The sequence below is a fragment of the Nonomuraea basaltis genome, from assembly GCF_005893125.1.
Taxonomy (GTDB): domain Bacteria; phylum Actinomycetota; class Actinomycetes; order Streptosporangiales; family Streptosporangiaceae; genus Nonomuraea; species Nonomuraea basaltis.
In genome coordinates, this window is the sequence record NZ_VCJS01000079.1 from 1 (window position 1) to 53112 (window position 53112).

Here is a 53112-nt window from a genome sequence, read left to right on the forward strand (position 1 = left end):
GTCTTAGGGTCTCGTGGGCTCGGAGATGGGTATAAGAGACAGCACGCCGGAGGGGTGCGCGAAGAGCAGGGAGACGGTCACGGCCGGCATCCGGCCACGACGAACCGGCCCGCGCGGACTCGCCGGTCGCGGGCGGCAGCAAGGCACAGACGGCTCACCCACGGCCGCATCGAGGCATCACAGAGCCACGTCGGCCGCTACAGAGCCATGTCTGTCACAGAGTCACGTCATCCTGCCGGCGAGGCGGGCCGCGGCGGCACATGGCCCAGGCGAGCACCTGCGGTGCGCGGATGCCGGGTGCGGTCGCCGTGACCGGCCCCGGACGAGGCGTCGGCGGGGTCGCGAGCGGGGCGGTCAGCCGCCACAGGCCGCGCAGCGAGCAGGCCAGCACCAGCAGGAACGCCACCAGCGCCGTCTCGCCCCGATCCAGCCACCACGCACACACCGTGGCGACGAACACGTGCGCCACCAGCATGCCGATCCCCGACTGGAGCCCGCTCCCGCCGTGGTGCCCGGAGAAGGCCGCGGCACCCGAGCTGAAGAGCTGGTGCATCCCGTACTGCGCCGTGAAGGAGGCGGCGACCAGTGTCCCCTTGGACCGGCGCCGGCGGGCGAGAAGGAACGCCCCCGCCCCGGTGGCGGCGGTGGCCGCGGCGACGAACTCCAGGCGGGCGCCCGGGCCGCCGGCCAGCATGTGCATCCCCAGAGCGGCGTACACGCAGACGGCCGCGAACACCGCCGCCCGCAGGCCGCGCAGGCCGGCCATGCCGGCCTGCGCGCCGTCCCTGCTGCCGGTGCCGCCCCGTCCTTTCTGATCGGGGTTCATGCGCGATCACCGCTCACACCACCAGATACGGGGACGTGTCAGGAAAAGTTCAGGAATGCATTGGCCGTCCATGTACGTGCGCGCAAAGTCCCCTGTTCCGCGCGATCCGCGAGCGCTCCACGGTCGCGCTGTCCGGGGAGTCGGCCGACGAGGTGTTCGGCGGGTACGCCTGGTTCCACGTCCCGCGGGCCGTCGACTCGGGCACCTTCCCTTGGCTCGCCCTGGCGTTCCGCGACCACACCCCGTCCGAGCTGCTCCACCCGGAGCTGCTGGGGTGGCGGTGCTGGTCGCGCTCGCCGCCTGCACCGCCACTCCCGCCCGCACGGCGTCATCACGGGACCGGACGGCCACGCGTGGGTGACCGACAGCGGCCTTAACGCGATCGTCCGGGTGAACGCGGACACCCGCCAGGTACGCACCTACCGTTCCTCTCAAGTGAGCGGGAGCGGGTCCTGGACCCAGGACCCATGCTCACCCGCGTGCCCCGAACGGTCTTGGGCACGCTGGTCCCCCGCTTTCCGTCCCGCCACGCCGCCGGACGCTCCGGGCGGTCCGGTGGTGGGACCGGCCGGTGGGCCGATGGGTGGCATGGGTTTCGGCTTCACGCATCGTGTGCGTGGTCCGGGTTCTGGAGGGCGGGTTCCCTCACGCCCTGGGACGCCGTCTCCGCAGGCCTGCGCGTGCGCGCGGGCCTGCACGGTCCGATGCCCCGCAGCATCGCTCTGGTGCCGTGGGGGCGGTGCCGTCCTGCGCCGGATCTTGTGTCCCAGGGCGCGTCTCCCGATCGCGATGCTCGCCGCATCGTGCCGGGTGACCTGACGTTCTTTGGTGGTGAGGGGCTTTCGCCAGTGCTGGGCGCCCCACTTGGAGGTATAGGCCGCATCCACCGCCACGACCTGGATACCGGCCTCGGCGGCCATCGAGGTCAGCCGGGCCCGCAGCCGGGCGGTGGGGAACCGGGAGATCAGGTTACGGAACCGTTTGCGGCGGCCGTGCTTCTCCCGGGTCTTCTCATCGGCGAAGTCCAAGTCCTCGATCGCGATCGCCTTCACGCCCTCACGGCGGGCCCAGTGCAGCAGCCGGGTCAGGGCGTGCCGGATCTGCGCATCGCGATGCGCAGACGAGCCGGACAGGTCATAGCAGAACCGCTTGGGATCGCCGACCGGGTTGCCGTGCACGTCCAGTCGCCAGGCCGCGAGGTGGTCGTCGTTGGTGTCCACCCCGACACACCCCGCGACTAGCGCCGCTTGCAGGGGCAGGATCGGGGCGGGTGCGGGTTGCCAGGCGGCGGTGATGTACCACCGGTCGCGGTCGGCGTCATAGTTGATGGTGTAGGCCACCGCCCGGTCCGCGTGCACCCGGTCGGCCCACTCGGCACCCCGGTAGGTGAAGGTGGCGCGGCCGTCCAGCACATACCAGCCGTGCGGCGCGTTCGCCCGGTGCGCCAAGGCGGCGGGCAGCTTCAGCGACACCTCACCTTCGGGCGTGAGGCGGATGGTCAGATTCCCCCACCGTTTGCCGGTCTCCCCGTCGGCGTGCAGGAACAGCCGTTTCGCGTTCCACCGGGTGCGCCACTGGCCCACCCGGTGTCCGGCTTCGGCCGTCAACTCCTCGGGGCTGAGGCCGGGGGTGTCTGGTCCGGTCAGGTCGTCGAGCAGGTGGTGTCGATTGTTGAGCAAACGGCGGCCGCCCCGGCAGACGTGCACCCGGCCCGCGTCGTCATCGGCCTGGGCCTGGGCGAGCTGGCCTTCCAGCATGCCCAGACGGCGGGACTTGACGAAGTACTCGTGCTTGCTGCGGTACCCGCCTGGCTTGTCCTTGGTCCCCGGTTCCCCGACCGGCAGCGACAACCGGTGCGAGATGGTGGCGACCGCGGCCCGGCGCTCAGCGATGAACGCGGCCTGATTGCGTCGCGACAACGCCCACTGATCGTTGCTGGCCTTGGTGATCGACCCCGCCCACCTAGCCGACGACAACACGGTCAGCGCGCGTTTGCGTTCGGCCCAGGCGTGCTTGTCGTGTCCGGTCCCGTACCGGCAGCGGGCCTTGAGGTCGGCGGCGGCCAACCTGCCCAGCAGGGTGCCCGCCTCCCACAAAATCTCCTCGTCCCGCTGGGACATGCCCTTGATCCTCGTGCGGATCGCCACCCCCGACGGGCCCGGCGCCACGAACGGAGCATCGATGGCCCGCAGGCCGCTTGCGGTGCGCTCATCCATCGGCCGCCGCTTTCAGCGCCTTCTGCGCCCGGTTACGCGCCGAGCGGCGCCCGTACAGCCGCGCGCAGAACGAGGTCAGAATCTCGATCATGTCGCGGACCACATCGTCGTCGACCTCGCCCTCGTCGACCTCGCCCTCGTCCAGGATCACCAGGCGGCGCTCGTGCGCGGACAGCGCGGCCTCGACCAACTCCACGTTCATCCGGCCGAGGCGGTCCTTGTGCTCCACCACGACCGTGGTCACCTGCGGATCGGCCAGCAGACGGCGGGCCTTCGAACGCGTCCCGTTCATCCCCGAGGCGACCTCGGCCTCCACCCGCACGACCCGGTGCCCGGCCTGGGCCGCCCACCTGGTCAGCCGCGCCACCTGACGGTCCAGGTCCGTCTTCTGGTCATGGGAGGACACTCGTGCGTACAGGCCCACACCACTGCTCTCCCCGGGCCCGGTGCCGGCCTCAACGTTCACCAGGATCGTGCGCGGACCCACCCGAGTCGCGGGCACCGGCAAGGTCCCCTGACGGAACCAGCGATACGCGGTGTGCGGGTGCACACCCTGCGCTCTGGCCCACTCCGTAAGGTTCACCCCAAGAACCCTAGCGACAAACTCCTGCACACTCACGCCTACTTACGCACACTCAAGACCCAGCCGTTAACAACCCCCTGCCCGAGGACCGCGCGGGCGCCGATCTCAACACGGCCGCGTTCGGCGAGGCGAGCGTGCTCTGGTTCACCGGCCAGAGCGGCGTCTACGGGCGGCTGGCAACGGACACAGGCAAGATCGACGTGTACGACGCCCCGCGCGGCCCCGGCCCGTACGGGATCACGACCGCCCCGAACGGCGACGTCTACTACGCGTCGCTGGCCAGCAGCCACATCGCCAAAATCGCGCCGGGCACCGGCCGCGCCACGGTGCTCGAACCCCCGACCCCCGACCAGGGCGCGCGCCGGGTGTGGGCGGACAGCGACGGCCGGATCTGGGTCAGCGAGTGGACCGGCGGCCGCCTGGGCCGCTACGACCCCGCCACGAACGCGTGGAAGGAATGGCAGCTCCCCGGCGACGCCCCGCAGCCGTACGCCGTGTACGCCGATCCGGCCGGCATCGTCTGGATCAGCGACTTCGGCAGCGACCGGCTGATCAGCTTCGACCCCGCCACCGAGCGCTTCACCCCCGCGAACGGCGAGGCCGCGGGGGTGCGCCAGATCCACGGCCGCCCGGGCGAGGTATGGGGCGCGGCATCGGGCCAGGACGCCCTCCTCCTCGTCCGGACGGCCTCCGGATAGAAGAGGTCAGAGCAGGGGGCCGCCGCCGCTGTAGACCAGGCGCGGCGGGTTGCCGCCGAACAGCTGGCTGACGGTGACGAACGTGTAGCCGCGCTTGGACAGGCTCTTCAGCACCTGCGGCATGGCCCGCACCGTCGTGGGGTGGATGTCGTGGAACAGGATGATGCTGCCCGGGCGTACCGACTTGATCGTCTTCTTCACCACCCTGGCGCTGTCGCGGTGGAGCCAGTCCAGGGTGTCCACGCTCCACATCACCATGGGACGCGAGGTCTGCATGCGTACGGCGCCGTTGAGCGCCCCGTACGGCGGCCTGACGATCCGCGGCACGAGACCCGTCGCCGCCTTGATCACCTGGTCGGTACGGGCCAGCTCGCTCCGGACTCCGGCGGCCGACAGCCTCGTCAGGTCGGAGTGCGACCAGGTGTGGCTGCCGATCTCGTGCCCGGCCGCGACGGTCCGGCGCAGGATGCCCGGGTTCGCGGCGACGTTCCGGCCCACGACGAAGAACGTGGCCCGGGCGCGGTGGGTCGAAAGGTGCCGCAACAGCGTGTCCGTGTAACGGCCCGGGCCGTCGTCGAAGGTGAGCGCCACGCACTTGGCGCGGCGGCAGTCGACCGGGCGGCCCCGGACGTCCTGCGCCGCCGCGATCATGGGCTTGAGCAGCGCCCGCGACGCCTTGGACCAGGTCTCGGCCAGCCCCGCGTACGGCGCCCCCGACCCGGATAACCCTGTCTGCGACGCCTCGGCGGCGGGCGAGCCGCCGCCCTGGATGCCCGGCAGCACCGCGGCCTGGACCGTTCCAGTTCCGGCCGCCAGCTGGCCGGCCCCGCACGCCGCGGTCACCAGGACGGCCGTGGCGATCGTCCTCGCCGTCCCCCGTTTCACGCCAGGCCGAAGCGGCCGGCGCGATGCAGCACCGATGTCCATCGATCCCCCTTGCGCACCGCCCCCGGTGCGGCTCCCTGAATGCGGCCCCGGCCTCGCCGGAGCCGCCCAAATGAGTTCGACAACCGTCGTACGCAAATGGTTCGCGGGAGACCGCTGTCCGGATGAGGGAGTGGGAATCCGTTCGCGGAACGGTCACCGGTCCGCCGGAGAGCCGCCGCACCGGCGCGTGAGCTTGATCCGGGGTTCCGGCGCCCGGGATCATGCGGTGGATGGACTACTACCTGATCTCCACCTCGGCAAAGGACCGGTTCCCGGCGGGAGTCCTGGTGGAGGAGTTCGTCCTCTGCGAGGACTACACCGCGGCCGGCATCGACAGCGCCGAATGGGGATCGGAGACCGGCGAGTGGCTGGCCGCCCCGGAGGTGAGCCGCGCGATCCGGTCCGACCGCGCCCTGCGCGCGCGGGTGACGCCGGTCGGCCGGCGGGACGCCCGCGACGCCTACGCCTACCTCGGCGGGGGCGAGCTGCCGGAGGAGGACCGGCTGCGCGCCTACTTCCAGCGCCGCCAGCCCCTGCCCGCGTCCACGCCGCTGCACCTGGGCACCGCGCCCGCCAAGGCGCGCCGCTACCGCATCCTGTTCGCCGGCGAGCTGGGCGCCGACGGGCTGGCGAACGTGCAGACGGTCCTGCGGCTGGTGCCGACCGGTGACCCCCGCGTGGTCGGGAAGGCGTCGGGCAGCGCCGACGGTCACGGCTTCACCTGGGAGCTGCGCCGGATCGGGGCGGGCATCGCCTGGTGTGTGGACGTCACCGTACGGCTGGGCGCCGGCCCGGTCGCCACGCTCGGCGCGCTGCTTCTCCACCATCGGCAGGCCATCCGCGAGCAGGGCCTGATCCCGGTCACGGTCGAACGCTTCGCCTGATCCGCAAAATGTGTCACATTCTGGCGCTCTGTCGCGTCTTGGTGGTAATGGACCAACCAAGCATGTGGCGGAGTGACGATGAAGGGCAGCTCACTGGTCAGTGCGCTCGACGATCGGGTCGGCGGGGCCGCTTTCCTGAAGAAGGCGATGCGGAAGGTCTTCCCAGACCACTGGACGTTCCTGCTGGGGGAGGTCGCGCTGTACTCCTTCGTGGTCGTCCTGATCACGGGCGTCTTCCTCACGTTCTTCTTCAAACCGACGATGGCCGAGGTGCTCTACGACGGCGCCTATGTGCCCCTGCGCGGGGTGCGGATGAGCCAGGCGTACGCCTCCACGCTGGAGATCAGCTTCGAGGTGCGCGGCGGGCTGCTGATGCGGCAGATGCACCACTGGGGGACGCTCGTGTTCCTCGCGGCCATCGTCGCCCACCTGCTGCGCAACTTCTTCACCGGTGCCTTCCGCCGGCCCCGCGACCTGAACTGGCTGATCGGCGTGGCCCTGTTCGGGCTGGTGATGCTCAACGGGCTGTTCGGCTACTCGCTGCCCGACGACCTGCTGTCCGGCGCGGGGCTGCGCATCCTGCACGGGGTCACGCTGTCGATCCCGCTGGTGGGGACGTATCTGGCGGCGTTCCTGTTCGGCGGAGAGTTCCCGGGCGAGGACATCATCTCCCGGCTGTTCAGCATCCACGTGCTGCTGATCCCCGGCCTGCTGCTCCTGCTCATCCCGCTGCACGCGGTGGTGCTGACCTGGCGGCAGACGCACACCCAGTTCCGGGCCAAGGGGCTGAGCGACCGGGTGGTGCGCGGTGCGCCGTTCTTCCCGGCGTTCCTGGCCAAGACGACGGTGTTGTTCCTGTGGGTGTGCGCGGTGGTCGCGCTCCTCGCCACCGTGTTCCAGATCAACCCGATCTGGCTGTACGGTCCGTACGTCCCCAGCACGGTCAGCGCCGGCTCGCAGCCCGACTGGTACATGGGCTTCCTCGAGGGCGCGCTGCGGATCATGCCGCCCTGGGAGTTCACCGTCCTCGGCCACACGGTGACCATGAGCGTGCTGATCCCCGCGCTGGGCGCGCCGGGGCTGCTGTTCACCGTGCTGTTCCTCTACCCGTTCGCCGAGCGGTGGGTCACCCGTGACACCACCGTGCACCACCTCCTGGACCGGCCGCGCGAGGTCCCGACCCGGGCCGGGATCGGCGTGGCGGGGGTCGTCTATTACGGCGTGCTCTGGCTGGCCGGCGGCAACGACCTGATCGCCTCGACGTTCCACATTTCCCTGAACGCGACGACCTGGATCTTCCGCGTCGCCGTCGTGGCCGGGCCGGTGCTGGGGTACGTGGTCGCCCGGCGGATCTGCCTGGGGTTGCTGGCCCAAGACCGGCACACCACCGTCCACGGGGTGGAGACCGGGGTGATCGTGCGGAGCGCGGAGGGCCGGTTCACCGAGATCGAGCGGCCGGTGACCGAGGAGGAGTCCGCGGTGCTCGTGCCACCGGCCGCGCCGGCCCTGCCGCCCGCGGGCAACGGCGACGTCCCGCCCCCGGTAAAGCGCCGGATCCGGGACGCCGCGCAACGCTCCTGGAGCCGCTGACGATCAGGAGACCGGCACCGCGGGAACGGTGACCGGGTCGAGCAGCGGGTTCAGCACGTCCGCCTGGGCCTGCCCGGCCGGCACGGACCCCCGTACCGTCGAGAGAAGCCCCGCCTCTGCCCCTGTCAGCCCCGGCGGAAGCCGCATGCTCGCCGCCATCGGGGGCATGAGTCCTTCCGGCGGGACTTATCTGGATAGATGCCTATTTGTCAGGCGCGGGAGGCATCGATGATGCGGAACGGCCGGACCAGCACGGTGATCGTTGTCGCGGCGGTGTTCTTAGCCGCCGGATGCACCTCCGGCGGCGGCACAACCTCCCCGGCCAAGCCGGTGGAGCAGGGGCCGATCGCCAAGTTGTCGATCACGCCCGCGGACGGCACGAAGAAGGTCCCCCCGGACACCGGGATCAGCGTCAAGGTCACCGACGGCAAGGTCACCAAGCTCACCGTGGCCGACGCCAAGGGGCGGGAGGTGCGCGGCTCGGTGGCCGCGGACGGGACGTGGCGGCCCCGGTGGGCATTACGGCCCTCGACGGCGTACACCGTGAGCGCGCAGGCCACCGGCACCGACGGCAAGCCGGTCGCGGCGCAGGCGAAGTTCACCACGCTGAAGCCGAAACGGGTGCTGGAGAGCGGCATGTCGCCCCTGGACGGCGAGAAGGTCGGCGTCGGCATGCCCGTGCAGCTCCTGCTGTCCCAGCCGATCACCGCGAAGAAGGACCGGGCGCGGATCGAGCGGGCGCTGGTGGTGCGCATGTCCAAGCCGGTCGAGGGCGCGTGGAGCTGGGTGAGCGACCGCGAGGTGCAGTTCAGGCCGCGGGAGTACTGGCCGGTCGGCGAGCGGGTCACGGTCGCCGCGCACCTGACGGGCCTGCGCGCGGGTGAGCACCTGTGGGGCACCAAGGACCGCAGCCTGACCTTCACCGTCGGCCCCTCGCACATCACCAAGGTCAGCGACGAGACTCACCGGGCGGTCGTACGGGAGAACGGCGAGATCGTCAAGACCATCCCGGTCAGCATGGGCAAACCAGGCGACGACAGCTACTCCGGCACCATGATCGCCCAAGAGAAGGCCGCGGACATCATCATGGACTCCGCCACCATCGGCAAGCCGGGCGAATACCGCATCCGCACCAAATGGAACGTCCGCATGACCTACAGCGGCACCTTCTTCCACGCCGCCCCGTGGTCGACCGGCGCACAGGGCAGCCGCAACGTCAGCCACGGCTGCGTGAACGCCAGCCCGGACAACGCCCGCTGGTTCTACGAGTTCACCCAGCGGGGCGACATCATCGAGGTCACCGGCACATCCAGGAAACTCCAGTTCGGCAACGGGCCGACGCCTTGGGCCAAGTCATGGGAGGACTGGCTCGCCGGCAGCGCCCTCGGCAAACCTGTCAACGGCTGAACACGCCAGCCTCCTGCCCGCGCGGCTCTCCAACCGGCGCGCGGCGTCGATGGGCGCGGGCGAGCTTGAGGTACGGCGGCGAGTGGCCGCGGTGGCCGTGCGCATGGGCGGGCGGGGGGACGCAGACTGGGTAGATATCGTCACGTCGAAGGAAGGCGTTGAGGTATCGGGTGCCTGGTGACGGAACCGGACGGGGGGCGGTCCGGCTTCCCTCCGTCCTGCTGTGGATGCTCGTCTGGATGCTGAACGTCTACGAGTTCCTGGTGGCCTTCTAGGCGCGCCCGCCCGGGACCACCAGGCCGGACTCGTACGCGAACACGACCAGCTGGGCCCGGTCACGCACGCCGAGCTTGGTCATCGACCTGCTCACATGGGTCTTGGCGGTGGCCCCGCTGATCACCAGGTGCTCGGCGATCTCCTCGTTCGACATCCCCCTGCCCACCAGGGCGACGATCTCCCGCTCCCGCCCGGTCAGCCGCTCCGCCTCCGGCACGGCCACGGGCCGGGGCGGCGTGCTGACGTACTCCTCGATCAGGCGGCGCGTCACCGACGGCGACAGCAGCGCGTCGCCACGGGCGGCCACCCGTACCGACTGCAGCAGGTCGCCCGGCTCGATGTCCTTGAGCAGGAAGCCGCTGGCCCCGGCCCGGAGCGCGGCGAAGACGTACTCGTCGAGCGCGTAGTTGGTGAGGATCACCACGCGGACCCCGTCGAGCTCCGGGTCGGCGCCGATCCTGCGGGTGGCCTGGATGCCGTCGAGCAGCGGCATCCGCACGTCGAGCAGCGCCACGTCGGGCAGCAGCCGCCGGGCCAGCTCCACGGCCTCCGCCCCGTCGCCCGCCTCGCCGACCACGGTGATGTCGTCGGTCAGCTCCAGCAGCGCCTTGAAGCCGGCGCGGATGAGCGGCTGGTCGTCGGCCAGCAGGACCCTGATCATGACCGCACCGGGGACCACGCCGACGCGGGAAGCTCCGCGCGTACGCTGAAACCGCCCTCTTCGCCCGGGCCCGCGATGAGCGAGCCGCCGACGGCGACCGCACGCTCGCGCATCCCGATCAACCCCATTCCGGGCCCGGCCGTGCCGGCCTCGCCGTCGTTGTCCACCCGCAGCATGATTCCCGCCGGATCGTAGCCGACGGCCAGCGTGACCGACGCCGCGCCCGCGTGGCGCAGCACGTTGGTGAGCGCCTCCTGCGCGATCCGGTACGCGGCCCGGTCCACCTCGGGCGGCAGCGCGTACGGGGTGCCGGTGACGGTGTACGACACCCGCAGCCCCGCCCCCTCGGCCCTGGACACCAGGCGCGGCAGCCCGGCGAGCCCGGCCTCGACGCCCTCGGGCACGGACTGGCGCAGCACGCCCAGCGTGGACCGCAGCTCGTTCATCGCCTCGTGCCCCGACTCCTTGATCGCCGCCAGCGCCTGACGTGCCCGCCCCGGATCGCGGTCAAGCAGCTCCATGGCCACCGCGACCTGCACATTCACCACGGAGATGCTGTGCGTGAGCGAGTCGTGCAGCTCCTGCGCGATCCACAGCCGTTCCTCGCCCGCCCGGCGCAACAGCGCCTCCTCGCGGGTGCGCTCGGCCTCCTCCGCGCGCTGCTCCACGGCCCGCAGGTACGCGCGGCGGCTCCTGACCACCTCGCCGACCACCACCATCGCCACCAGCCAGCCGCTCAGCAGCGTCATCCCGTTGCCGGCCGCCGGATCCTCCTCGGCCAGCGCCATGAGCCCGTAGACCGGGGCCGCCAGCGCCACGGCCAGCCAGATCGCCGCCTTGCGGCGGCCGAGGGCGGCAAGGGTGTAGATCGACGCCAGCGCGGGCTCGGCGGCGAACACGCCGGGGTAGTGGGCGCTGTAGTAGACGATCCCGCACGCCACCGCGACCAGCCCGGCGGCCAGCGGAGCCGCCCGCCGCCAGGCCAGCGACAGCGACGAGACGACGATCAGCGTCACTCCGACCGGGTCCAGCGGCCGCTCGTCGGCGCCGGTCCACGACAGGTTGGCGTACGTGCCCGCCATGATCGCCACCAGCGCCCCCGCCGCCACGAGGGCGTCGATCCTCCGGCTGTCCATCCTCACAAGGTAGGGGACCGCCTCCCGGCCGGGCGTCACCCCCCGGTCGTACGTTTCGGGGCCGGAACGGGTGGCGTACGACCCTGGGAGTACGTCCGGGTGTCCTCCGCCGGGGGACGTCCGCCTGGGGTCTGACGTCGCACCATTCCGTCCATGACCTCACCAAACCCCACGCCGCCCGGCTGGATCGTCTGGTCGCTGCGGGCGCTCGCGACCGCGCACCTGGCCGGGGTGCTCGCGCAGGCGGCGCTGGCCGGGCTGTTCGTCACCGGCGACGTGGACCTGCTGACCTGGCACCGGAACAACGGCGGGTTCACCCACAGCCTGCTCTACCTGCAGCTGGTGGCCGCGATCCTGCTGTGGCGGCCGGGCCGGGGACCGCTGTGGCCCGCGGTGGCCAGCCTCGGCATCGTGGCGGCGGAGACGGTGCAGGTGGCGCTGGGGCAGTCCCGGGTCATCGCCTTGCACTTCCCGCTCGGTATGGCGATCTTCGGGCTCTCCGCCGTGTTCACCGCCTGGACCTGGCGCGCGGGCCGCGCGAGCACGCCATGAGCGCCGCCTCCCGGCGGGCGTTCCTGGGCATGCTGGGTGGTGCTGGGCTCGCCGTCGCGGGGTGCGGGGCGTTCGCCGAGACCTCAGGGCGGCTCCTGGCCAGCAGGCTGCCGTTGCCCCGCCCGTTCACCGTCCCGCTGCCCGTCCCCGAGGTCGCCCGTCCGGTACGCCCCGGCCGCTACGAGGTGACGCAGCGCGTGGCCAAGGTCGAGATCATCCCGGGCGTGACCACCGAGGTCTGGGGCTATGGCGGCACCTTCCCCGGGCCGACCTTCGAGCTGCGGCGCGGCAGCCGTACCACGATCGCCGTCCGCAACGAACTGCCCGTGCCCACCTCCACCCACCTGCACGGAGGCGTCAACCCGCCCGCTTCCGACGGCTACCCGACCGACCTCGTGGTGCCCGGCGGCTACGCCGCGCACCACGACCACCAGCACGCGGAGACCCGCCACCAGACGGTGAAGGACTACGACTACCCGCTGGAGCAGCGGGCCGCCACGCTCTGGTACCACGATCACCGGATGGACCACACGGCGCCGCAGGTGTGGCGGGGACTGGCCGGGTTCGCGCTGGTGCGGGACACGGAGGAGGACGCGCTGCCGCTGCCAGGGGGCGAGCGGGAGCTGCCCCTGATGATCTGCGACAGGGCGTTCGGCGAGGACGGCTCCTTCCGCTACCCGGACCCTCATGACGGCGACTACATGGCGGGCGTCGAGGGCGACGTGATCCTGGTCAACGGCGCGCCCTGGCCGGTGGCCGAGGTGACGGCCACCCGCTATCGGCTGCGGCTGCTCAATGCCTCCAACGCCCGCCGGTACCGGCTCCGGCTCGCGCCCGGCGGCCGGTTCACCCAGATCGGCAGCGACGCCGGCCTGCTCGCCGCGCCCGTGGCCCACGACACGATCCCGATCGCGCCGGGGGAGCGGTACGACGTGGTGGTGGACTTCTCCGCCTATCCCGTCGGCAGCGCGGTCACCCTCATCAACACCCTGGCCGGCGGCCCGGCGCGGAACGTCATGCGGTTCATCGTCACCCGCCGGGCCGCCGACGACAGCGCTGTGCCGCGGACCCTGGCCCGCCCGGACGCACGGCCGACGGCGGTGACCACCCGGACGTTCGACTTCCGCAGGACCGGAAACGCCTGGACGATCAACGGCCACCCGTACCGTCCCGGCATCCCACTGGCCCGCCCCCGCCTGGGCACCGCCGAGATCTGGCGCCTCACCAGCGACTTCCACCATCCCGTACACGTGCACCTGGCCCACTTCCAGGTGCTCGCGCGCAACGGCAGACCCCCGGCCGCCACCGACGGCGGCTGGAAGGACACGGTGGACGTGCGGCCGTACGAGGTCGTGGACGTGCTCGCCCGCTTCGACGGATACCGGGGCCGGTACATGCTGCACTGCCACAACCTCGAACACGAGGACATGGCGATGATGGCCGACTTCGACGTGGTCTAGCGGGGGCAGGCAGGCAGCTGGCGAACGGGATGCGCGGCCCGGACATACTCCTGCGGGACGTAGCCCCAGCCCTTACCCACCCACTTCTTGTCCGCCGCGGTGCGGTACCAGTGCGTGTCCCCGACCCTTACCACGCAGAAGAAGATACTCCTGGGATCGCCCTGGTCGAGCACTCCGACCTGGGTCGTCGCGGCGTCGGGCCCGGCGTGGACCGGCGCCGGGAGGTTCTCGCAGGCGTAGCCGACCGTCCACGTCCTGCCGGACTCCGGGTCCAAGGCCGGCCGGCTGAAGTACGTGGCGGCATAGTCCCGGACGCACGGGAGGTGGGTCTGGGGCACGGCGACCGGGGCGGCCGTCGGGGGCGTTGGCCCAAGAGCCGGGCCGGCGGTCCGTACCTTGGGAACGAGGGCGAGGACGAGGCCTACGGTGACGGTGACGGCGGCCACCGACGCGATCCCCGCCAGCACCGGCTCGCGCGCCCACCGCACCGGCCCGGCCGCCAGCAGCGACGCGTGCACGACCAGCACCAGCGCGACCGCCCCCCACGCCCACGGATTGCGCGTGTTGCTCGTGGCCAGGTTGACGACCACCCCGGTCACGGCGGGCAGCAGCACGCCCCCCGCGATCGCCGGCGCCCGCCCCTTTGGCCTGCGCCCCTGACGACCGGCCGCGAGCACCTGATCCCACGCCGCCCGCCACACGGCTCGCTCCGCCGCGATCTCCTCCTCCGAGCGCTCCCGCATGAGCAGGCAGGCCCGTACGATCAGCTCCGACACGCGGCGGTCGGGCACGGCCTTGCGCCGCTCGCCCAGCACCTCGCCGACCTCCCCGGCGGTCAGGCCCGGCACCGCTCCGGCCAGCTCGGCGTCGTCCCGTGCTCCCGCCCAGAGGCGCAGTGTGCGCAGGGCGGCGACGTACTCCTCCCACGTCCTGGCGTCGTCCGGCCGGGGAGGAAGGGGGAGCGCGCCGTCCTGTGTCACTGGTCACCGCCGTCGATGTCAATGTCGCGCTGCGTACGATCACGATTACAGCAAGCCATCGGCCGCGCCGTCAGGCGATCGCAGCCGAAAGCATGAGCACCCGGCGGGGCGCCGCCGTGAGCGGGTAGGGAAGACTCTTCTCAGACGGCATCTGGCCTACGTCCGATCAAGCTAGGAGCAGGCATGCGCATCGTACGGTTCGTCAGCCCTCTGACCGGCGTGGACGCGGTCGGCGTCGATCACGGCGACGAGGTGGTGGAGCTGACCGGAGTCACCACCGTCGGCGAGCTGCTGCGGCTGCCGGCCGGGGAGCTGCGCGAGCGGTGCGCCGCGGCGGACGGGACGCGGCACCCGTCGGGGGCGGTACGCAGGCTGGCGCCGGTGGACGGGCTGATGGAGGTGTGGGCGGCGGGCGTGACGTACCGGCGCTCGCGCGAGGCGCGGGTGCTGGAGAGCGAGCGGGCCGCCGACGTGTACGAGCTGGTCTACGACGCCGAGCGGCCCGAGTTGTTCTTCAAGTCGGTGGCGTGGAAGGTGACCGGGGACGGCGGGCGCATCGCGGTGCGGTCCGACTCGGAGATCGACGTGCCGGAGCCCGAGCTGGGTCTCGTGCTCAACGCGGCCGGCGAGATCGTCGGCTACACGGTGGTGGACGACGTCAGCTCGCGCACGATCGAAGGGATCAACCCGCTCTATCTGCCGCAGGCCAAGATCTACCTGGGCGCGTGCGCGGTGGGGCCGGCGATCAGGCCCGCGTGGGAGGTCGCGGATCCGTACGCGCTGGACATCACGCTCACCATCGCCCGGGCCGGGGCGACGGTGTGGGACGGCAAGTCCTCCACGTCCGAGCTGCACCGGCGCCTGGACGAGCTGGCCGGCTATTTGTTCCGGGCCGACGCCTTCCCCGACGGCGCCGTCCTGGCCACCGGCACCAGCCTGGTCCCCGATCTGCCGTTCACGCTGCAGGACGGGGACACCGTGACCATCGGCATCGCCGAGATCGGCACCCTGACCACCACTGTGGTCCGGGGCCTGGACCGGATGTCGGCTCAGGTGTAGGCGATCAGCCGTCCGCAGGCGTTAGGTTTCATGCGCAGCCGCCGGCCCGCATGCGCCGTTCCCGCCTTTCCTTCTCGCCCGTAGCCGCCACGAACGTGGCACCGCCGATCAGAAGAGCACTCCCGGCGGGCCACGGCAGCGGCCCGGCACCAGCGGAGTTGGTGGCGGCGGACATGGTCGCGGAATCAGGGGAGCCGCCGGGATCAGCAGAACCGGCGGAGTCGGAGGGCGGGCTCTCGGGAAGGGGCACCTGCCCGTCGAACGCCTCGGTGCGATGCAACAGGTCCTGCCCGCCGATCTCCTCCAGCTCAGCCGGGATGGACCACTCGGCGAGCCCGGACGGCAGCCGCACCTCGGGGTGCGGATTGGCCTCGCCCACGCCGTGCTCGCCGCCGGGACTTATCCCTGTGGGTCATCTCGCCGGATCGCCCCAAACAGGTTGGCGGTCGTGTGTGATGTCGTCCCCGGTCGCTCGGCACACTCTTCCAAGGTGTCGTCGGCCGGAGAGTGCACGGCGCCGCCCACCAGCGGTCCGTTCAACACTTCTTGGGTCAACACGACACCGGTCAGCCGGGCCGCGAGCATCAGCGCCTCGCCCATTGTCGGAGTGCCAGAGCTGATGGCCTCCTGCCCAGTAACGTGGCCTCCTGGGAGGTACGTTGGATCGACACCTACCTCCCGCATCGCGTCGAGGAGGCGGTCCGGATCGCTGCCGTACCGCCATGCGGGTTTCCTCGGGTCGAAGGAAGTCAGCCGATCCCCGTCGATGGCATACACGAACAGATCGGTCGCGTAGTCGTGCCGTGTTACGGATACGAGCTCCGTTCCGGCCGATAGTGCCCGTATGGCATCGGGCTTCGTCCCTTCGCTGCCGTTCCGCTCGATGAGCACCACCCAGCCATGCAGGCGCCCCGCCAGAACCGTGTGCGGGAACAGTCCCTCGTCCGTCAGTTCCTGGTAGCTCAGCGGCCGGATGCTCTCCTCGGCGGCGCCTAACCGCCGTAGCGCCTCCGTCTCTTCGATACCTCGTACGAAGGTCAGACACCATACGTCGCCCAATTCCCACCCGTGGGCCAGCCAGCTGACATCGGCGTAAGTGATTTCCACTGGCAGCGCTCCTCGTCCATCATTCGCCATCCGAGAGCGAAGAGGGGCGGGATGTAGCCGTCCCGCCCCTCGAGTAACCCGATGATGGCTTGATCGGTCGGTACTGTTCGTACACCCTCGGCGTCGCGGGTGGGGTTTCCTGATCGCGACCGTGGTGTCGGCACCGGCGGCCCGGATCCGTTCCGGGTCGCCGCCGTTCTCGGGGTTTCCCGGCCACTCCGCCCGTGACGCGGATTCCGCCGCCGCGCCGGGATCGGGGCCCGCAGGAACCCCGACGACCCGCCCTTGTCGCTGGTGAGTGGCGGACGGGACCGCCCGCCCGCCACCAGCGATCAGTCGCGATAAGTCCGGACATAGTCGAACTTGGCGACGGCGCCCGCTCTGTTCATCGAGATCAGCCCGATCTTGAGCTTGCCCTTGAACGGGAGCGTCCACACGCCGTTTCGCACCCATCGCGCACCGTCCCGGCTGGTCGCCGCACGCACCTCCACCTCGTTGTTCGCGGCGTCATAGTGGTACGACATCCGCAACCACATCGTCTCCGCCGCCGGCCCCCCGAACATCGGCCCGTTGAACACGGCGGTCGGCGGTGTGGTCGTCGGCCGCTCGCCCTCCTTGGCGAACTCGCTGACCTGGAACACGGCCCCGTTCCCGCGGCTCAGCGCCAGCGCCGAGTGCGCCATCTTGAAGTAGCGGTCGTCGTTCTCGTACAGCAGGATGCCGGCCTGCTGGGCAATCTGCGTCGGCGCGAACTCCAGCTTCGTCTCGACCGTGTAGTCGCCCTCTGGCGGCACTTGGTATCGGGCGTCGTTCAGCTGGACCTGCCCAAGGGCCAGGACGTGCCGGTCGGGCTCCGCTTCGGTGGCGAGCCGTCACCCGAGTACCGCGTGCAGATCTTCCTCAACGGCTGGAACGTCGGCCAGTATGGCGGCGACATCGGCCCCCAGAAGGACTTCTCCCTCCCGGCCGGGCTCCTGAACGAACGCGGGACAACACGCTGGCCCTGGCCGTCACCGCCGAGCAGCCCGTGCCCACCGGCCCTGGCCCGATCAGCCTGTTACGGCAACGGGCGCGTGAACTGACCGGCTCAGCCCCGCTCGGGCACGGCCAGCTCACCGAGCTCCGACCAGTCGTCCTGCGGGATGCTGGCGTTGACGATGCGCGGCGTCTCGGCCAGGTATTCCGGCAATGTGCGCTGGGCCTGCTTGAAGTGGTCCGACCGTACGTGCGCCGCCCCGGCCGCGTCGTCCCTGAACGCCTCCACCAGAACGTACTCGTTGGGGTCCGCCACGCTGCGCGACCAGTCGAACCACAGGCACCCGGGCTCGGCGCGGGTGGCCTCGGTGAACTCGGCGGCGAGCTCCGGCCAGCGGCCGGCGTGCTCGGGCAGGATGCGGAACTTCGCGGTGATGAAGATCATCGGGCTGTCTCCATGGATCGGCGGCGCTACGGGACGAGCCTAGCGGCGGGGGATTTCATGTATGCCCTGTAGGAAATGTTGACTTTATCCTTCCGGGTCCCTAGCTTCATAGCCATGGGCCTTTACCTGACCCGACGCCCGCACGTGGACTTCGGCCACGTCGCCAGCGCGCAGTGTCGCTGATCACGGACCGCAGGCAGACCTCTCTTTCCCTCCTTCGAGGAACCAACGTGATCAAGATCAGACATGCCCTCATGGCCGCGCTGCTGCCCGCCGTCCTGGCCGGCTGCGGCATCGCCGAGGCGAGACCCGGAGAGTCCGAGGTGAAGGAGCTGCGCTATCAGGGCAGCGCCGGCGCCGTGACCTTCCCCGAGCTGGCCGAGGAGCTCGGCTACCTCGGCGACATCAAGCTGAAGTGGGTGGGCAACACCACTTCAGGCCCGCAGGACATCCAGTCGGCGGCGACCGGCCAGACCGACTTCGGCGGGGCGTTCAACGGCGCGATCGTCAAGCTCAAGGCCGCCAAGGCCCCGATCAAGGCGGTGATCGGCTACTACGGCGCCGACCAGAAGAACTTCAGCGGCTACTACGTGACCGAGAACAGCCCCATCAAGACCGCCCGCGACCTCATCGGCAAGAAGATCGGCGTGAACACGCTCGGCGCGCACCACGAGGCCGTCATCAAGGAATACCTCAAGCGCGCAGGGTTGACGCCCGAGGAGATCAAGCAGGTCCAGCTCGTGGTGATCCCGCCGGTCAACACCGAGCAGGCCCTCCGGCAGGGACAGCTCGACGTCGGCACCCTCACCGGCGTGCTCAAGGACAAGGCGCTCGAACGCGGCGGGCTGCGGCCGCTGTTCACCGACGTGGACCTGCTCGGCCCCTTCACCGCGGGATCCGTTGTCCTGCGCGAGGACTTCATCGCCGACAACCCCGGCACCACCAAGTCCTTCGTGACTGGCTTCGCCAAGGCCATCGAATGGGCACAGACCCACTCGCGCGAGGAGGTCATCGCCAAGTTCGAGCAGATCATCGCCGAGCGCGGCCGCAACGAGAGCGCCGACACCGTGGAGTTCTGGAAGAGCACCGGCATCGCCGGCAAGGGCGGCGTCATCGCGCCGAAGGAGTTCCAGACCTGGATCGACTGGCTGGAACGCGAGGGCGAGATCCGGCCCGGCCAGGTCAAGGCGGCCGACCTCTACACCAACGAGTTCAACCCCTACGCGGGCGGGAGCGCGTCATGACCAAGATCAGCATCCGCGACGTGACCAAGACCTTCCAGATCAGGGACACAGGCTTCACGGCTCTGTCCGGCACCGACCTCGACGTGCGCGAGGGCGAGTTCGTCACCCTCGTGGGCCCCAGCGGCTGTGGCAAGTCCACGCTCCTCGACCTGATCGCCGGGCTCTCCGCGCCGACCGGCGGCCGAATCCTCATCGACGGCACGCCGGTCACCGGTCCCGGGCTCGACCGGGGCGTCGTCTTCCAGCAGTACGCCCTGTTCCCGTGGCGCACGGCCCAGGCCAACGTGGAGTTCGGGCTGGAGGCCAAGGGCGTACCCAGGAAGGAACGGGCGGGGCGGGCCCGCGAGCACCTCGCGCTCGTGGGGCTGTCCGGGTTCGAGGACCGCTACCCGCATGAGCTGTCCGGCGGTATGCGGCAGCGGGTGGCCATCGCCCGCAGCCTCGCCTTCGACCCCGACGTGCTGCTGATGGACGAGCCGTTCGCGGCGCTGGACGCGCAGACGCGCGAGTCCCTTCAGGAGGAGCTCGTACGCGTCTGGCAGCACACCGGCAAGACCGTCGTCTTCATCACGCACGGCATCGACGAGGCCGTCTACCTGGGGCAACGGGTCGCGGTGATGACCTCCAGACCGGGCCGGATCAAGGAGATCGTGACCGTGAACTTCGACTCGCGGGAGGGCGACCTGCGAGCGGACCCGGCATTCGGCGAGTACCGCCATCACGTGTGGAAGCTGCTGCGCGACGAAGTGGCGGCGGCGCAGGTGCAGGAGCGGAAGGTTGCGACCTCCCATGGCTGACCCGCGTACCGACACCGCCGTGAGTGAACGGCTCCCCGGGGACGTTCACTGGTACGACCTCTCGGACGACGAGGCCGAACACGAGGCACGTGACGACGGCGCCGGACCGGATCGGCCGCGTGCCGGGGGGACGTGGCGATCGGCCGTCGCGGTGAAGGCCAGGCGGGCGGTGACGAACTCCACCGCCATCCTGCTCCTCCTGGCCGCCTGGGAAATCCTCCCCAGGCTCGGCGTCGTGGACCGCGTCTTCGTCCCCCCGCTCTCGGAGAACCTCGTCGCCTGGTACGACCTCCTGATCGGCGGGCAGCTCTCCGAGCACCTGCAGGCGTCGCTGGCCCGCTCGCTGGCGGGATTCGGCCTGGCCATCGTGCTGGCCATCCCGCTCGGCCTGCTGATCGGCTGGTACCGGCCGGTCGCCGACCTCCTGACCCCGCTGCTGGAGGTGTTCCGCAACACCTCGGCGGTGGCGCTGCTGCCGGTGTTCACGCTGATCCTCGGCATCGGCGAGACCACGAAGATCGCATTCGTGCTGTACGCGTGCTCGTGGCCGATCGTGCTCAACACCATCAGCGGCGTGAAGACGGTCGAGCCCCTGCTCATCAAGTCGGCCAGGTCCATGGGCCTCGGCCCGGTCCGCCTGTTCCAGAAGGTGATCCTGCCCGCCGCGGTGCCCACGATCTTCACCGGCGTGCGGCTGGCCGGCGCGTACTCGATCCTCGTGCTGCTGTTCGCCGAGATGGTCGGCGCCAAGGCCGGGCTCGGCTACCTCATCCTGGACACCCAGTCCAGCTTCCGCATCCCCGACATGTACGCCGGGATCATCACGATCTCCGTGCTCGGCCTGCTGTTCAACCTGCTCCTGGTCGCCGTCGAGCGACGCTTCTCCACCTGGAGGACCACGTGACGAGAAAGCTCCACCTGAACGCGTTCCTCATGGGCGTCGGTCACCACGAGGCCGCCTGGCGGCACCCGCGCACCGAGCCGGCCCGCCTCACCGACGTGCGCCACTACCAGGAGCTGGCCAGGATCGCCGAGCGCGGCAAGCTCGACTCGGTCTTCCTCGCCGACGGTGTGGCCCTGCAGGGCGACGCCGCGCACAACGCGCTCGGCGGCCTGGAACCGTTGACGTTGCTGTCGGCCCTGGCCGCCGTCACCGACCACATCGGCCTCATCGCCACCGTGTCGACGACGTACAACGAGCCCTTTCACGTGGCGCGCAAGTTCGCCTCGCTCGACCACATCAGCGGCGGCCGGGCCGGCTGGAACATCGTCACCTCCGCCGGCGAGGCCGAGGCCCGCAATTTCGGCGTCGAGCGCCCCGCGCACGCCGCCCGCTACGCCAGGGCCACCGAGTTCCTGGAGGTCGTCCGCAAGCTGTGGGACAGCTGGGAGGACGACGCGATCGTGGGTGACCGCGCCGGCGGGCTCTACGCCGACACCGGCAAGATCCACCCGATCGAGCACGCGGGCGAGCACTTCGCGGTACGCGGCCCGCTGAACACCTCCCGCCCGCCACAGGGCCATCCGCTCCTGGTCCAGGCCGGGTCGTCGGAGGACGGCAAGGAGTTCGCCGCCCGCTACGCCGAGGCCGTCTTCACCGCGCAGCAGACGCTCAAGGAGGGGCAGGAGTTCTACGCCGACCTGAAGCGGCGCCTGGCCGCCCATGGCCGCCGGCACGACGACGTGCTCGTCCTGCCGGGGATCTCGCCGATCATCGGCTCGACCGAGCGCGAGGCGCTGCGGCTGGAGAAGGAGCTGGAAGATCTGATCATCCCCGCGTACGGGCTGGCCCAGCTCTCCCACCTGACCGGCATCGAGCTGACCGAGGACGCGCTGGACCGGCCGCTGCCCGACGTGCCCGTCGAGACCGAGGGCGCGCAGAGCCGCCGCAAGCTCGTCGTGGACCTGGCCAGGCGCGAGCGCCTCACGGTCAGGCAGCTCCTCGGCCGCCTGGCCGGCGGGCGCGGCCACCGCGTCGTCGCCGGCACCCCCGAGCAGATCGCCGACCAGCTCCAGGAGTGGTTCTTCAGCGGCGCCGCCGACGGGTTCAACGTCATGCCGCCGATCCTGCCCGGCGGCCTGGCCGACTTCGTCGACCACGTGGTGCCGGAGCTGCGGGTCAGGGGCCTGTTCCGGCACGAGTACGAGGGACGCACCCTTCGTGACAACTACGGCCTGCCGAGACCGGCTTCCCGGTACGCGCGCCTGGCGGCGGCGGTGGCCGGATGAGCGTTCTCACGCTGGTAGGCAACCCCCGGGAGGGCTCCAGGACCCGGACCGTGGCAGTCGAGGCCGCCGAGGCGATCGGGGCGCGGATCGGAACGACCGGGCCGCATGACGTCGTGGACCTGTCCGCGCTCGGACCCCATCTTCTCGTACCCGGCCCGTTTGCCGACGTGGAGGTGGCGCTGGAGCTGGTGGCCGAGGCGAGCGTGCTGGTGGTGGCCAGCCCGACCTACAAGGGCACCTACACGGGGCTGCTCAAGTCGTTCCTCGACCGGTTCCCGCCGGACGCGCTGGCGGGGAAGGCGGCGCTGCCGGTGCTGGTCATGGGGGACGCCCGGCACGCGCTGGCGGTCGAGGTTCACCTGCGGCCGCTGCTGGTGGAGCTGGGCGCGCTCGTGCCGACGCCCGGCCTGGCGGTGCTCGAATCCCAGCTCCCTCGACTGGCGGAGGTGGTGGCGACATGGGCGGACCGGGTCGCGCCCCAGGCCGCCGTGACGCTCAAGGAAGGAGCGCTCCGATGACGGAAACGATCTCCGCGAAAAGGTCCCCGCGCGGTGTCCGGCTCGCAGGCGAGCCTCCGGGCGGAACACGGCCCGCAGGAGAGCCTCGGCGCGGGACCGACGTCCGGCTCGCGCCGCCGGGCAGGGCGGTCGACGCCGACGGGTTCCGGCGGGCGTTGTCCGTGCACGCCGCCGGAGTCGTGGTGATCACGGCGCAGGCCGACGGCGTGCCCGCCGGGCTCACCGCCACGTCCTTCTCCTCCGTCAGCCTCGACCCGCCGCTGGTCTCCTTCTATGTCGACCAGTCCTCCACGACCTGGCCCTGGCTGCGCTCGGCCGACCACTTCGCGGTCAACGTCCTGGCCGGCCACCAGGCCGAGCTGGCGGCGCGGTTCGCACGCAAGGACGTCGACCGGTTCGCCGAGCCCACCCGCTGGCGACCGGGTCCGCTCGGAGCGCCCCTGCTGCAGGACGTCTCCGCGCACCTGATCTGCCTGCCGCACGAGACAGTCGACGTCGGCGACCACGTCCTCGTCGTCGGCCTGGTCGCCGAGGCCAGGGTGCACGGCACCGGCCGTCCCCTCCTCTACCACCAGGGCCGCTTCGGCCGCTTCATCGCCCACCCCTAGGAGGCACCGCCCCGGCCGCCCGGCGACGACCCGGGCGGCCGTCGCATGCGTGCCGGGAGTTGACGCGTCGGAGAGAGGGCGGCTACAACTGTTCTAGAAGACTAGAACTTAAGGGGTGGATCTCCATGACAGATCTCGAGCTTTCCCGGCGCGCAGGGCCGTACTTCGGCGGGTTCGGCGGGCGGTTCACTCCCGAGGCCCTGGTGGCCGCCCTGGACGAGCTGGAGATCGTCTACCAGAAGGCGCTCTCGGACGCGGAGTTCGTCGCCGCGCTCGACGCCCTGCACCGTACGTACACGGGCCGGCCGAGCCCGATCACCGAGGCCCCGAGGTTCGCCCGGCACGCCGGGAACGCCCGGATCCTGCTCAAGCGCGAGGACCTCAACCACACCGGCTCCCACAAGATCAACAATGTGCTGGGCCAGGCGCTCCTCACCGTGCGCATGGGCAAGAAGAGGGTCATCGCCGAGACGGGCGCCGGGCAGCACGGCGTGGCCACCGCCACGGCCGCAGCGCTGTTCGGCCTGGACGCCGTGGTCTACATGGGCGAGGTGGACATGAGGCGCCAGGCCCTGAACGTCGCCCGCATGCGCCTGCTCGGCGCCCAGGTCGTCCCCGTGACGTCCGGCTCGCGCACGCTCAAGGACGCCATGAACGAGGCCATGCGCGACTGGGTGACCAACGTCGAGCACACCCACTACCTGATCGGGTCCGTGGCCGGACCGCATCCGTTCCCGACGATGGTGCGCGAGTTCCAGCAGGTGATCGGCGTAGAGGCGCGTCAGCAGGTGCTGAGGCTGGCCGGACGCCTGCCCGACGTCGTCTGTGCCTGCGTCGGCGGCGGTTCGAACGCGATCGGCGTCTTCCACGCCTTCCTCGACGACCCTGGGGTCGGTCTGGTGGGGCTGGAGGCGGGCGGCGCCGGGATCGAGACGGGCAGGCACGCCGCGTCCGTCTCCGGCGGCTCGATCGGCATCCTGCACGGCAACCGTACGTTCGTCCTGCAGGACGCGCACGGCCAGACCCTGGAGAGCCACTCGATCTCCGCGGGGCTCGACTATCCGGGCGTCGGGCCGCAACACGCCTGGCTGCACGACATCGGCAGGGTTCGCTACGAGCCGGTCACCGACGCCGAGGCCATGGAGGCGTTCGCGCTGCTGTGCCGCACGGAAGGGATCATCCCGGCCATCGAGAGCGCCCACGCGCTGGCGGGCGCGATCAGGGAGGGCAGGCGGCTGGGGCCGGACGGGATCGTGCTCGTCAACCTCTCCGGCCGTGGCGACAAGGACATGGACACGGCGGCCCGCTACTTCGGGGTGCTGGACGAGAAGGGGAACGGCGCATGAGCGCGCGAACGGTCATCGAGCGAGCCGGGCGGGAAGGCCGCGCCGCGCTCATCGGGTACCTGCCGGTCGGCTTTCCCGACGTCGCCACGTCGGTGGCGGCGATGAAGGCCATGGTCGCCGGTGGCGTCGACGTCGTGGAGGTGGGGCTGCCCTACTCGGACCCCCTCATGGACGGCCCGCTCATCCAGCGGGCGACCGAGGCGGCGCTCGAGGGCGGTGTGACGCCGGCGGACGGGTTCACCGCCGTCCGGGAGCTGGCCGGGGTTCCCGCGCTCGTCATGACGTACTGGACGCTCGTCGACCGGTACGGGGTCGCCCGGTTCGCGGCGGACCTGGCGGCCGCGGGCGGCGCGGGGGCGATCACGCCCGACCTCATCCCCGACGAGGCGGCGGAGTGGCACGCGGCCGCCGACCGGCACGGGCTCGACCGCGTCCACCTGGTGGCGCCGACTTCGACGACGGAGCGGATGGCGCTGGCCGCACGCTCGTCGCGCGGCTTCCTGTACGCGGCCTCCCTCATGGGCGTCACGGGCGAGCGCGACCTGGTGAGCGCCGGGGCGAAGGACCTGGTCGCCCGCGCGAAAGAGGTCACGGGGCTGCCGGTCTGCGTCGGGCTCGGGGTCGGCAACGGCGCCCAGGCGGCCGAGATGGCGGGGTTCGCCGACGGCGTGATCGTCGGGTCGGCGTTCGTCCGCGCCCTCATGGACGCGCCCGACGCACCGGCGGGCTTGGCCGCGGTCGAGGCGGTGGCTCGAGAGCTGGCGGCAGGCGTCCGGAGGGGCTCGGCCGTCAGGGCGTAGGGACACGGCCGGCGTAGCTGGGGCTCGGCCGTCAAGGTGCAGGGATGCCGTCAAAGCGTAGGACGCGGCCGGCGTACCGTGCGGGTCAGCCGTCGATGCGGAGCGAGACGGCCGGCTCCGGCGCCTGCCGTCGGGTGGTGAAGACGATGTGGGCGGCGCACATGATCGCGCGGTCCGCCAGCACCGGCCGGTCCCGCACGTCATAGGTGACGCGCGTGCTCATGAGCGCGGCGTCCCCCGCCGGCCGGCGCAGCAGGGCCGCCTGCTCCTCCGACAGGACGACCGGCCTGATCGCCTCGCTCGCCCACGCCAGCGAGACCCCGCACCGCTCCTCGATCAGCCGGTAGAGCGGCGTCCGCTCCAGCTCGCCGGCCAGGGGCCCGTCGCCCAGGTCGAGGGGCACGTAGGACACCTGGTGGATCACGGGGGAGCCCTCGACGACGCGCAGCCGCTCGATGACCGTGACGTCGGCCTGCGGGGCGAGCGCCAGCTCCGCCCCCACCGGCGCGGGCGGCCGCGCGCGGTGCACGCCGAGCAGCACCGTCCGCAGGTCGATCCCCTGTCCGGCGAGATCCTCGGCGAGGCTGCCCAGGCTGTTGAGCTGGTAGGGGATCACGGTCCCCGCCACGAAGGTGCCGAGACCCTGCCGCTGCTCGATGCGCCCCTCCGCGCTGAGCCGCTGCAGCGCCTGGCGGACCGTCATCAGGCTGACGCCGTAGTAGTCGCTCAGCTCCCGCTGGGCGGGCAGCGGCTGGCCGGGCGCGAACTCGCCGCCGTCGATCTGGGCGAGCAGATCACGGTAGATGGCCTGATATTTCGGCTCACCCCCCTGAGACCCCGTGAGCCGCGGTCGCGGCTTTCCCGGAGGGAACGTCGGCATGTCTAACTCCCTGCTGAAACCCAAACCTTATCTTGGCGCACTGGCGTGCCCGCCGGCGGAATGCCATGATCCGGACCACGGTCCTGCCCAGCGAGGAGAGACATCGTGATCGTCCGTCGAGTTCTGGCCGTCGTCACCGCGGCGGCTCTCCTGCCCTTGATGCCGGGCGCGGCCGAGGCCACCGGCCGCGACACGCGGTTCGCCACCTTCAACGCCTCGCTCAACCGCAACGCCGAGGGGCAGCTCGTCGCCGACCTGTCCACGCCGGGCAACGCGCAGGCGAAGGTCATCGCCGAGATCATCCAGCGGACACGGCCCGACGTCCTGCTCATCAACGAGTTCGACTACGACGCCGAGGGCGCCGCCGCCCGCCTCTTCCAGGACAACTACCTGTCCATCGGGCAGGGCGGCGCGCGGGCGATCACCTATCCGCACCGGTACACCGCCCCCAGCAACACCGGCATCGCCTCCGGGTTCGACCTGAACAACAACGGCGCCGTGGTGACCACGCCGGGCGCGGCCGGGTACGGCGACGACGCGCTCGGCTTCGGGGCCTTCCCCGGGCAGTACGGCATGGTGGTCTACTCCAAGTATCCGATCGACGTACGCGGTGTCCGCACGTTCCAGAAGTTCCTGTGGAAGGACATGCCCGGCGCCGTCCTGCCGGACGACCCGGCGACGCCGGAGCCCGCCGACTGGTACTCGGCGGAGGAGCGGCAGGTGTTCCGCCTGTCCTCCAAGAGCCATTGGGACCTGCCGGTCCGCGTCGGGCACCGTACCGTGCACTTCCTGGTCAGCCACCCCACGCCGCCCACCTTCGACGGCGCCGAGGACCGCAACGGCCGCCGCAACCACGACGAGATCAGGCTGTGGGCCGACTACACGCATCCGGGCCGCGGCGGCTACATCTACGACGACCGCGGCCGGCGCGGCGGCCTCCCGCCCGGCGAGCCCTTCGTGATCGCCGGCGACCAGAACGCCGACCCCAGCGACGGGGACAGCTACCAGGACGCCATTCACCAGCTCCTCGACCACCCACGGATCGACGGCGGATTCGCGCCGTCGAGCGCGGGCGCGACGGAGGCCACCACCTTGCAGGGCGGCGCGAATGCCACTCACAAGGGCGACCCGAAGTACGACACGGCTGATTTCGCGGACACGGCGCCCGGAAATCTCCGCGCGGATTACGTGCTCCCGGCCAAGCGGCTGAAGGCGACGGGCGGCGGCGTCTTCTGGCCGGTGTCGAGCGACCCGCTGTCCCGGCTCACCGGCGTGTTCCCGTTCCCGAGCTCCGACCACCGGCTCGTGTGGCTGGACGTCAAGCCGTAAGAGATCGGGTCCGTACCCGCGCCCGACCCGATGTACCTTCGCCGAGCTGTGGACGGCGCTGATCTGCTTCGCGTAGGGCGTCGCCGCCCGGCGGGCCGAGCTGGGGCTGCGGGCCGCGCGCCGAATCCGGCCTGGTGACCTGGAGAGCATCGCGTACGGTCGTCACCTGATCGACGTGGCGCACCCCACCTCGATGCCTGGCACCGCCAGGCGGCTACTGAGCGGCTGCTGGACGCGCGAGCAGTCGCGCGTCTGGTTCCGGCATCAGGCCGTCGCACGCAACCTGGTCGAAAGCATCCGCGATGAGGAGACGCGCCCATCGCCCACAGTGCGGTCGCTGGCGAGAGCAGCGCGCCACACATCTCCAAGAACGACCTCAAGGAGTGGGACGCCGCAAGGCTGCCGACGCCCGCCTCTGGTACGTGCAGCACGTGTGTGGGCTGACGGCCGCGATGAGCGACGCCGAGGAAAGGGCGCATAGACCCACCCCGCCCGACGCTTGGAGGGGCTCCCCGGGCGGGGGTGCATACGGCGTCCTCGGAGGGCATTTCGTGTACCCGGGAACGCCTGCTTCAGCCAGCGGGGGGAACCGCGTCCCTCCCTTCGGATTCTGTCGGTGTCTGTCGATAGCGTGGTGATCTCGTTACTAAGCGTGGGAGGTGGGTGTGCGCCGGTCGTTCAAGTTCCTGCTGCGCCCCACCAGCAAACAGGCCACCGCGCTCACACAGTGCCTGGAGGACCACCGCCAGCTCTACAACGCCGCGCTGGAGCACCGCCGCACCGCCTACCGCAAGGCAGGCGTCACCATCCGCTACGCCGACCAGTCCGCCGAGTTGAAGCACATCCGCGCCGACGACCCCGGCGGGCAGGGCCGGTGGTCTTTCTCCTCCCAGCAGGCCACACTGCGCCGGCTGGACAAGGCGTTCACCGCGTTCTTCACACGGATCCGCTCTGGTCGGGCGGCTGGCTTCCCGCGTTTCAAGGGGCGCGGGTGGTTCGACACCGTGCAGTGGCCCAAAGACGGCGACGGCTGCCGCTGGAACTCCCAGCCCGAACATCCGTCCGCTACGTTCATGCGGCTGCAGGGCATCGGGCACGTGCGCGTCCACCAGCACCGCCCGGTGCGCGGCCGGATCAAGACGATCAGCATCAAGCGGGAGGGCTCGCGCTGGTACGTCGTGCTGTCGTGCCAGGACGTTGCCGCCGAGCCACTGGCGGCGAGTGGCGCTGTGGCCGGGATCGACCTGGGCATCGCGTCGCTGGTCACCACCAGCGACGGCGGGCAGGTGGCCAACCCGCGCCACCTGGCGGCGATCGCCGATCGGCTCGCCGCCGCGCAACACGATCTCGCCCGTAAGAAGCGCGGATCCAAGCGGCGGCGCAAAGCCGTCGTCCGGGTGGCCGCGCTGCACGCGAAGGTTCGGCGGCAACGGCTGGATGGCGCGCACAAGGCGGCGCTGGCGCTGGTGCGTGCCTACGACGTGATCGTGCACGAGGATCTGCGCATCGTGAACATGACCCGCTCGGCGTCCGGCACGATCGACGCGCCGGGCCGTAACGTTGCGGCGAAGGCCGGACTGAACCGTTCGATCCTGGATGCGGGATGGGGGGTGTTCCTGCAGATCCTGTCGCACAAGGCTGAAAGCGCCGGTCGAGAGCTGATCGCAGTGAATCCCGCCAACACCTCTCGCACGTGTGCCCAGTGCGGGCACTGCGCGAAGGAGAACCGCCTAACACAAGCCGAGTTCCGGTGTATGGCATGCGGCCACGTGGCGCACGCCGATGTCAACGCGGCGATCAATATCTTGAGGGCAGGGCTTGCCCTTCGCCAGGCTGCGGAAGCGGCTTAGCGAGAAGCCGCTTCCTTCAGGGAGTGGAGGAGTCACGTAAGGGATGGTCGCTGAGAACGACTCTTCGTGTCAGCCGATGCGCCGGCCACTTGTCCCGCACTTAGATCTTGTCAGGCAGTCAATGCGGTGTTACCTCTTGCGGAGGACGCGCGTGATCCGCGCGTCCCTTTCACGCAGGAGGAATCGTTGTCGACAAAGTCCTGGTTACGCAGCAGCACCCTCGTCGCCCTCGCGCTGGTCGCGTCGGCTCTCGCCCCCACCGGGGCCGCCCGGGGCGAACCCGGCGGGCAGTCCCAGGTGGTCCACGACTTCCAGGGGGAGGAGCACGGCAAGCCCGACCTGGACAACCGGCGCGGACAGGTTCCGCCGCCGCCCGGCGCCGACGCGCGCAGGGCGGGCCCCGCCGCCGAGATCCGCTGGAACGCTCTCGGCACCCCGGCCGCCGTCGTCAGCGCCGAGCCGCTGGCCGAGGGCCTGGGCTCCGATCCCGAGCAGGCCGCGCGGGCCTACCTCAAGAACAACGAGAGCGTCTTCGGCCTGCCGGCCGAGGCGGTCGACGCGCTGGAGCGGGTCGCGGTCAACCCCATCGGCGCCGGCCACGCCGTGCTGCTGCGGCAGCGGTTCGGCGACCTGCCGGCCGGGGTGGACGGGCTCGTCGCGATCGGCGTGGTGGACGGTACGGTCCGGCACGTCACGTCCACGCTCTCGCGCGACACTAAGGCCCCCCCGGCCGCCGCGATCACCGCGCAGCAGGCGATGGAGATCGCGGCCAGGGACGGCGGCATCGACCTGGCCACGGCGGCCACCAAGCAGGCCACCCCGGTCGCGGTGCCCGCGCCGGACGGGGTGCACAACGCGTACCAGGTCGTCCTGATCGGCGGTGGGGACGGTGAAGCGGCGGCGTACACGACGCACGTGGACGCGGTCAGCGGCGCGATCCTGGTACGGGAGAACCTGGTCGACCACCACGCCGACCCGGACGACCCGCACTGGTCGGCCTTCCCGGCGAACCCGCGTGACGACTACTCCTCCGCCGACACCCGTCAGACCTGGTGCTACAAGGCGGGCCCCGGCTGCGACTACGTGAGCGGCGGGGACCCGGCGACCGGCAAGGCGTGGGACGTCGACCACGTCACCGGCGAGCCGACGAACACCAGCCTCGGCAACGCGGCCCGCACGTTCGAGAACCGGGCCAGCGGCGACCCGTTCACCGTCGGCACCCGGTCCAACGTGCCGACGCCGAGCCGGAACTACACCTACCCGTGGCTCAACACCTGGTACAACGCCAAGTGCGACCCGGCCGTCTTCGACCAGCCGGGTGAGAACGACCTCGAGCCCGCGATCGCCAACCTGAACGCCATGCACAACCGCATGCACGACTGGTCCTACCGGCTCGGCTTCACCGAGACCGCCTGGAACATGCAGGCCGACAACGGCGACCGGGGCGGGCTCGGAAACGACCCCGAGCAGGGCAACGCGCAGGCGGGCGCGCGCATCCTGTCCGTACGCGACAACGCCAACCAGATCACCGGGCCGGACGGGGTCGCGCCGATCACGAACATGTACCTGTGGCAGCCGATCGCCGGCGCGTTCTACGCCCCCTGCGTGGACGGCGACTACGACATGTCGGTCATCGGCCACGAGTACACCCACGCGATCTCCGGCCGCATGATCGCCGGCCCGACCGCCGGGTGGAGCGGCGCGCAGGCCGGCGCCATGAACGAGAGCACCTCCGACCTGTTCGCGATGGAGTACCTCTTCGAGTACGGTTTCCGCCCCTCCGGCGCGACCCCGTACGTCACCGGCGGCTACGTGACGGGCGACAAGTCACGCGGCATCAGGAACTACGACATGTCGAAGTCGCCGCTCAACTACAGCGACGTCGCCTACGACCTCGTCGGCCAGCAGGTCCACGCGGACGGCGAGATCTGGTCGGCCACGCAGTTCGACGTGCGGGCGGCCTTCATCAAGCGGTACGGCGACGGCACGGCCAAGCAGCAGCGGTCCTGCGCCGACGGGCAGACGCCGGTCGAGAAATGCCCGGGCAACCGGCAGTGGGCGCAGCTGTCGTTCGACGCCCTGCTGCTGATGGCCTCGGGCGCGGTCACGTACGTCGACCATCGCGACGCGCTGCTGGCGGCCGACGCGATGCGCTTCGGCGGCAAGAACCAGGACATCATGTGGCGCGCGTTCGCCGAGCACGGCCTGGGCAAGGGCGCGGCCAGCACCGGGCCGAACGACCAGGACCCGACGCCGAGCTTCGTCAACCCGGCGGGCAAGAACGGCTCGCTGCAGCTCAAGCCCCTGGGTGAGGCCAAGGACGCGGCGCTGCGGCTGTACGCGGGCGACTACGAGGGCCGCGTGGTGCCGGTCGCCGACACCGACCCGGCCACGCCGCTCGGCGACACCGCGGAGATGACGCCCGGCGTCTACGACTTCGTGGTCGCCGGCAGCGGGTTCGGGCACAAGCGGCTGAAGTTCGCGGTGCTCCCGGGCTTGAAGCTGCCGCTTCCGGTGCTGTTGCCCCGCAACCACGCCTCGGCGGCGAGCGGAGCGGCGGCGTCCGGCGACGGCGTCAACCAGGCCAAGCTGATCGACGAGACGGAGGCCACCAACTGGGCCTCGCTCACCGGGCCCCCGGCCGGCAAGTCGGTCGTCGTGGATCTGGCGGGCGACGCCCCGGTCAAGGTCGGACGGGTGCAGGTGAGCGCGATGCTCAGGCCCAACGTCAACGACCCGGCCGACCCCGGCGCGCAGAACCGCTTCTCCAGCCTGAGTGCCTTCGAGGTGCTGGCGTGCAGCTCCGGCTGCGCCGACCCGGCGAACTTCAAGAAGATCTACACCAGCCCGGCGGACGCGTTCAAGACGGCGCTGCCGCGGCCCAGGGGCGCCGACATGATCTTCAAGTCGTTCGACGTGCGGAACACCAGTGCCACGCATCTGATGCTCCGCGTGGTCAGCAGCCAGTGCACGGGCAACCCGCTGTACGCGGGGGAGCAGGACAACGATCCGAACTCCGCGACGGACTGTGCCACGGCCAGCGCGACGCGGGACCAGGTCAGGGCGGCCGAGTTCCAGGCGTTCTCGTTCTGATCTCGTTTCAGGGAGGTACGGGTCCGCCGTCGCGTGGGCCCGTACCTCTTGCTCCATAACTCGCGCACGCGAATGCCGAGGCCCGGCGGGGTGATCGCCGGGCCTCGGTGCGTGCTGATCTGAAGGTCTAGTAGATGCGGTACTTACGGCCGCAGTTGTCGAACTTGCCCTCCCAGCAGGTGAAGGTGTAGACCTTCTTGATCCCCCGGCCGCTCCAGGCGCCGACGACCTTGCCGTCCCAGGACTTGTTGAACTTGTGCCAGCTGCCGTTCTGGTAGAACTCGAACCACACCCAGGCCTTCTTGCCGCCGACCTTGTCCACGCCGTACCACTTCGTGTAGACCTTGCCGCCCTGCTTCCAGGTCTTGCCGTACGTGTACGCCTTGCCGTCGCTGGAGAAGAACTTGCCCCACTTGACGGTCGTGGTGGTCGACTGGGTGGCCGCGGTCGCCGTCTGCGTGGCGGCCTGGGCGGCCGGGGTGAGGGCGAGGCCGGTGACCGCCATGGAGCCGGCGAGAGTCGCTAGGGCAAGGGTCTTACGCATTGGGTTGCTCCCCGTATTGATCCCGTTTCGGTGCGCCGGGTTCGTCCGGCAGAAGGGACATTACGGAGACCTGGATGGATCATCTGTGGAGAAATCCTCACCCGGAGGGTGATCAGCGACACAGGCGTCTGTCAGCGCTTGACCGACAGTTCCTTGTCCGCCGGGAAGGGGACGAACGGCGCCTGGGACGCCTTCGCGGTGGCGGCGCTCTGCCCGCACACCGCCAGCATCAGGTGGTCGCCCAGCGCGAAGTCGATCGGGCTGAGCTCGATGTTGCCGTTCTCGTCGATGGTCTGGTACTTCGCCCTGTTGATCCCGAACGACACCTGCCGGCTGCCGTCCGGGCTGGACAGCGACTGCGTGATCATGCCGAAGACGCCGCCGTCGTGTCCCCAGAACCGGCCGCACGGCAGGTCGACCGAGTAGATGCCGAGGCCGTAGTCGATCTGGCCCCCGCCCGCCAGCACGACCACCGTCTTCTGCATCTCGGTGAGCTGCGCCGCGCCGACCAGCCCGCCGCGCAGGAGCACCCGGTAGAACCGGTTGAGGTCGTCCATGGTGGACGTGACGGCCCCCGCCGTGCCCGCCCACGACATGTTGTAGACGCTGTAGTCGCGCGGCGGGTCGATCAGCCCGAACATCGACTCGTACGCCTTGGAGTGCGGCCCCGGGATGAGCGGCGTGCGCGGGAACGACGTGTGCCGCAGGCCCGCCTTACGGATCACGTTCCGGGTGATGTAGGCCTCGGCGTTCTTGCCCGTCACCTTCTCCAGTAGCAGGCCCGCGAGTATGTAGTTGGTGTTCGAGTACGAGCCGGGTATCGCCCCCGGTTCGCCGGTCGGGGTCGCGCCGAGGCCCAGTTCGGCCAGCTCTTCCGGGGCGAACGTACGGAAGCGGTTGTCGTCCAGGCTCTTGGCCGAGCCCTCCAGCAGCGAGGGGAAGGCCGGGCCGATGTAGTCGGCGATGTGGCTGGTGTGGTTGAGCAGCATGCGCACGGTGATCTTCTGGCCGCGCTCGCCGGGGATCAGGCCCGGCAGGTAGCGGCCCACCGGGGCGTCCAGCTCGATGGCGCCGCGCTCCACCTGCTGAAGGATGGCCACGGACGTGAAGGTCTTGGTGATGCTGCCGATCCGGTGGACCATGTCCGCCCGCACCGGGCGGCGCGTGTCCACATCTGCTAAGCCGGACGCGCCCCGCCACGTCCGGTCTCCGTAGTCGACGTCCGAGTAGATGCCGTACATCCCGGCCTCGTGTACGGCGTCCAGGGACTTCTGCAGCGCCTGCCGGTCGAGCCCTCCGGGGGTCGAGGCGGCGGCCGTACCGGGGGCTGCCAGAGTTCCTGCCGCGAGCAGCGCGCCCATCGCGGTAGCGACGGCGATCCGTCGGCCGCTCTGTGTGAATCGGCGAGAGGTCATGGTCGTCAGCATGATCTGAGCAGGGGTGGTGGGGTTAGTCCGCGATGTCACTGGCTCCATATGACAGGCGTCATGCCCGACGTATGACGGATCTCGTGGCCGCTGCCCAGCGGCGGCCGGTTACCGGGAATGGGTACTCTTCACTACCGGTCTGTTCGCCCTCGGAAAGGACACCGCACATGCCCCACGCGGCGCGGCCCACGGTCACGCTGCACGACGTGGCCGCGGCGGCCGGGGTCTCCGTCTCCACGGCGTCCCGGGTTCTGGGCGGCAGTGACCGGAAGGTGGCGCCCGAGTACGAAGCCCGCGTGCTGGCCGCGGCGACGGCGCTGCGGTACACGGTGGACGCCTCGGCCCGGGCGATGCGCCGGGCGAGCGACTCGATCGCGCTCGTGGCCGACGACCTCACGACGCCGTCCATGGGCATGGTCGTGGCCGCGATGGAGCGCGAGGCGCGTACCGCCGGGGCCTTCGTCACCGTGTCCGCCACCATGGGCGCGCACGAACGGCAGTTGGAGACCGTCCGGCTGCTGCGGGCGTTGCGGCCGCGTGCGCTCGTGCTGACCTCCAGCCGGTTCATGGCGAACGCGCTCGGCGGGCGGTTGCTCAAAGAGCTGGCCGCGTACGAAAGAGAGGGCGGCCGGGTCGTGATCGTCGGCGTGACGGACATGGATTTCGACGCCATCGGGTTCGACGATTACGGTGCGGGGCGGGCGGCCGGGGCCTTTCTCGCGGAGACGGGACATCGGCGGGTGGCGATATTCGCCGGGGTCAGGGAACTGCGGACCGTGTCCGATCGTACGGCGGGCTTCGTCGATGGATTGCTGGCCGGTGGCGTTGAGGAGCGGGATATCCGCACGGTTCACTGCGAGGTCAGCCGGCAAGGTGGATTCGACGCGGCGCGGCGGCTGGCCGATGAGGGAATGGATGGCCGGCAGGCGGTTCTCGCCCTCAACGACATCGTCGCCATTGGCGCCATGTCGGGTTTCCGGGCCGCTGGGATAAACGTTCCCGAGGACGTTTCCGTGACGGGGATCGACGATATTCCGCTCGCCGGTGACGTGACGCCGCGATTGACGACCGTGGCGCTTCCGCTGGCGCACGCGGGGGCGGAGGCGATCCGTTTCGCGCTCGGGAACGCCGGCGAGCCGAGACGGCTGATCGTCGAGGGACAGCTGATCGTCCGCGACAGCACCCGCCCGCGCCTCACTTGACGACATCCGCCCTCCGGTGGCGCGCCGACCGGCGCCGAGGTGGGCGCCTCCCGGCAACACTCTTGACGCTCGCGTAACAGGCATGCAAACTACGGAATACGTTTTCCCAACCCGGGCGGACCCCCTCTCCCGGTAACAGGAGGTCACGAATGATCGCCTCGAGGAGGCCCCCAGAGTGACCCCGAACGGCGCCAGTAACCTCGAGTCGATAATCAAGCGGCACACCGAAGAGGTGCTGTTCGACCGGCAGACCCCCGAACAGGCCGCCGAGTCGTTCATCAAGGAACCGCAGGCCGAGATCGACGGCGCCTGACCCTTCCACCCAGGAGTTATGACTTGTCTCAACGGAACTACCGGGCCGCGATCGTCGGCACCGGTGGGATCGCCACCGCCCATGCCCGCGCCATCGCCGACTCCGGCGGCAGGGCGTCCCTCGTCGCCGTGGCCGACGTGGACCTCGGCCGGGCCAAGGAGTTCGCGGAGACGTGGAACGTCCCCGGCGCCCACGCCGGCCTGGCCGAGCTGCTGCGGGAGGAGCAGGTGGACGTCGTCCACCTGTGCACCCCGCCGCGGCTGCACGCGCCGCAGGCCGTCGAATGCCTGGAGGCGGGGGTGACGGCGCTGGTGGAGAAGCCGCCGACGCTCTCCCTGGCCGAGTTCGACACCCTGATCGAGGCGGAGCGCCGCTCGACGGCGCACGTCGCGACCGTCCTGCAGCACCGCTTCGGCACGGGCGCGCTGCGCCTGCGCCGCCTCCAGGACGCCGGCGCCCTGGGCCGCCCGCTGCTGGCGACCTGCGTCACCCAGTGGTACCGCGACGAGGCCTACTACGCGGTCCCGTGGCGCGGCACCTGGGCGTCCGAGGGCGGCGGCCCGACGATGGGACACGGCATCCACCAGTTCGACCTGCTCTTTTCTGTCCTCGGGCCGTGGCGGGAGGTGACGGCGGTGGCCGCCCGCCAGGCCCGCCCCGTGGACACCGAGGACGTGTCGATGGCGCTGGTGACGTTCGAGAGCGGCGCCGTCGCCACCGTCGTGAACTCGGTGGTGTCGCCGCGGCAGACCTCCGAGCTGCGGTTCGACTACGAGCACGCCACGGTCGAGGTGGAGCACCTGTACGGCTACACCGACGACGACTGGACGATCACCCCGGCGCCTGGGCACGAGAAAGTGTCGGACCTGTGGGCGCAGGGGCACAGCACCGTGCCGAGCGGCCACGACGGCTGGCTCGCCGCCGTGCTCGACGCCCTCGACCAGGGCCAGGCGCCCCCGGTGACCGCCGGGGACGCCAGGCGGACGATGGAGTTCATCGCCGCCCTGTACGCCTCCGCCTTCACCGGCGAGCGCGTGCGAAGTGGACAGATCACTGCCGACAGCCCGTTCGCCCAGACGATGGAGGGCATGGGCGCCCCATGGGAAAAGGTGAGAGACAAGTGACCCTGCAGGCCAACCACGCACTCGGCCGGTCGGTCACCGTGTCGGCGGGCGACGTCGAGCTGTTCAGCTACGTCTACAGCCCGGACACGCCTGTGCTGGAGTCGCCGAAGCCGTACCTGCACCCGATCCGCACCGTCGGCGGCCGGCTGGTGTCGCTGTTCCGGCCGCACGACCACGTCTGGCACAAGGGCATCGCCTGGTCGCTGCCGCACGTGGGGGAGCACAACTTCTGGGGCGGGCCGACGTACGTGCACGGCAAGTTCTACGTGCAGCTGGAGAACAACGGCAGCGCCACGCACCGCGAGATGACCACGCTGACCGCCGAGGGCGACCGCGTCGAGATCGGGCACACGCTCGACTGGACCTCGCAGGCCGGCGCCCCGGTCATCGAGGAGCGCCGCTCCCTGGCCGCGACCGTCCTGGACGGGGCGACCTGGGCGCTGGTGTTCGACACGGCCATGACGAACGTGTCGGGCGGCACGCTCGACTTCGGCTCCCCGACCACGAAGGGCCGCGAGAACGCCGGCTACGGCGGCCTGTTCTGGCGCGGCCCCAGGTCGTTTACCGGGGGCGTCATCCAGTCGCCTGCCGGCGCGGGCGGCGACGAGCTGCGCGGCACGCGGGCGGAGTGGTTCGGCTTCCGCGGCAGGCACGACGAGACCGGCGACCACTCGACGGTCGTCATGGTCGACGACGCCGCGAACCCGCAGCACCCGCCGCAGTGGTTCGCGCGCAGCGAGGACTTCGCCTGCCTGTGCCCGGCGCCGTTCTTCAGCGAGGAGGTGCCGCTGCCGGACGGTGAGACGCTCCGCTTCCGGTACGCGGTCGTGATCGCCGACGGCGACCGCGGCGAGGACGGCACGGCGCTGCTGGCCAAGCAGGGACGGGCGGCGCTGGCATGACGTTCCCCGGCGGCACGTCGGTCAGCCGGCTGACCGTCTACACGGGGGCGTGCGCCGACGGCCTCGAGGGCGGCACGCCGCACCTGCACACCGCCTCCACCGAGGCGTACGTCGTCGTCGGCGGGCGCGGCGCGCTGCAGACCCTGGACGCGAGCGGCTTCAGGGAGATCGAGCTGACCGCCGGCTCGACCGTGTGGTTCACGCCGGGCACCATCCACCGCGCGATCAACCGCGGCGGCCTGGAGGTCGTGGTCGTCATGTCGAACGCCGGGCTGCCGGAGGCAGGGGACGCGGTCATGACGTTCCCGCCCGAGATCGTGGCCGACCCCGAGCGCTACCGGGCGGCCGCGACCCTGCCGATCAAGGGGCCCGTCGTGGACATCGAGGAGGCCGTCGTCCGGCGGCGCGAGCTGGCCGTGGAGGGGTTCCTGCGGATAGCGGACGCGCTGCGTGACGGCGACACGGGCCCGCTCGAGCGCCTCTACGACAGTGCCGTCGCGCTCGTACGGCCCAAGGCGGCGGGCTGGCGCGACATCTGGGAGGGCACGGTCGCCCAGGAGACCCGCCGTACCGCCGAGATCCTCGACGCCCTCGGCCGCGGCGACGGCGCCCATCTGATGCGGTCCGCGCTGATGGAGAGCCCGCAGGAAGAGCGGTGGGGTATGTGCGGCCACCTGCGCGCCCACGACGTCGCCCACCCCATCGTGCACTGATCGGCCTTCACACCCCCCACCTAGGAGCGCGGCGATGCCCCTTGTCCGCCCGATCATCCTCTTGCGCATGATGACGGCCGCCGCCATGGTCGCGGCCCTCGCTCTGCCCGCTCTGCCCGCCCGCCCCGCCGCCGCGCAGGCGGGCACGACCTACTACGTCGACGCCACCGCGGGCGACGACGCGGCCTCCGGTGTCGACGCGGAGCACCCCTGGCAGAGCCTGGCCAAGGTGAACGCCACCACGTTCGGCCCAGGTGACCGCATCCTGCTCCGCGCCGGCCAGCGGTGGAACGGCCGGCTCTGGCCCAAGGGCTCCGGCGAGAGCGGCGCCCCCATCACCGTCGACCGGTACGGCGACGGCGGCAAGCCTCGCATCGACGGCGCCGGCCAGGTCGGCGACGCCGTCCGGCTGTTCAACCAGGAGCACTGGACGATCCGCAACCTGGAGGTCACCAACGAGGTCCCGGCCACCGGGACCCCCGGCGAGAACCTGCGCGACCTGCGCGGCATCCACGTCTCCGGCGACAACGGCCAGACCCTCGACGGCTTCGTCATCGACGGCGTGGACGTGCACGACGTCACCGGCCAGGTCAACTGGATCGGCGGCAGCATCGAGAACAACGCGCCGGGCGTGCGGTTCCAGACCGGCTGGGACGGCTCGAAGAAGACCGGCGGCATCATCTTCGACACGACCGTGCCGGACATCAACGCGCCGCCGGAGCGGGCGACCGTGCTGAACGACGTGGTGATCCAGAACTCCACGGTCGCCAACACGTCGTTCGCCGGCATCGTCGTCAAGCAGTACACCGGGGACGGCAAGAACGACGCGGGCCAGACGATCGCCGAGCCCACCGGCTGGGGCACCCGGCAGAGCCCGGACGATCCCAAGTTCACGCCGCACACGAACATCGTCATCAGGAACAACCACGTCACCCAGGCCGGCACGGCGTACGGGTGCAACGGCATGTACATCACCAACGTGCGCGGCGCCCTCATCGAGCGCAACGTCGTCTACCGCACCGGCACCTCCGGCATCGAGACGTACTACGCCGACGACGTGACGTTCCAGTTCAACGAGGTGTACGAGACGCAGCAGAAGGCCGGCGGCGCCGACTCCAACGGCATCGACCCGGACAAGGGCACCACGCGGCAGGTCGTCCAGTACAACTACCTGCACGGCAACGGCGACGGCGTGCTGCTGTGCCAGTTCGCCTTCGGCGACGCCATCGTCAGGAACAACGTGATCGCAGGCAACACCCGCTACCAGATCTACCTGCACTCCGACCGGGCCGCCACCGCGAAGGTCTACAACAACACGATTTACAACGACAAATCCGCGTACCTCATCTACGGGTACGGCAGCTACCTCGAAGCCCGCTACGACATCACCAACAACCTCCTCTACTCGACCAGGCCCGCCACGCTGACGACCAGCCCCACCATCGCCTACAGCCACAACCTGTACGGCGGCGCGGACCTGGCGGTGCCGGCCTCCGACAAGGACGCGGTGGTCGCGGACCTGCAGTTCGCCGCCGCCCCCGTCGACGGCCCCTACGGCACGCCGGAGACCGGGCCCAAGCTCGAAACGGCCCATGGCCTGCGCGTCACCTCCGGATCGCAGGCGATCGACACCGGAGCCGAGATCACCGGGAACGGCGGCCGCGACTACGCCGGCACGCCGCTCTACAACGGCGGCCCCGACATCGGCGCCTTCGAGTACGTCACCACCGAGGGCGCGACGGCCGAGTCCGTCATCGGCACCGTACGCACCCCGTCAGGCGCCCCGATCACCGGCGCGACCGTGACCGTGACATTGACTGGGGCGGGCGTGACGGCCACCACCGGCGCCGACGGCAGGTACGCGCTCAAGAACATCCCGTTCGCCGACGGTGTCGAGGTCACCGCCACCAGGAACGGATACGAGAGCGCGACCGAGGCGGTGAACGTGCGCTTCGGCAACGCCGCCACCGCCCACCTGACCATGGCCTCGACCAGCGTGGTCGGCTCGGTCACCGGCCGGGTGCTGGACCAGGCCGCCCAGCCGCTGCCCGGCGCGACCGTCACCGTCAAGGACGGCGACCAGGCGCTCGGCACCGCCACCAGCGGGACCGACGGCGGCTTCACCGTGGAGAGCGTGCCCATCGGGGCGGGGTACGCCGTCCGCGCCGAGGCGGGCGGCTACACGGCCGCGACCAGGTCAGGTCTCACCGTCGAGCCGGCCACGGCGACCGACGCCGGCTCGCTCCTCCTCATCCGCCCCATCCCGTCCTACCTGGCCGTACACGACTTCGACGACCTGCCGGCCGGGCCGCTGACCAGCGGCGACGGGCTCACGGTGAGCGCGGCGGGCGGGAGCGCCGAGGTCGTCGAGGCGTCGGGCGACAAGGGCGTGCGGCTCACCCGCACGGCGAACAGCGGCAGCACCAGTGTCGCCCGGACGTTCACGCCCCCGCTCAAGGGCATCGTGACCGTGGAGGCGAACGTGATGAGCCAGCAGGCCTACACCTCCGGCAACCACTGGTGGGCCGTTCCCTACATCAGGGGCTCGGCCGGGCAGAACGCCGTCAGCGTGGCCTTCACCAAGAACACGATCGTCGCCTACGCGGGCACCACCACCAAGACGCTGGCCGCGTACGAGCCGGGCCGCTGGTACCACGTCTCCGCCGTGATCGACACCGTCAACCAGCGCTTCGACCTGCTGATCGACGGCCGTCGCGTGCTCGAGGGCGCCGCCTTCAGGAACGCGATCGACGGCATCGGGCAGATCGACTACTACGCCAACAGCAGCAACTACGGCGGCATCGACCTCGACGACATCCGGGTCTCCCACGGCGTGGGGCCGGCCCGCGACGACACCGCCCTGCTCAGCGTCGACACCAGCCACGGCGCGCCCGCCGACATGGTGCTCGACGTCCCCACGCGGGTCGCCGAGGTCGAGGTGACCGCCGTGGCGCGCAGCCCGTTCGCCAGGTCGGTGGCCATCGACGGCGAGCGTACCGACGGCGCCCAGGCCACGCGGCGTATCGCGCTCGGCGACACCGGCGCCGACGTGAGCATCGTGGTCACCGCCGAGGACGGCACCGCCAAGACCCACACCCTCCAGATCAAGCGGCGGGCGCTCGCCCAGGACACCACCCTGTCCGCCCTCGTCCCCGGCGCGGGCACGCTCGACCCGGCCTTCGACCCCGACGTGCTCGGATACGCCCTGACCATCCCGGGGGACCGGGTCGCGTTCACGCCCACCGCGCTCAACCCCAAGTCGGCGATCACGGTCCAGGACCACTCGGTCGCGAGCGGTTCCACGTCGCCCGCGATCCCGATCCCGGTCGGCGACACCGAGGTCGTGATCAAGGTGGTGTCGGAGGACGGGACGGCGGACGCGACGTACAAGGTCGAGGTCACGCGCCCGAAGCCGGAGCTGCCGCAGGACGGCGCCACCGCGCCGCCCGCGCGGGCCGCGCTCTCGACGACGAGCGGCTGGGAGAACGGCCTGCACGACGGCAGCTACGACGTGACCATGAACCTCTGGTACGGCGTCAACGCCAGCGCCTTCATCCTGTACGAGAACGGCGAGGAGATCGCCAGGCGCGACCTGACGCCGGACACCCCGTCCGCGCAGAAGGCGACGGTCGCCGTCACCGGCCGCAAGAACGGCACCTACGCCTACACCGGCGAGCTGCTCAACCAGGCCGGCCGCAGCGCCACCGCGTCGGTGAAGGTCGAGGTCAAGGACGCCGGCCCCGGCGAGCCCGTGCTCAGCTCCGACAACTGGGACGGCGACGGCGATCACACGATCCGGATGAACATGTGGTGGGGCACGAACGCCACCGTCTACCGCCTCTACGAGGACGGCGTGCTCGTCGACACCCAGCAGCTCGACGCCGCCACTCCGGCCGCGCAGAGCGCCGCCACCGTCCTCAAGGGACGGCCGGCGGGCACCCACACGTACGTGGCCGAGCTGGAGAACACGGCAGGCGTCACCAAGAGCCCGAAAGGGGGAGTGCGTGCTTGGTTCTCGCTCCGCACGGCGCACACTCGGTGGTGGTGTGCGCGGGATGCACCAGCCGCAGGGTACGGCCGTGCTTGCGCGCCATGTTGATCAGCTCGTGCTTGGTGGCGCCGATGGCTCCGTCGGCGGCTTTGCGCGCCATGGTGGACTTGGCCAGGAATTTCGGCCGGAAATCCTCCACCGCCAGGGCGTCGAAGTCGTTGACGATCTTTTTCGCACACTTGCGGCCGGTGTCCTGGCGCTGGCGGGCGACCTTCTTGTGCAGCTTGGCGGTCCGCCTCTTCGCCGTGCGGTAGCCCTTGGAGCCCGGCCGGCCCTTCGGCCGCTTTCTGCGTGCCATCATGCGCTGGTAGTGCGCGAGCTTGGCGGCGGTCTTCCTGCCGTACTCGGGGTGCGGGAGGTCGTGGTCGTCGCTGGTGGTGGTCGCGACCTCTTTCACGCCCCAGTCGATGCCGATGGACCGGCCCGCCTCGGCAAGCGGCTGTATCTCGGCCGGGATGACGAACGAGGCGTACCAGTGGCCGAGGCTGTCGCGGTAGATGCGGACGCTGGACGGGTCGGCCGGGAGGTCCCGCGACCACACCACCGTCAAGACGATCCCGCCCGCCAGGTGCAGCCGCCCGCCCTTGATCCGGAAGCCGCGCCGGGTGTAGTTCAGCGTCGGGTCGGCCAGATCCTTCTTCTTGAACTTCGGCATCCCGGCCCGCTGCCGCATGGGCAGGCGGTCTTTGATGTCCTTCAGTGCCTTGGCACGGGACTTGGCGAAGTCGCGGATGATCTGCTGCTGCGGAACCGACGCCCCGGCGGCGAGCCATTCATGCTCAGCCCGCCAGCCGGTCAGCATCTTGTCCAGCTGTGCCGGGCCGCAGGTCTTCTTGCCATCGGGGTGCTGCTTGTTGTGCAGGTACGCGGCCTTGGACTCGGCGACGCACTGGTTCCACACCCAGCGGCACCGGTCCCACTCGGCAAGCAGGGCGGCGAGCGCGGTGGACGACACGCGGAGCCGGTAGGTGAACCGGGCGTGCCCGGCATCCTCCGTCTCCTGTGGTGTCGCCACCTGCACCTCCTAACCGTCGGTGATGAGACGACCACGCTACAGAATGCCACCGACAAAACCCGGCCGCAGGCAGCGCATCGCACAGGCCATCGACGAATCGCCCTGACGGCGATTCGTCTTTCCCCGCCCCGCCACGCGCGAGTCCGGATTCCTCCCCGGCCTGAAGGCCGGGGCATCCTCCGGAGATTCTGGTGACAAAATGACCAGTATGGAAACCGGGTCGTCGCAGGCTCCTGCCTCCCCGCCGACCCTGCACGACGTCGCCCGGGAGGCAGGCGTCTCCATCGCCACGGCGTCGCGCGCGCTCAACGGCAGCGTGCGCAACGTCCGGTCGGAGAACGCCTCCCGGGTCCGGGCGGCGGCGGTCAAGCTCGGCTACGAGCCGCACCTGTCGGCGCAGGCGATCGCCAAGGGCTCGACCAGGACCGTCGCGCTCGTGGTGCGCGACGTGGCCGACCCATACTTCTCCTCCATCGCCGCCGGGGTCACCCAGGCGGCGGAGGCCGCCCAGCTCATCGTCACCATGGCGGTGGCCGAGGGGTCGCCGGAGCGGGAGCTGGAGATCGTCAAGACGCTGCGCGGTCAGCGGCCCCGCGTCATCATCGTCGCGGGGAGCCGCATCGACGGCGCCGGCACGCGGGACGCACTCGTGGAGGAGCTGGCGGAGTACCGCAACGCCGGCGGGCGGGTCGTCATGATCAGCCAGCGCGACCTGCCGTTCAGCACCGTCACCATCGACAACCACGACGGCGCGGGGCGGCTGGCGCGGGCGCTGCTCGACGCCGGCTACCGGCGGTTCGCGGTCTTCCACGCGCCCGCCGAGATCCGCACCTCCCGCGAACGGCACTCCGGCTTCGCCGCCGCGCTGCGCTCGTCCGGGGCTCCGGCGCCTGCCGCGATCGAGACCGGCTTCACCCGCGCCGGCGGCTACGACGCGGCGCGGCGGCTGGTGGAGCGGGGGTTCGAGGATGTGGAGGCGGTGTTCGCGGTCAACGACGTGATGGCCATCGGCGCCATGACGGCCTTCCGCGACGCCGGGGTGGTGCCCGGGAGGGACATCGGGGTGGCGGGGTTCGACGACATCGGCTCGGCGGTGGACGTGGTCCCCTCGCTCACGTCGGTGGCGGTGCCGCTGCGCGAGGCGGGACTCAGCGCGATGCGCCTCGCGCTGTCGGACGAGGCGACGGCCGACGTATGCCTCCCGGCGGACGTCGTCCTCCGGGAAAGCACCCCACCCCGCCCGCCGGCGTGACGGAAAAGGGATCGCGCGCCGGCTTCAATTTCGTGGCAGGTGCCCGACTTCGACGTCGGCAAGTACGACGCCAGGCTGCGCACCCTGCATGCGGACATGGAACGCGGCCACCAGCTGAGAGCAACCGCCCACCGCTTCGCCCTCCTCGCCCGCTGATCTCTAGGCGCCGACCACGATTGCCAGGTCGGCTCGGTGTCCACGACTCCGGCCAGGCGGCTCCCGCTGGCCGCCGTGCTCGCCCGGGAGTGAACCGGATTCTTGCACCGAGGGCAACAGATCAACGCCTGGGTAGGTGGTTTCTCACCCGCGCTCCCGCCGGAACCGGTGGCCGGTGCCCCAGCCGGGATGGCAGGCTGCCCGCAACCGCCCCGGTCCTCCTGCGAACGGATGGCCGGGGCGGGAACCTCCGCAGTGTTCACCGGAAGGAATGCGGCAATGACTCATGACGCCGGCCGTGTCGCGGCCAAGCGGATCAACGACCACGTGGAACTCGTACACGACGACAACCCCGACGCGATACTCGAGGTCCCCCGGCACGACTGGGAAGCGTTCACCACGGCGGTCAAGTCGGGCGCGTTCGATCTCAGAACCCTGGAGCGCGAGGCCGAGGAGAACGTGGCCTGATCACTTTCCCAGCCGCACGACGGCGCCCGCTCCCGCGCAGGGGGCGGGCGGCCGCCCACCGGAGGTCACCCCATCTAGGGGAGGCGCAGTTCGGCGAAGACGCCGCGGTGGTCGGTCCTGGGCACGTCCACGACCTCGACCCGGCGCACGGCCACGCGCTCGTCGGCCACGATGTGGTCGATGGCGATGACGGGCGGGATCGCCCGGAGGTTAGGCCAGGTCGGGGTGAGGCCCCGCCCTGCCTGGTCGGCCGCGTCCACGTAGCCGCGGCTCAGCAGGTCGCGGAAGGCGCTGTGGTCGAGGCTCGCGTTGAAGTCGCCGGCCAGCACCCGGACCGCCGAGGGGGAGGCCGGCGGCAGGGCGCCCAGGGCGGTGTTCCACTCCTGCTCCATGCGGCCCAGCGGCGGGTTGGGGTGGACGGCCACGATCTCGACCGCGCTCCCGCCGGGCAGCGCCATGGACGCGGCGGGCATGTTGTGGCCGATCGGGGTGAACAGGTCCGTCAGCTCCGTCACCGGGTGCTTGGTGTAGATGCCGCTGCCGGTCGCGCCGGACTCGGCCTGCAGCACCCGGTACGGCAGGAGCTCCTTCAGCCCGGCCGCGTCCAGCCGCTCGGCCTCGGCCGGGGTCAGCTCCAGCGTGCTGAGCACTTCGACGTCGTACTCGCGTACCAGGTCGACCACGGTCTGGGCGTCGCCCCGGCCGAACAGGTTGATCGTCAGCACCCGCAGCGGCGCGCCGTTCGCGACCGGCTGATCCGCGCCGATCACCCTGGGCAGCACACAGGCGGCCATCGTCACGCAGGCCAGCGCGGCGACGAGGGCGGCCGGGCGGTTGCGCCTGATCAGCAGGAGGGCGGTCAGCGCCGCGAGCGCCGCGCCGTACGGCGTCGCGGTCATCAGCTGGGTGACGAACGAGCCCTGCTCCAGGCCCCCGACCCTGATCGCGGCCCAGAGGGCCAGTAGTGCGACGACCGTCCATGACATCCATCGCCTGCGCCGCCGCTTCGGCGCCGGCCGATCGTCCGCCGCGGCCTGCTCGGTCCCGACTGCTGTGCTCACTCCGCCGCCCTGTCCCCGAACCGCATCACGCTTGAACTTTAAACGAATTCGGCGGCAGGTGAGCGCTCCAAGGTCGTTGACCCCGCCGCTTGATGACCTGGCGAATGCGCCGGGCAGCAAGGTAGTCGACGACATTCCCGGGACGTTCGGGCTCGACGGGCTGGCCCTCCAATCCACGTGGGGCGAGATCGTGATCGACCGCAGGACTGGCCAATTGCTCGGGAGGCAACGGCTGACTCCCGAGGGCGTTGCCTGGGGCGCCGAGATCGTCAGGAAGGCGGGCTGGAGCGATGTGCGGCCGGTGCCGCCTGCCAAATGCGTCCGCTGTACGGCCCGGCTCTAGAACACGCGCACTGGATTGCGGCGCGGCGAGCACGGAGAGTGCGTCCGTGCTGTACTTCTGGGAGGCCGCCTCGCAGGTGATCGAGCACGATGGGAGGGAATCGTGGCAGCTGTTCCTTTGCGGGAGAGGAGAGGTCGACGTGTCGAATGGCGCGCCCACCACGTGCAGTGCCGTCCGGCGCGATGGGAAGGATTATGTTGAAAGGGCTAGTTGTGCCGAGGCGAAGAGCGTTGCGACTGGCTACAGTGGCGATCGCTGCTGCGGGCATGTTGGTAGTCGGCCATATGTTCTCCCGCGCTCTCGACGACTGGTTTATTGAGGCGCTCTACGCAGAGACTCCCGCTGGGGAGGTTCCCTACGTAGCAGACACGGTCCAGTTTATCGTGTTCCGATTCCCTATAATTATCGGAATAGGTACCCTGTCGCGCTGGTCTTCCTATCGATTGCGCGATATGGTCTTTGGGGTAATCCCCATTTATGGGGAAATATTATTTATTCGGCTGTGTTGGAGGGTGGCGTTCTATCCATTCGTGGATTGGGTGCCGCGAGAGAGTGAAAGGGGTGGTCTTGAGGCCACCCCTTATGCGTCGGACGAGAAGGTCATTTCTTCCCACAGTAAGACTCATTCCGGCCGGGACTAGAGATGGGTCGGGTGGCCGGGTCGGCGTGCAATTGTCGAGTGGTATTTCGGTCGGCCGCGGTATCCTGCTGGACGAGGCATCGGAGCAGCTTGCCGGCAGCGACCAAGTCTTTGATTTCGGCGCCAAGTTAGTGTCGGATGAAAAATTTCGCAGGCAAGTGACCGACGAGTCTTGCTAGCGCTCCAGCCGGGTTTGATCCCGTGCATCCCCGTCCGGGGGATGGCGATGCACGGGATCGCCGATGTCCCTCAGGTGCGCCAGGTGACCTGGTCGAACACGGCGGTGGCCAGGGTGCCTGGGCTCCCGGACGTCACGGCGAGGCCCGCGTAGTACGGGGCGTCGCCGAAGGCCGCCAGGGTGTCCTGGCCCACTGCCGTCCAGGTCTCGCCGTCGCCCGACACGGAGGCGGTGAAGACCAGGCCCGTGCGCCGCAGCCGCAGCCACAGCGGGGCTCCGGAGAACGACGGACCGTTCACCGCGGGCGCGCTGCCGGCCACCTTGGCACGCCGGATCAACTGGCACACGCCGTTTCCACCGGCGGTCACCACCGCCCCGGCCATCAGGTCGAAGGGATTGAGTGACTTCGCCATCACCACCCCGACCCGGCCGGGTTCGCCGGTCGGCCGGGTCAGCCGGGCCGTGAACTCGGCGTCCATCCCCGCCTGACCAGGCAACCCGGTCAGCGGCACGTAGGCGAACTGGACACTGGCGCCCTGCCCGTTGACGTTGAGGTCGGCGCCCGCGCCGCGCACGGTGAAGACCCCGTTGTCATGGTGGGTGATCCCGGGGGTACGGACGATCACCACGCCGTACGTGCCGAGGAGCCGTTCGTCGTGGATGACATCGCCGAGGTCGCGGTATGCCCAGGGGGCGGGTGGGGCGGCGGCCACGGTCAGCGCGAGTGCCGCCGTTCCCGAGCCGCTCGCGTTCTCCGCCGTCAGCTGGACGGAATGCTCCCCGGCCGCGGCGGGGGTCCCGGAAATGAGACCGGTTCGGGGATCGAGGCTCAGCCCGCCGGGCAGCCCCGTCGCCGTGAACCGTACGGGATCGTCCGTGGCGCGCACGACGAGGCGGAACGGCCGGGCGGCGTTGCCGTACGCGGTCTTCGGGACGGACAGTGCGGGCGCTGCGGACGGCTGGGGCATCTGGGCGCTCACCGGACGTGAACGCGGCCCCGTTCCGGCCGTGTTGCCGCGCGCGACGACGTAGTGGTACGTGTGGCCGGGCACGCCGGTGGCGTCCACGAACCGGGTGCGGGTTCCGAAGCCGACCGGGGCGACGCCGGTGGCCAGCACCCGGTAAGGGCCTCGCTCCGTGTCCCCGCGCCACACCGTGTACCGCCCGGACAGGTCGTCGTCCCGCCACGAGAGCCGGACCGCGGAGCCGTCGCCCGCCGCCTGCACCTCGCTCACGCCACCCTGCGGCTGCGCGACCGACCAGCCGGCGCCGCCGGCCTCCACCGTGACGTTGTCGAAGCAGGCTGTGCCGGTTTCCGCGTAGTCGTCCGCGACCCCCAGGCACGAGGAGAAGGCGAGTCCCACCAGGGCGTGCCCGCCCAGCGGCAGCTCGTCCGAGCCCACCTTGGTCCACTCGTGTCCGTCCGGTGAGATCTCCCCGGTGAGGAGGGCTCCCTTGCGCGTGATCCGCACCCAGTACGGCATCCGCAGCCGGTAGCCGTCGCCCGCTGCTTCCACATAGGGGGATTCCAGCGGCGTCGCCGACTCGGGCAGCGGCCCCAGTTCGGAGATCGGGAAAGCGGCGTTAGCGGTGATCGCCGGGCGCTGTGACGGCGGCACAGGCTGGGAGCCGGTGCCGTGCGTGGTGCCTCCCGGCTTGGCCCGCACCGTCCACACCCCGCTCCAGGCGTGCAGCGGCAGACCCTGCAGCAGCATCGCCGCGTGCGGGGCGCCCGCGTCCAGCGAGCCGCGCACCATGACGCCCACCTGGGAGTACTGCGAGCTGAGCGGGAACACGATCCGCGCCGTGACGGCACCGTCCCCCGGCAGCGGCAGCCAGGCGAGGCGGAAGGAGTCGGCGTCCCCGGCGATCCCGGTGCCGCCCGCCTCCATGGTGATGCGCTCACCGTCGTACCTGGTCGAGCCCTTCGGCCGGGCAGCACCGACGTCGCCGGTACGCCAGGGAGCGGGCAGTCCCTGGGCGGCCACGACGGGCAGCGACCGGGGCCCGGTTCCGTGGCCGTTGGCCGCCGCGACCGTGTACGCGTAGGCACGGCCCGCGGCCGCGGTGCGGTCGGTGTGCGAGGTCGCGGTGAGCCCGTCCGCGAGCAGCGTGTACGCGTCGGCTTCCGGCTCCTTCCGCCACACCGCGTAGGTCTCGGCTCCGACGACCGCCGGCCACGTCACGTCGATCCCGGCGCCGCCGGATGCCGCCGTCACACCGGCGGGGGCGGTGGGCGCTCCGGCCGGCAGGCCCGATCCGCGCTCCGTACCGGCGAAGGTGAGGGTTCCCCACGACGGGTGGTCGTCGTTGTAGCCCTCGACCACGCGTGACCCGCCCGCACCCCGGAAGATCACCTTCTCGGTGTGGGGCGCGGGCTTGCCGAGACGTCCCGCGTAGTGGGCGTACGCCATCTCCCACAGCGGCCGGATCACTCCGCGCTGCCGGTTGGAGACGGCCGTCTTGATGTACTTGCCGGTGCGGTCGAGATCGGGTGTGAACGGTACGGAGTCGTCGCCGAGGTTGTAGCGGGCGAAGTACTCGAAGTTGGCGAGGATCCGGTCGTCGGCGAAGCCGAAGAGGTCCACGCCCTGCTGCCAGGCGACCTGGGCCGCGTCCGCGAGCAGTCCGACCGCGAGCTGCTCGTGGGCCTGGTCGCGGCCGGACTCCTGTCCTTGCCCGGCGGCCGTGACGATGCGGTGCAGTACGGAGCCGTTGCCGGTGCCGACCGTCGCGAACCGTATGGCGTCCTCGAACATCACCCGGTCATCGCAGAACACCGCGATGGCGAGGATCGTGCGGAGCGAGGCGAGGTCCCAGTTGCCGTTGGCGTACAGGCAGTAGCCGGACGCCGCTGGGTACCAGACGTCGGTGAAGGAGCGGACGCAGCGTTGCACCGACGCCTCGGCCCAGCCGTCGTAGCCGCTGTGCCGGAGGATCTCGGCGGCGTTGACGAGCTTGAAAGCCTGGAGTCCGGCGCCGAGCTGCCCGTCCGCGCCGGTGATGCCGGTGAGGGAGGTGGCCCAGGCGTCCAGGATGTCGCGGGCCTTGTCGGCGTGGCGTACGTCGCCGGTGATCGCCCACATCAGGGCGTTCTGGTACGCGGCGGCCGCGTCGGCGACGGCCTGGTTCGCGAAGTTGGTGGGGCCGCGGCCCCAGGTGGTGATCTGTCCGGTGTTCTGGACGGTGTAGGTGTACTGGGAGCGGGCGTGGGCGGCCATCGCGGCGAAGCCGGCGGCGATCGGGTCGCGTCCTGCCGCGACCGCGGACTTCATCCGGTCCAGGTCCTCGCGGGAGTGGAGGAGTCCGGGATGTGCGAAGGCGAACGCCTCTTCCGCGTTCAGGGCCCACGCGGGCGTGGCGGAAGCGGACAGCAGCCCGCTCCCGGCCACGGCCGCGAGCCCCGCCGCGCCGAGGAACGACCGTCGGCTGAGGGGATGCACGGTGACTCCTTGGTTCAGGCGGGGTGCCGCACGGTGATGGCGAGGGACTTCGTCGCCGTGCCCACGCCGTTCGTGGCCGAGACGGTGACCGTGTAGGTGCCGGGGACCTGCGGGGTCCCGGAGATCAGGCCGGTGTTCTTGTCGACCGTGAGGCCCTCCGGCAGGCCGTCGGCGCCGAACGACGTCGGCAGCGCGGTCGCGGTGATCAGGTGGTTGACGATCTGACGCGCGGTGGCCGCGGCCTCGCCCGCGCTGGTGATCTCCGGGGAGATCTTGGCCGCGGCCGTGGCGGAGTCCAGGAAGCGCAGGTCCTTCACGTGCTCGTTGACGAACATCGGCACCATGTCCTGGGTCAGGTACCAGCGGGGCTTCTGCATCGTGTCGGCGATGACCGTGCCATTGATCGCCAGGTTCTGGAAGGTGACGTTCTTGACGGGGCGGTCCGCGTCGTAGCCGACGATGACCGACATATTGGCGTTCTTGCCGTCGTACTTGAGGTTCCGTACGTACACGTCCTCAATGCCGCGGCCGGGGGACGCGTTGTACCGGTTGGCCATGACCCGCATGTTGATCAGCTGGCCCCAGCGGAAGTCCTCCACCCGTACGTCCTGGATGCGGACGTTGCGGATGAGGTTGCTGTCGCCGGTGTTCATGGCGAAGCAGCCCTGGTAAAGGATCTGGGGCTCGCGGTGGTCGAGCACGTCGATGTTGCTGAACACCACGTTTTCGATGACCTCGGGCTTGTCCGGGTTGCCGTGCGTGCCCATGTTCACCGGGTGCGCGACATCGGCCCAGAGGATGGAGTTGCGCACGGTGATGTTGCGGGTGTCGCCGTAGTAGTCCCAGCGGTGGGCGTAGATGGCGATGCAGTCGTCGCTGTTGCGCATGAAGACGCCGTCGATCAGGACGTCCTCGCTGCTGAACACGTCGATGCCGTCGCCCCACTGGCCGTGGCTGTAGGAGTGCAGGTTGCGGACGGTGACCTGCTTGGACTGGCCGATGGTGCAGGCGTAGCCGCTGCGCGGGTTGAGCACCAGAATGCCGTCGATCTCGATGTTCTTGGAGAACGCCGCCGTGATGCCGCCATCGGCGTTCCACAGGATGCCCCGGCCGAGCAGCCGGGCGTTCTCGACGTTGCGGAACTCCACCCGCGCCTTCAGCACCGCGCCGCCGGCCAGGTACACCGTCTTGCCGCTGGGCACCATCAGCACGTTATCGGCGACGGTGTGCACGCCAGGGCCGAAGTAGATGACGGCGGGGTCGTCCGGCTCGGGTCGCTGCGCCTCGATCGGGTTGGCGTGCAGCTGCAGGTTGTCGAAGATCTCCCCGTCTATCTCGATGGAGAGGTTGCGGGGCTCGCCCAGGGTGAAGCGCACGGTGTCGCCGGCCACCTCGTGCTTGATGTCGTACGACAGCGGGCGGATCCGCGCAGAGCCGATGGCGCCCTTGGACGACGTGACCTCGACCTCCACGGTGCCGTTGAAGTCGAAGGTGGCGACCGAGGTGTTCCGGACGATGCCGGCGCCCGTCTTCTCGTTGATGGTCTTCGTCAGGCCGCGAAGGACGGGCACCGGCTGCCACTGGCCGTTCGGGGTACGGGCCTTGACGGAGAAACTCGTGTTGGCCGGGACCCCGTTCGGGATGGGGTACACCACCAGCCGGTCGGCGACCTCGGGTCTGTCGTCCGCCTTCGCGGCGCCGGCCATCGTGCCGATCAGGGAGTATGCGGCGGCGGTGGCGCCCGTGGCCTGGATGAAGGTGCGCCGGGTCAGCCCGATGCCGTGGGGGTCGGTCATGGGGGGTC

Annotated in this window: 47 protein-coding genes and 1 pseudogene; 29 read left to right on the forward strand and 19 right to left on the reverse strand. The window is 70.7% G+C overall.

Going from position 1 to position 53112, the window contains the following annotated elements; all coding sequences use genetic code 11:
* Positions 1-214: 214 nt before the first annotated feature.
* Positions 215-826, reverse strand: a complete 612-nt coding sequence (locus tag EJK15_RS74960) for a hypothetical protein (protein WP_171074653.1) — start codon at positions 824-826, stop codon at positions 215-217.
* 35 nt (positions 827-861) lie between these two features.
* On the opposite strand from EJK15_RS74960, the gene EJK15_RS74965 reads away from it, so the two are divergent.
* A complete protein-coding gene (locus EJK15_RS74965; protein ID WP_240777353.1) occupies positions 862-1203 on the forward strand; it encodes an asparagine synthase-related protein in 342 nt (113 codons plus the stop codon).
* A 54-nt stretch (positions 1204-1257) separates the two neighbouring features.
* On the opposite strand, the gene EJK15_RS32285 is transcribed toward EJK15_RS74965, so the two are convergent.
* Together EJK15_RS32285 and EJK15_RS32290 are read right to left on the reverse strand one after the other, a co-directional pair.
* Positions 1258-3042: an IS200/IS605 family accessory protein TnpB-related protein gene (locus EJK15_RS32285; protein WP_138714263.1), complete on the reverse strand. Its 1785-nt coding sequence runs from the start codon at positions 3040-3042 to the stop codon at positions 1258-1260.
* A complete protein-coding gene (locus tag EJK15_RS32290; RefSeq protein WP_138714264.1) occupies positions 3035-3625 on the reverse strand; it encodes an IS607 family transposase in 591 nt (196 codons plus the stop codon). Before EJK15_RS32290 ends, EJK15_RS32285 begins: the two co-directional genes overlap by 8 nt.
* 134 nt (positions 3626-3759) lie before the next feature.
* Between EJK15_RS32290 and EJK15_RS32295 the strand changes: the two genes are divergently transcribed.
* A complete protein-coding gene (locus EJK15_RS32295) occupies positions 3760-4323 on the forward strand; it encodes a Vgb family protein (protein ID WP_138714265.1) in 564 nt (187 codons plus the stop codon).
* A gap of 6 nt (positions 4324-4329) precedes the next feature.
* Here the strand turns inward: EJK15_RS32295 and EJK15_RS32300 are convergent, their stop codons facing one another.
* Positions 4330-5208: a polysaccharide deacetylase family protein gene (locus tag EJK15_RS32300; RefSeq protein WP_240777354.1), complete on the reverse strand. Its 879-nt coding sequence runs from the start codon at positions 5206-5208 to the stop codon at positions 4330-4332.
* Between the two features lie 272 nt (positions 5209-5480).
* Here EJK15_RS32300 and EJK15_RS32305 point away from each other — a divergent pair, with 272 nt between their 5' ends.
* Entirely contained in the window at positions 5481-6134 is a 654-nt protein-coding gene (locus tag EJK15_RS32305; RefSeq protein ID WP_138714266.1) for a hypothetical protein, read from the forward strand.
* 78 nt (positions 6135-6212) lie between these two features.
* Positions 6213-7724 (forward strand): cytochrome bc1 complex cytochrome b subunit, encoded by a 1512-nt coding sequence (gene qcrB / locus EJK15_RS32310; protein WP_138714267.1) that lies wholly within the window; start codon positions 6213-6215, stop codon positions 7722-7724.
* Positions 7725-7727: 3 nt separating this feature from the next.
* Here the strand turns inward: qcrB and EJK15_RS71030 are convergent, their stop codons facing one another.
* Entirely contained in the window at positions 7728-7871 is a 144-nt protein-coding gene (locus EJK15_RS71030; protein ID WP_171074654.1) for a hypothetical protein, read from the reverse strand.
* 81 nt (positions 7872-7952) lie between these two features.
* On the opposite strand from EJK15_RS71030, the gene EJK15_RS32315 reads away from it, so the two are divergent.
* Positions 7953-9131, forward strand: coding sequence for a L,D-transpeptidase (locus EJK15_RS32315; protein ID WP_240777355.1), 1179 nt, complete (start codon positions 7953-7955; stop codon positions 9129-9131).
* 271 nt (positions 9132-9402) lie between these two features.
* On the opposite strand, the gene EJK15_RS32320 is transcribed toward EJK15_RS32315, so the two are convergent.
* Positions 9403-10068, reverse strand: coding sequence for a response regulator (locus EJK15_RS32320; RefSeq protein ID WP_138714268.1), 666 nt, complete (start codon positions 10066-10068; stop codon positions 9403-9405).
* On the reverse strand, positions 10065-11204 hold the full coding sequence (locus EJK15_RS32325) for a sensor histidine kinase (protein ID WP_138714269.1): 1140 nt from the start codon (positions 11202-11204) through the stop codon (positions 10065-10067). Before EJK15_RS32325 ends, EJK15_RS32320 begins: the two co-directional genes overlap by 4 nt.
* Positions 11205-11357: 153 nt before the next feature.
* On the opposite strand from EJK15_RS32325, the gene EJK15_RS32330 reads away from it, so the two are divergent.
* Complete coding sequence (locus EJK15_RS32330; RefSeq protein WP_138714270.1) at positions 11358-11756, forward strand: hypothetical protein; 399 nt, start codon at positions 11358-11360, stop codon at positions 11754-11756.
* Entirely contained in the window at positions 11753-13216 is a 1464-nt protein-coding gene (locus EJK15_RS32335) for a multicopper oxidase family protein (protein WP_138714271.1), read from the forward strand. Before EJK15_RS32330 ends, EJK15_RS32335 begins: the two co-directional genes overlap by 4 nt.
* On the opposite strand, the gene EJK15_RS76495 is transcribed toward EJK15_RS32335, so the two are convergent.
* Positions 13213-14196: a hypothetical protein gene (locus EJK15_RS76495; protein WP_138714272.1), complete on the reverse strand. Its 984-nt coding sequence runs from the start codon at positions 14194-14196 to the stop codon at positions 13213-13215. The two genes, EJK15_RS32335 and EJK15_RS76495, sit on opposite strands and share 4 nt — an antisense overlap.
* Positions 14197-14379: 183 nt before the next feature.
* Here EJK15_RS76495 and EJK15_RS32345 point away from each other — a divergent pair, with 183 nt between their 5' ends.
* The gene (locus EJK15_RS32345; protein WP_138714273.1) at positions 14380-15255 is read left to right on the forward strand and encodes a fumarylacetoacetate hydrolase family protein; all 876 of its coding nucleotides are present in this window, start codon (positions 14380-14382) and stop codon (positions 15253-15255) included.
* Positions 15256-15283: 28 nt separating this feature from the next.
* On the opposite strand, the gene EJK15_RS32350 is transcribed toward EJK15_RS32345, so the two are convergent.
* The 3 genes from EJK15_RS32350 to EJK15_RS71035 all read right to left on the reverse strand — a co-directional run bounded on the left by EJK15_RS32350 (position 15284) and on the right by EJK15_RS71035 (position 17156).
* Complete coding sequence (locus EJK15_RS32350; protein ID WP_138714274.1) at positions 15284-15634, reverse strand: hypothetical protein; 351 nt, start codon at positions 15632-15634, stop codon at positions 15284-15286.
* A gap of 20 nt (positions 15635-15654) precedes the next feature.
* Positions 15655-16362 (reverse strand): DUF6461 domain-containing protein, encoded by a 708-nt coding sequence (locus EJK15_RS32355; RefSeq protein ID WP_138714275.1) that lies wholly within the window; start codon positions 16360-16362, stop codon positions 15655-15657.
* 332 nt (positions 16363-16694) lie between these two features.
* Positions 16695-17156: a beta-xylosidase family glycoside hydrolase gene (locus tag EJK15_RS71035; RefSeq protein ID WP_206061222.1), complete on the reverse strand. Its 462-nt coding sequence runs from the start codon at positions 17154-17156 to the stop codon at positions 16695-16697.
* Between EJK15_RS71035 and EJK15_RS76500 the strand changes: the two genes are divergently transcribed.
* Positions 17037-17444 carry a beta galactosidase jelly roll domain-containing protein gene (locus EJK15_RS76500; protein WP_276615447.1) on the forward strand — a complete coding sequence of 136 codons (408 nt, stop codon included), beginning with the start codon at positions 17037-17039 and terminating at the stop codon, positions 17442-17444. The two genes, EJK15_RS71035 and EJK15_RS76500, sit on opposite strands and share 120 nt — an antisense overlap.
* 5 nt (positions 17445-17449) lie before the next feature.
* On the opposite strand, the gene EJK15_RS32365 is transcribed toward EJK15_RS76500, so the two are convergent.
* Entirely contained in the window at positions 17450-17782 is a 333-nt protein-coding gene (locus EJK15_RS32365; RefSeq protein WP_138714276.1) for a putative quinol monooxygenase, read from the reverse strand.
* A gap of 230 nt (positions 17783-18012) precedes the next feature.
* Here EJK15_RS32365 and EJK15_RS32370 point away from each other — a divergent pair, with 230 nt between their 5' ends.
* From EJK15_RS32370 to trpA, 8 genes are all read left to right on the forward strand, one after another.
* Entirely contained in the window at positions 18013-19026 is a 1014-nt protein-coding gene (locus EJK15_RS32370) for an ABC transporter substrate-binding protein (protein WP_240777356.1), read from the forward strand.
* A complete protein-coding gene (locus EJK15_RS32375) occupies positions 19023-19823 on the forward strand; it encodes an ABC transporter ATP-binding protein (protein WP_138714277.1) in 801 nt (266 codons plus the stop codon). Before EJK15_RS32370 ends, EJK15_RS32375 begins: the two co-directional genes overlap by 4 nt.
* Positions 19816-20727, forward strand: a complete 912-nt coding sequence (locus tag EJK15_RS32380) for an ABC transporter permease (RefSeq protein WP_240777357.1) — start codon at positions 19816-19818, stop codon at positions 20725-20727. Before EJK15_RS32375 ends, EJK15_RS32380 begins: the two co-directional genes overlap by 8 nt.
* Positions 20724-22052, forward strand: a complete 1329-nt coding sequence (locus EJK15_RS32385; protein WP_240777358.1) for an LLM class flavin-dependent oxidoreductase — start codon at positions 20724-20726, stop codon at positions 22050-22052. The genes EJK15_RS32380 and EJK15_RS32385 overlap by 4 nt, the downstream gene beginning before the upstream one ends.
* Positions 22049-22570, forward strand: coding sequence for an NADPH-dependent FMN reductase (locus EJK15_RS32390; protein WP_138714278.1), 522 nt, complete (start codon positions 22049-22051; stop codon positions 22568-22570). The genes EJK15_RS32385 and EJK15_RS32390 overlap by 4 nt, the downstream gene beginning before the upstream one ends.
* Positions 22567-23178: a flavin reductase family protein gene (locus EJK15_RS32395; protein ID WP_138714279.1), complete on the forward strand. Its 612-nt coding sequence runs from the start codon at positions 22567-22569 to the stop codon at positions 23176-23178. Before EJK15_RS32390 ends, EJK15_RS32395 begins: the two co-directional genes overlap by 4 nt.
* A 125-nt stretch (positions 23179-23303) precedes the next feature.
* Positions 23304-24524 (forward strand): tryptophan synthase subunit beta, encoded by a 1221-nt coding sequence (gene trpB, locus EJK15_RS32400; protein ID WP_138714280.1) that lies wholly within the window; start codon positions 23304-23306, stop codon positions 24522-24524.
* Complete coding sequence (gene trpA / locus EJK15_RS32405; protein WP_138714281.1) at positions 24521-25324, forward strand: tryptophan synthase subunit alpha; 804 nt, start codon at positions 24521-24523, stop codon at positions 25322-25324. Before trpB ends, trpA begins: the two co-directional genes overlap by 4 nt.
* Before the next feature lie 85 nt (positions 25325-25409).
* Here trpA and EJK15_RS32410 read toward each other — a convergent pair whose 3' ends face one another.
* Positions 25410-26204: a GntR family transcriptional regulator gene (locus tag EJK15_RS32410; protein ID WP_138714282.1), complete on the reverse strand. Its 795-nt coding sequence runs from the start codon at positions 26202-26204 to the stop codon at positions 25410-25412.
* 102 nt (positions 26205-26306) lie between these two features.
* Between EJK15_RS32410 and EJK15_RS32415 the strand changes: the two genes are divergently transcribed.
* The 3 genes from EJK15_RS32415 to EJK15_RS32425 all read left to right on the forward strand — a co-directional run bounded on the left by EJK15_RS32415 (position 26307) and on the right by EJK15_RS32425 (position 32476).
* The gene (locus EJK15_RS32415; RefSeq protein ID WP_420847113.1) at positions 26307-27533 is read left to right on the forward strand and encodes an endonuclease/exonuclease/phosphatase family protein; all 1227 of its coding nucleotides are present in this window, start codon (positions 26307-26309) and stop codon (positions 27531-27533) included.
* A gap of 665 nt (positions 27534-28198) precedes the next feature.
* The gene (locus tag EJK15_RS32420; protein WP_240777359.1) at positions 28199-29383 is read left to right on the forward strand and encodes an RNA-guided endonuclease InsQ/TnpB family protein; all 1185 of its coding nucleotides are present in this window, start codon (positions 28199-28201) and stop codon (positions 29381-29383) included.
* Between the two features lie 186 nt (positions 29384-29569).
* Complete coding sequence (locus EJK15_RS32425; RefSeq protein WP_240777360.1) at positions 29570-32476, forward strand: M36 family metallopeptidase; 2907 nt, start codon at positions 29570-29572, stop codon at positions 32474-32476.
* 127 nt (positions 32477-32603) lie between these two features.
* Here EJK15_RS32425 and EJK15_RS32430 read toward each other — a convergent pair whose 3' ends face one another.
* Together EJK15_RS32430 and EJK15_RS32435 are read right to left on the reverse strand one after the other, a co-directional pair.
* Positions 32604-33020, reverse strand: a complete 417-nt coding sequence (locus EJK15_RS32430) for a hypothetical protein (RefSeq protein WP_138714284.1) — start codon at positions 33018-33020, stop codon at positions 32604-32606.
* Between the two features lie 131 nt (positions 33021-33151).
* A complete protein-coding gene (locus EJK15_RS32435) occupies positions 33152-34435 on the reverse strand; it encodes a serine hydrolase domain-containing protein (RefSeq protein WP_240777361.1) in 1284 nt (427 codons plus the stop codon).
* A gap of 179 nt (positions 34436-34614) precedes the next feature.
* Here EJK15_RS32435 and EJK15_RS32440 point away from each other — a divergent pair, with 179 nt between their 5' ends.
* From EJK15_RS32440 to EJK15_RS32460, 6 genes and pseudogenes are all read left to right on the forward strand, one after another.
* Positions 34615-35649 (forward strand): LacI family DNA-binding transcriptional regulator, encoded by a 1035-nt coding sequence (locus tag EJK15_RS32440; protein ID WP_171074655.1) that lies wholly within the window; start codon positions 34615-34617, stop codon positions 35647-35649.
* Between the two features lie 175 nt (positions 35650-35824).
* Positions 35825-35962 carry a hypothetical protein gene (locus EJK15_RS71045; RefSeq protein WP_171074656.1) on the forward strand — a complete coding sequence of 46 codons (138 nt, stop codon included), beginning with the start codon at positions 35825-35827 and terminating at the stop codon, positions 35960-35962.
* A gap of 23 nt (positions 35963-35985) precedes the next feature.
* Positions 35986-37086 (forward strand): Gfo/Idh/MocA family protein, encoded by a 1101-nt coding sequence (locus tag EJK15_RS32445; RefSeq protein WP_138714286.1) that lies wholly within the window; start codon positions 35986-35988, stop codon positions 37084-37086.
* Entirely contained in the window at positions 37083-37988 is a 906-nt protein-coding gene (locus EJK15_RS32450; RefSeq protein ID WP_206061224.1) for a DUF6807 domain-containing protein, read from the forward strand. Before EJK15_RS32445 ends, EJK15_RS32450 begins: the two co-directional genes overlap by 4 nt.
* A complete protein-coding gene (locus EJK15_RS32455) occupies positions 37985-38701 on the forward strand; it encodes a cupin domain-containing protein (protein WP_138714288.1) in 717 nt (238 codons plus the stop codon). The genes EJK15_RS32450 and EJK15_RS32455 overlap by 4 nt, the downstream gene beginning before the upstream one ends.
* 85 nt (positions 38702-38786) lie before the next feature.
* Positions 38787-42098, forward strand: a pseudogene (locus EJK15_RS32460) (carboxypeptidase regulatory-like domain-containing protein); the annotation flags it as partial.
* A 580-nt stretch (positions 42099-42678) separates the two neighbouring features.
* Here the strand turns inward: EJK15_RS32460 and EJK15_RS32465 are convergent.
* The gene (locus tag EJK15_RS32465; RefSeq protein ID WP_240777362.1) at positions 42679-43767 is read right to left on the reverse strand and encodes an RNA-guided endonuclease InsQ/TnpB family protein; all 1089 of its coding nucleotides are present in this window, start codon (positions 43765-43767) and stop codon (positions 42679-42681) included.
* Positions 43768-43966: 199 nt separating this feature from the next.
* Here EJK15_RS32465 and EJK15_RS32470 point away from each other — a divergent pair, with 199 nt between their 5' ends.
* Positions 43967-45019, forward strand: coding sequence for a LacI family DNA-binding transcriptional regulator (locus tag EJK15_RS32470; protein ID WP_206061225.1), 1053 nt, complete (start codon positions 43967-43969; stop codon positions 45017-45019).
* 435 nt (positions 45020-45454) lie between these two features.
* Positions 45455-45643, forward strand: coding sequence for a hypothetical protein (locus EJK15_RS32475; protein ID WP_138714290.1), 189 nt, complete (start codon positions 45455-45457; stop codon positions 45641-45643).
* A gap of 74 nt (positions 45644-45717) precedes the next feature.
* Here EJK15_RS32475 and EJK15_RS32480 read toward each other — a convergent pair whose 3' ends face one another.
* Positions 45718-46704, reverse strand: a complete 987-nt coding sequence (locus EJK15_RS32480; protein ID WP_240777363.1) for an endonuclease/exonuclease/phosphatase family protein — start codon at positions 46702-46704, stop codon at positions 45718-45720.
* 76 nt (positions 46705-46780) lie between these two features.
* Here EJK15_RS32480 and EJK15_RS32485 point away from each other — a divergent pair, with 76 nt between their 5' ends.
* Positions 46781-47047, forward strand: a complete 267-nt coding sequence (locus tag EJK15_RS32485; protein WP_138714291.1) for a hypothetical protein — start codon at positions 46781-46783, stop codon at positions 47045-47047.
* A gap of 889 nt (positions 47048-47936) precedes the next feature.
* Here the strand turns inward: EJK15_RS32485 and EJK15_RS32490 are convergent.
* Both EJK15_RS32490 and EJK15_RS32495 read right to left on the reverse strand, forming a co-directional pair.
* Positions 47937-51308: a putative Ig domain-containing protein gene (locus tag EJK15_RS32490; protein WP_138714292.1), complete on the reverse strand. Its 3372-nt coding sequence runs from the start codon at positions 51306-51308 to the stop codon at positions 47937-47939.
* A 14-nt stretch (positions 51309-51322) separates the two neighbouring features.
* Positions 51323-53112 (reverse strand): Ig domain-containing protein (locus EJK15_RS32495; protein WP_206061226.1); only part of this gene is annotated, 1790 nt, incomplete at its 5' end.

Bases quoted from the DNA above. Each gene is read 5' to 3' on its own strand.
- EJK15_RS74960 (WP_171074653.1), bottom strand. From the start codon at position 826: ATGAACCCCGATCAGAAAGGACGGGGCGGCACCGGCAGCAGGGACGGC.
- EJK15_RS32285 (WP_138714263.1), bottom strand. From the start codon at position 3,042: ATGGATGAGCGCACCGCAAGCGGCCTGCGGGCCATCGATGCTCCGTTC.
- EJK15_RS32305 (WP_138714266.1), top strand. From the start codon at position 5,481: ATGGACTACTACCTGATCTCCACCTCGGCAAAGGACCGGTTCCCGGCG.
- qcrB (WP_138714267.1), top strand. From the start codon at position 6,213: ATGAAGGGCAGCTCACTGGTCAGTGCGCTCGACGATCGGGTCGGCGGG.
- EJK15_RS71030 (WP_171074654.1), bottom strand. From the start codon at position 7,871: ATGCGGCTTCCGCCGGGGCTGACAGGGGCAGAGGCGGGGCTTCTCTCG.
- EJK15_RS32315 (WP_240777355.1), top strand. From the start codon at position 7,953: ATGATGCGGAACGGCCGGACCAGCACGGTGATCGTTGTCGCGGCGGTG.
- EJK15_RS32320 (WP_138714268.1), bottom strand. From the start codon at position 10,068: ATGATCAGGGTCCTGCTGGCCGACGACCAGCCGCTCATCCGCGCCGGC.
- EJK15_RS32325 (WP_138714269.1), bottom strand. From the start codon at position 11,204: ATGGACAGCCGGAGGATCGACGCCCTCGTGGCGGCGGGGGCGCTGGTG.
- EJK15_RS32330 (WP_138714270.1), top strand. From the start codon at position 11,358: ATGACCTCACCAAACCCCACGCCGCCCGGCTGGATCGTCTGGTCGCTG.
- EJK15_RS32335 (WP_138714271.1), top strand. From the start codon at position 11,753: ATGAGCGCCGCCTCCCGGCGGGCGTTCCTGGGCATGCTGGGTGGTGCT.
- EJK15_RS32345 (WP_138714273.1), top strand. From the start codon at position 14,380: ATGCGCATCGTACGGTTCGTCAGCCCTCTGACCGGCGTGGACGCGGTC.
- EJK15_RS32365 (WP_138714276.1), bottom strand. From the start codon at position 17,782: ATGATCTTCATCACCGCGAAGTTCCGCATCCTGCCCGAGCACGCCGGC.
- EJK15_RS32375 (WP_138714277.1), top strand. From the start codon at position 19,023: ATGACCAAGATCAGCATCCGCGACGTGACCAAGACCTTCCAGATCAGG.
- EJK15_RS32380 (WP_240777357.1), top strand. From the start codon at position 19,816: ATGGCTGACCCGCGTACCGACACCGCCGTGAGTGAACGGCTCCCCGGG.
- EJK15_RS32390 (WP_138714278.1), top strand. From the start codon at position 22,049: ATGAGCGTTCTCACGCTGGTAGGCAACCCCCGGGAGGGCTCCAGGACC.
- EJK15_RS32395 (WP_138714279.1), top strand. From the start codon at position 22,567: ATGACGGAAACGATCTCCGCGAAAAGGTCCCCGCGCGGTGTCCGGCTC.
- trpB (WP_138714280.1), top strand. From the start codon at position 23,304: ATGACAGATCTCGAGCTTTCCCGGCGCGCAGGGCCGTACTTCGGCGGG.
- trpA (WP_138714281.1), top strand. From the start codon at position 24,521: ATGAGCGCGCGAACGGTCATCGAGCGAGCCGGGCGGGAAGGCCGCGCC.
- EJK15_RS32410 (WP_138714282.1), bottom strand. From the start codon at position 26,204: ATGCCGACGTTCCCTCCGGGAAAGCCGCGACCGCGGCTCACGGGGTCT.
- EJK15_RS32430 (WP_138714284.1), bottom strand. From the start codon at position 33,020: ATGCGTAAGACCCTTGCCCTAGCGACTCTCGCCGGCTCCATGGCGGTC.
- EJK15_RS32435 (WP_240777361.1), bottom strand. From the start codon at position 34,435: ATGACCTCTCGCCGATTCACACAGAGCGGCCGACGGATCGCCGTCGCT.
- EJK15_RS32440 (WP_171074655.1), top strand. From the start codon at position 34,615: ATGCCCCACGCGGCGCGGCCCACGGTCACGCTGCACGACGTGGCCGCG.
- EJK15_RS32455 (WP_138714288.1), top strand. From the start codon at position 37,985: ATGACGTTCCCCGGCGGCACGTCGGTCAGCCGGCTGACCGTCTACACG.
- EJK15_RS32470 (WP_206061225.1), top strand. From the start codon at position 43,967: ATGACCAGTATGGAAACCGGGTCGTCGCAGGCTCCTGCCTCCCCGCCG.
- EJK15_RS32475 (WP_138714290.1), top strand. From the start codon at position 45,455: ATGACTCATGACGCCGGCCGTGTCGCGGCCAAGCGGATCAACGACCAC.